Here is a 48,032-nt window from a genome sequence, read left to right as displayed (position 1 = left end):
TTGTTTTGTTCACTAGTGGAAGCTAGCTACTAAAAACTTTATTGATTACGTTTTGCTGTTCAGTTTTCAAGGTTCATTTTCTTCAATTTAAGTATCACCTCTTGGCGACTCACTAATAATATCAATATTCTATAACTATGTCAACACTTTCTCAAAAAAATTATATATTTTTTATAATTAACTATTTCATTCCTATATCAACTTAGTAATTAGAAGACACTAACACACTATATTATTTATTGATTATATAATTTTACACAGATAAATCCATCCAATGAACAGGCTTACTCCTACCAATGTTAATAAATCAAAAAGACTTTATACAGTAGTCATTTTTAGTACTCATTTTCTTAATGTTTTTAACAACTACTTACTATATGTAAAAGAATTATAATATAGGCTATATGTATGCATTCAAAAATAAGTTAAGTGTACATACTAAAAAAGATAACTAGATTGTCAAAAGGCATAATTATTTTCATCCAGTAAAAACACATTGAAATATTTACAATCACATTTTTACTTGTTCATACCCATTTTGTTTTACAACTTTGCCCACTACTGGCTCCTTATCTAAGAATGATTTAGTAAATATTGAATATAGAAGTACCTTTATCAAGAAAAGAGCGTTTTCTGCCACTAATGTACCGCACACTTTGTTCTTGCATTTACGCTTTTTTAGAGTTGTCTCAATCTTATTATCACTTTAAAAAAACAAATATATAGGTATTCAAGATACAATCTCTTTCAGGTTTAAAGTAAGCGCATTTCCGATTGATGATTATTTCTATTTATCTACATCGTCCTTATTATCTTCTTCCCTTTGTTCTCCGCTTACATGTTGTAATAAGAATCTCCCTTTTTTGCTCATAGAAAACCCCTTCCAAACAGAATTGTTTTGACTATTACTATTGCCATTTTTCAACATCTACTTAGAAGGGATAATTTATCACTGATTGTCCTTCAATTATTATTAATTCGTTATAATACGTGAAATATAAAATGTGCGATTTTTTCCTAAATCAAAAATCTCGCCTGAAAGGCATAATTTGATAAGTGGTCGTGTTGGTGCAAATTTATTTACAAACATTACTTCCCCACGTTCCAAATTAGATAGCTCTACAATTGTACCTATTGGTAAGTCAGCAACAATATCAATAAGTGCTCGAACTACTTTAATATCAAATTTTCCAAATTCAGATTCATTAATCATTTCAATTACTTTAAAGGATGATTGCTTAGCTCTATATACACGTTCACATGTCATTGCATGAAAAACATCTGCAACTGCTATAATTTGAGCAAACATAGAAATATTTGCTATTTTCTCAGCTTTTGGATAACCGCTCCCGTTTAAACGCTCATGATGTTGATAAATTGCTTCCTTCATTGTATCTTTTAAGATTGTTAAATCCTTGACCATATTATAGCTATAGGTCGGATGCTTATAAATTTCCTCAAATTCCTGCTCTGTTAAAGTTGTCTTCTTATCGCGAATCCGAGGATGAATTTTTGCCATTCCACAATCAGCTAACAGTCCCCCAATAGCAACTTGAATCGTCGTTCCTCTATCATAGCCCAATTTTTGTGCTATCACTGCTGAAATCAATGCTGTTGCAACACAATGATGATATAAATAATCTTTAGGGTTTGAATACTCATTTAAATCAAAGATAATTGCACGATCCTCTAACACCATTTCCACTAATGGCAAAATAATTGATCGTGCTTTGGCTATATCAACCTTTGCACCAGCTTCCCAATTTTTAAATTCCTTTTTAAATTGCTCAACAGAATTATCATAGACTCTCTTAAAAGTTGGAACAGCCTCAGGTGGTGCAATTAAATCCGTTTCACCGACTTCAGATTGTTGGTCCGTACCATCCTTATAAACAGAAACTCTTGAAATATTAAAAGCAAAAAAAACTTGTAAATGCTCATGAGAAATGATTGTGTTTTTAAATATTATAGGATATTGTGTATTTGCAAAAATATCCTCAGAAATTACTTTACCTACACGCAACTCCGATATTGGGACATGTATAGTTTCCATGCAATTAACACCTCTTCACTATTTCGCTTACTTTACGGTTAATTTCATTTTATCATGGAATTCAAAATAATTACTTATTTTTCATGATTTATGCTAAAAAACCGATGACGGCAATTTTCCCTGCCGTCATCGGTTCCCTTATTATTCTTCTATTTCATCATTTTCTTCATTAGGTTCTTCTTCTTTTTCAACCTTTGCTACAGTTGCAACAAGCTCGTCATCGCCTAAACGAATTAAACGAACACCCTGTGTACTACGACCAATTAATGAGATATCATTGACATCCATACGGATTAGCATGCCATTAATTGTGATCAGCATTAAATCTTCTGAACCATCAACCGTTTTTACAGCTACCATTGGACCGTTTTTATCAGTGATTTGAATTGTTTTTAATCCAACACCACCACGGCTTTGTAAACGATATTCCTCTTCAGATGTACGTTTACCGTAACCTTTTGCTGTAACAACTAAAATTTCCTGTTCCGGTTCAACGATTTCCATACCAACTACTTCGTCACCATCACGTAGTTTAATACCTCGTACACCACCTGCAGTACGACCCATTGAACGAATATCATCCTCTTGGAAACGTACAAGCATTCCATCACGAGTACCGATAATCACTTGTTTCTCGCCATCTGTTAAACGAACAGATATAAGATCATCATCTTCTCGCAAACTTATAGCTATTAAGCCGTTTGTTCGGATATTAGCAAATTGAGATACTGGTGTACGCTTTGTAATACCTGTTTTAGTAGTGAAGATAAAGTATGCATCCTCATCAAATGAAGCTACACGGATCATTGCGGTTACTTTTTCACCTTTTTCAATATTGAGTAAGTTAACAATCGGTAATCCTTTCGCTGTACGACCAAATTCCGGGATCTCATAACCTTTTGCTCTAAACACTTTCCCTTTTGAAGTGAAGAATAAAATTGTATCGTGTGTAGAAGTATTCATAAGATGCTCTACAAAATCATCTTCATTTGTGCCCATACCTTGTACACCACGACCGCCACGTTTTTGACTACGATATGTATTCGCAGCTAAACGTTTGATATAACCATTGTGCGTTAAAGTTACGACTGAATTTTCGACTGGAATTAAATCCTCGTCCTCAATCATTTCTAAACCGCCAGAAGTAATTTCAGTGCGACGTGTATCATTAAAGCGATCTTTTACCTCTAATATTTCAGTGCGAATAATATCAACGATTTTAGCCTCATCAGCTAAAATTGCTTTTAATTCAGCAATTAATATTTGAAGCTCTTGGTATTCTGCTTCAATCTTTTCACGCTCTAATCCACTTAAACGAACTAAACGCATATCTAAAATAGCTTGCGCTTGGCGTTCAGATAAATTGAATCGCTCCATTAATTGAGGTTTCGCTTCATCACCACTACGTGAACCACGAATAATAGCAATAATTTCATCAATATGATCAAGAGCAATACGTAAGCCCTCTAAAATATGTGCACGATCTTCCGCTTTCCTTAAGTCAAATTCCGTACGACGACGAATAATAACCTTTTGGTGCTCTAAATAATGATGCAACATTTCTTTTAAGCCCATTACTTTAGGCTGACCATTTACTAATGACAGCATATTAATACCGAAGCTCGATTGCATAGCTGTTTGTTTATATAAATTATTTAACACTACATTGGCATTTGCATCTTTACGAATTTCAATGACTACCCGCATACCACGTCGGTCAGATTCATCACGTAAATTTGTAATACCATCAATTTTTTTATCGCGTACAAGCTCTGCTATTTTTTCAATAAGCTTAGCTTTGTTCACTTGGTATGGTAATTCATGAATAAGAATTGTTTCTTTACCATTTGATTTTTGTTCAATCTCTACCTTTGCGCGAATAATGATGGAGCCACGACCAGTATCATAGGCACGGCGAATACCACTACGACCTAAAATTAATCCACCAGTTGGGAAATCAGGTCCTGGAATGATTTCCATCAATTCTTCTGTTGTGATAGCTGGATTTTCTGAAAGTGCTATCACTGCATCTATCGTTTCTCCAAGTTGATGTGGCGGAATATTTGTCGCCATACCAACTGCAATTCCCGCCGCTCCGTTTACTAATAAGTTTGGATAGCGACTAGGAAGGACGATAGGTTCCTTTTCTGAACCATCATAGTTATCTGTATAGTCAATTGTGTCTTTATTGATATCACGAAGCATTTCCATTGCAATACGAGACATACGTGATTCTGTATAACGCATCGCTGCCGCTCCGTCTCCATCAACAGATCCAAAGTTACCATGACCATCAACTAACATGTAACGATAGCTGAAATCTTGCGCCATACGTACCATTGCATCATAAATAGATGAGTCACCATGTGGGTGGTATTTACCCATTACGTCCCCAACAATACGTGCTGATTTTTTGTACGCTTTATCTGCTGTATTCCCTAGTTCCTGCATGCCATATAAAATACGGCGATGTACAGGCTTTAATCCATCTCGTACGTCTGGTAATGCACGAGAAACTATTACACTCATCGCATAATCGAGGAAGGATGTTTCAATTTCTTTTGTTATATTAACTCCTTTAACACCGGAGCGTTCTTGTTCTGACAAAGTGTAGACCTCCTCTCAAGAAAAATTAAATATCTAAATTAGCGTATACTGCATTCTCTTCGATAAATTGACGACGTGGTTCAACTTCATCGCCCATTAAACGCTCAAATGCTTGGTTTGCTTTAATTGCATCATCTAATTCTACTTGTAACAATGTGCGGTGCTCAGGATCCATTGTAGTTTCCCAAAGCTGCTCTGCATTCATTTCTCCAAGACCTTTGTATCGTTGTACATTTGGTTTTGGCATTTTCGGTAACCGTTCTAAAATTGCTTGAAGAGTAACATCATCATAGCAATACTCAACATGTTTACCTTGCTTAACTTGATAAAGAGGTGGCTGTGCAATATAAATATAACCTGCCTCTATGAGAGGTCGAAGGAAACGGAAGAAGAATGTTAAAAGTAATGTGCGGATGTGCGCACCATCAACATCGGCATCTGTCATAATAACTATTTTATGATAACGAGCCTTTTCTAAAGTAAACTCTTCACCAATACCTGTGCCAAATGCTGTAATCATTGCACGGATCTCTGCATTCGATAAAATTTTATCTAAACGTGCTTTTTCAACGTTAAGGATTTTACCACGTAACGGTAAGATTGCTTGGAAGTGTCGGTCACGTCCAGATTTCGCAGATCCTCCAGCAGAGTCACCCTCAACGATATAAATTTCGCATTCAGATGGGTTTGTTGATGAACAGTCAGCTAATTTACCTGGCAAACTTGATACTTCAAGTGCATTTTTACGACGTGTAAATTCACGTGCTTTTTTAGCAGCAACACGTGCACGAGCAGCCATTAAACCTTTTTCTACAACCTTACGAGCAACAGTTGGATTTTCTAACATAAATCGTTCAAAACCATCTGAGAACAAGGAGTTAGTAATTTGGCTAACTTCAGAGTTACCAAGCTTTGTTTTCGTTTGCCCTTCAAATTGTGGATCCGGATGCTTAACAGAAACAATAGCCGTTAAACCTTCTCGAACATCTTCACCAGTAAGATTTGCATCTGACTCTTTTAAAAGTCCATTTTTTCGTGCGTAATCATTAATAACACGTGTAAGGGCTGTTTTAAAACCAGATTCATGTGTACCGCCTTCATACGTATTAATGTTATTAGCAAATGAAAAAATATTTGAGGAGAATCCAGCATTATATTGCATAGCAATTTCAACTGAAATGCCATCCTTTTCTCCAAGCACATCAATTGGATCATGGATTGGCTCTTTCGATTGATTTAAATGCTCTACATAAGAACGAATACCACCTTCATAGTGATAAGTAGTAGAACGCTCCTCATTTTCACGTTCATCAGCAATTGTAATCTTTATACCACGATTTAAATAAGCTAATTCACGAATACGATGAGCTAAAATGTCATATTCATAAACAGTAGTTTCTTTAAATATTTCAGGGTCGGCTTTAAAACGTGTAGTTGTGCCATTATGATCTGTATCCCCAATAATTGATAGCTGTTGAACCGTTTGACCACGCTCAAATTTAATTTCATGAATATGACCTTCACGATGTACTTGAACAATCGTTTCAACTGATAGTGCATTCACAACAGATGCCCCAACACCATGAAGACCACCAGATACTTTGTAGCCGCCGCCACCGAACTTACCACCCGCATGTAGCACTGTCATGATAACCTCTACAGCAGGTTTACCCATTTTTTCTTGAATACTTACTGGAATACCACGACCATTATCTTCTACTCGAATCCAATTGTCTTTTTCTATAGTTACTTTTATATCTGTACAAAATCCTGCTAGTGCTTCGTCAATACTATTATCAACAATTTCCCATACTAAGTGGTGAAGCCCTTTAGAGCTTGTCGAACCGATATACATACCAGGTCTTTTACGTACCGCTTCTAAACCTTCCAATACCTGTATCTGATCGGCTTCATAAGCTTGATTTTGTAAACCTTCGTTCTCTATAGCCACGGCTTTCATCTACTCCTTCATAACATCGTTTGTGTAAATGAATGAACAGTCAACCGAGCTGACTATTACCATTCTTTTGTAATCTAAAAAACTACCCGGGCTAACTTTCTTCAATCGCTCCTTGTTTCACGTGGAACAGCTGTGCATGCTCCATTGTCTCATGATGAATTCCATCAACGCTTGTAGTCGTTACAAAGGTTTGAACCTCACCCTGAATGGTATTTAGTAAATGCGATTGGCGATAATCGTCGAGTTCTGACAATACATCATCTAAAAGTAGTATGGGTGTTTCATTCGTTTCTTGTTTAATTAATTCGATTTCAGCAAGTTTTAATGAAAGAGCGGTAGTACGTTGTTGTCCTTGCGAACCATAAGTCTGTACATCATAGCCGTTTACTAGAAACTGCAAATCATCTCGATGTGGACCCACTAATGTTACTCCCCGATCAAATTCTCGCTCCTTAGCTTCAATTAGCTTTTTATGCAAGAAGTTTTCAATTTCACTGGTAGTATGATGCTTTTCTATACCAGCTACGGTGCGATATTTTATAAGCAGTATTTCCTTCCCTTGTGAAATACCTCCGTGAATCGGTTCAGCCCACTCTTGCAATAAATCCATAAATTGAAATCTTTTTCGAATAATTTGGGTAGCAGCGTGAATATATTGTTCATTATAGACCTCATACATCACGTCATCTATCATTGTTTTCCCTTGATTCATTTTTAAATAGTGGTTACGTTGTTTTAAAATTTTTTGAAAGGTTAATAAATCATGTAAATAAACAGGCGAAATTTGCCCAATCTCCATATCAATAAAACGTCGTCGAATCTGAGGACTCCCTTTTACAACATTCAAATCTTCGGGAGCAAACATCACGACATTCATTTGACCAATATAATGACTAAGGCGACTTTGCTCTATATGATTTATCTTACCCTTCTTGCCTTTTTTTGTAATCGTAAGCTCTATCGGTAAAATACCATGCCTTTTTTGAACGGCCCCTTCTATTTTACCATAGTCTGAATCCCAACGTATCAATTCTTTATCGTTCGTCGTTCGATGGGATTTAGCCATCGCTAATACGTAAATAGATTCCATTACATTTGTTTTTCCTTGCGCATTTTCACCAATGAAAACATTAATTTTTGGAGAGAATTTTAAAGCTAAGGCATCATAGTTACGGTAATTTGTAAGTTTTAACTGCTCTATATGCATATCTTACTGTCCAGTGGATCCAACGATACGAAATCGACCACATCCAGGAATATTAACGATGTCTCCGTCACGTAATTTACGACCGCGGCGATCATCCACTTCTCCGTTTACATATACATCATTTTCTTGTAAAAACCATTTCGCCATACCACCTGAGCTAATCGCATCGGTCATTTTTAAAAGCTGCCCTAACGTGACAAACTCCACATCAATTTCAATGTCCTTCATAGCTGTGTTCCCCTCCAAATTCAGACTGTCTATCTCTCTATCATACCTAAAAATTCATCATAAGTAAAAAAAGATAGCCGCAATTAGCGACTATCCTAATGTTTTCTAAGTCCATACAGTTCGTTTTGTTTTTCTATCGAAAGTACTTTGAATTTTTAATAAGTACGTACAGGTAAAATTAACTGTAATATTGCATCATCATGAACAGAACGTAAAATAAATGGTCTCATTGCTCCTGTAAATTGGATGACGACATCTTGACCATCAATGGCTTTTAATGCCTCCATCATATATTTCGCACTAAAGGAAATTTTTAAGTTCTCGCCTTCAAGTAATTCTACTGGAATCTCCTCTTGTACTTTACCGATTTCTGGAGAATTAGAAGAAACTTCAACAGCTTGGTTGTCTAGAATTTCAAAACGTACAACATTATTACGATCACCTCGAGCAACGAGCGAAGCACGATCAATTGCTTGTAATAATGATTTCCCATTAATCGTTACATTTGTTTGATACTCTTCTGGAATTAAACGTGTTGTATCTGGGTAGTTCCCTTCTAGTAAACGAGAGAAGAACAATACTTCTCCAGTTTTAAATAACACCTGTTGGCTCGTAATAACAATTTGAACAAGGTTTGTTGAATCTTCTAATACTTTATTTAACTCATTTAAGCTTTTTCCTGGAATAACAACACTATGTTCAACTTCAGGTAAATTTTCTAACTGAACTTTTCGTCTTGCCAATCGGTGGCTATCTGTTGCAACACAGATTAATGCTTCATTTTTTATTTGCCAGTTTACACCTGTCAACACGGGTCTGCTTTCTGAAGTAGCGACAGCGAATACTGTTTCACGGATAATAGACTTTAATAAGTCAGCAGGAATAGTAAATTTTTGATCTTCTGTTAATTCGGGTAGTAATGGGTATTCTGCAGCATCTGATCCAATCAAATGAAATTCTGATTTCCCAGAACGGATATGCGTTTGGAAACCAGGTGTTACGTGAATTTCAACTTCATTTGTTGGTAATTTACGCACAATTTCATTAAACATACGAGCTTGTACAACAATCGATCCTGTATCTGTAATATGAATGATTTGTTGCCCATCCTCTTCAACTGGAATAAATGTTTGAATAGTAATATCAGCGTCACTACCAGTTAAACGAATTCCTTCCTCAGTAACATCAATTTTTATCCCCGTTAAAATAGGTATCGTAGTTTTAGAACTTACAGCTTTCATGACATCATTTAAACCTTCTAATAAACGGTCACGTAAAATATCAAATTTCATTCGTTTTCCCTCACATATTTATATTATTTATTTATATAAAATAAAAAAGATATAGTAATAGGTCCTGTGGATTTGTGGATAAGTATATTTAAGTCAATAAAATCAGTCTATCCACATGTAGATAGACTGTGCATAAGTTTGTGTTTAAATAATGGAATTGTCCACAGATTATTTTCCTAACATGCTTCTAATTTGTTTAATATCTTGTTGTAGTTGAACGTCATTTTTCAACATGGAAGATATCTTTTCATGAGCATGTATAACAGTAGTATGGTCACGTCCACCAAATTCTTCGCCAATTTTCGGCAGCGAGAAATCTGTTAATTCGCGGGATAAAAACATCGCAATTTGACGTGGGAAAGCAATTAATTTTGTACGTTTTTTGGCAGCAAAATCTTCTAAACGTATATTAAAATGCTCTCCTACTGCATTTTGAATGTCTAATATAGTGACAGTTCGCGGCTTCGAATTAGGAATGATATCTTTTAATGCTTCTGCAGCCAAAGTAGCATTAATATCCTTGTTTACTAGTGATGAATAGGCAACGACGCGAATAAGCGCACCTTCAAGCTCCCTAATATTGGAGTCGATCTGGTTCGCAATATAGAGCATTACCTCATTTGGCACTTCTAAACCGTCAGCCTTTGCCTTTTTTCGAAGGATAGCGATACGAGTTTCCAAATCCGGTGGTGCAATATCTGTGATTAATCCCCATTCAAAACGAGAACGTAAACGGTCTTCCAGAGTCGGAATTTCCTTTGGAGGACGGTCACTGGAAATAACAATTTGTTTCGATTCTTCATGCAATGTATTAAAAGTATGGAAAAATTCTTCCTGAGTAGATTCTTTTCCAGCTAAAAATTGAATATCATCAATTAGCAGTACATCTACATTGCGATATTTGTTACGAAAATCAAGTGCCTTATTATCCCGAATTGAGTTAATAAATTCATTTGTAAATTTTTCAGATGATAAATAGACTACTTTGGCATTTGGGTTATGTTCTAAAACATAATGACCAATTGCATGCATTAAGTGTGTCTTGCCAAGCCCTACGCCCCCATAAATAAAAAATGGGTTATAAGCCTTCGCGGGCGCTTCAGCAACAGCAAGTGAGGCAGCGTGTGCAAAGCGATTACCAGAGCCAATAACAAACGTATCAAAAGTATACTTCGGGTTTAACATACCTGGTGAAATATCATGGTGATCGTTATTTTTTGCTTGGATGATCGGCGCTGGTAAATCAAAATCGTCCGAATCCTGGTTTTTTTGAACAACAAATTTAATAAGCAAGTCTTCGCCTGTAAGCTCCGTTAATATACCTGTAATCAAATGAATATAATGATTCTCAAGCCAGTCTCGAGCAAACGAATTTGGCGCGGCTATTGTTACAGTAGAACCACTCCCATTATAAGTAAGTAGTTTCGTAGATTTTAGCCACGTTTCGAAGCTTGGTTTAGAAATTTTTTGTTCAACTTGAGCCAGGACATTGTTCCATAGTTCTTCTAAATGTTCCAAGCTGCTAATCTCCTTTACAGTTCAATACAATTACAACAAAAAAATAGTGCATTTATAAAAGGGAAAATACGTTCATTTTACACTTCATCCACAAACCCACAAGCTGTGGATAAAAGTTAACCAAAGGCTGTGATAAAAATTATCCACAGCATATCAACAGTTGTGGATAAAATAAAAGTCAATTTCAGTTTTCAACAAAGTGAAGCACAGTAATCGTATCAGAAAAACAAAGCTATTTCAATAGTTTACGAAACTTATCCACATACCATCTATTTATGCACTCTCGAGTTGTCCACAGCCTCTGTTTATGTGAAAAAGCTGTAGATAAATATTGTGGATAAAAAAACATGCAAAAAATACTATACACAACTCTGTGTAAAAAAAACAAGTCCCCTGTGGATAATTTATTTTTATTTAAGAGACAGGAAGACTAAGAACCAGATCCTAATAAATAGCTGAACTAACATTATGTTTGAACAAATGCAGCAATAAAACTGGAGGGAAAAGTAATAGACGTAAGAGTAATTTCATTTGACGAAAGAAATTTATGAAATTCATTGACAAAACAACTAGATGCTTTATATAATATTCAGGTCTGTATGTTGAAAAATTCAACTTTCATTCAGGAGGTGTCTATATAAATGAAACGTACTTACCAACCAAAAAAACGTAAGCACAGTAAAGTTCACGGTTTCCGCGCACGTATGAGCACGAAAAACGGTCGTAAAGTTCTTGCTGCTCGTCGTCGTAAAGGAAGAAAAGTTTTATCAGCATAAAATAAGTCCACTGAGCCACATCAGTGGTCTTTTTTTTCTTTATTTTTAGTAAAGCTAGAAATGAGGATCAAAAGATATTATCTAGTAGCAGGTGAAAGTAATGAAAAAACGCCAACGAGTAAAGAAGAATGAGGATTTTCAAAAGGTGTTTAAAAAAGGTAAATCTTTCGCTAATCGTCAGTTTGTCGTTTATTTTCTGATGAAAGAAGGACAAACTGAATTTCGTATAGGTTTATCAGTTAGCAAGAAGCTTGGGAATGCAGTAACCCGCAACCAGATTAAACGCTATATTCGACAAAGTATTCATGAGTTAAAGGATGAGCTTAAGCCGAATATGGACTATGTTATTATCGCCAGAAAACCGGCGGCCACTATGGATTTTCATGATGTGAAACAAAGTTTGCAGCATGTACTACGAATCGCAAAGGTATTGAAGAAAACGTAATACAGATGGCAGCCAAAGTGGGAAAAGCGCCTTTATTTTTTGTAGTATTTCTTTTGTAAAATAAAGCTAGAAAATACGTATAGGGGTATATAATATTGATGTTTCACAGCAATATATGAAAAATTAGTAACATTACTTAAGTAAATAAGCGTATATTGTTAGAATATTTAGTAGAGTGAAACGTTATAGGCATGATAAAATAACTGATAACTTTATTCAGAAGAAAACAAAAAATGAATAGAGTAGCACGAATATAGATTTAGAAAAAGTGAATAGTATTTGTAGGGGGAAGAAGGTTGAAGAAACAACTTTGGGTAATTTTGTCGCTAGTAACAGTAGCATTGCTGCTTTCTGGTTGTACAGAATTCAATGAACCAATTTCCAAAGATAGCACTGGCTTCTGGAATGAATTCATTGTTTGGCCGTTGGTATCAGCGATAAAATACTTTGCTGATCTGCTCGGTACGTATGCATGGGGAATCATTGCTGTAACGATTATTATTCGTTTAGCGATTCTGCCATTGATGATTAAGCAAACGAAGAGTTCTAAAAAGATGCAAGAAATTCAGCCAAAATTGAAGGAACTGCAAAAGAAGTATGCTTCTAAGGATGCACAAACACAGCAGCAATATCAGCAAGAGATGATGAAGCTAATGAGTGAGTCAGGTGTAAATCCAGTTGCTGGATGTTTGCCAGTAATCATTCAAATGCCAATTTTAATTGGTTTCTATCATGCAATCAGTCGTATGAATGCTTCAAAAGAGTTTGATTTAGGGAATTTCTTTATCTTCCCATTAGCAGATCCTGCACCAGCTTTAGCAATTACTGCAGGTTTAATGCAATTTATTGTATTACGTACGGGTCCAGCTATGGACAACCCTCAAATGAAAATGATGATGTATATTATGCCATTTATGATTATTGCTTTCGGTATGGCATTGCCAGCAGCATTACCGCTATACTGGATAATCGGTAATATTATCTCGATTATTCAAAACCTGTTTATTTATAAACCTTGGAATAAAGATAAAACACAACCTGCTCAAAATGGAGGGGCTAAAAAGTGAAACAACTTACGCAAATAGGCGCAACAACACAAGAAGCGATCTCATTGGCGTTACAGAAACTTGGCAAAACCCGTGAACAAGTAGATGTTGAAGTTTTACAAGAAGGTAAAAAAGGATTTTTAGGTTTTGGGGCACGTTCAGCAGAGATACGTGTGACAGTAAAGGAAGTACAGATTCCGATAGTTGAAACAGAGAAGGTAGAAAAGCTAAATCTGAATCAATTGGAGGAACCAGCAGTAATAGATGATGTTGATACAAAAAGTTCACAAGTTTCTGAGCAACCAAGTGAAATCGAAGCAGTTCAACAAGTCACAGAAGAACCAGAGTCCTCAGTTAATCCTATTGATGAGGCAAAAGCTTACTTAGTAAATATCGCTAAGCAATTGGATATCCATGATCTTGACATAGAAACGACACGCGAAGGGAAATATGTCTTATTTCAGCTGAAATGTGAGAAAGCTGCACTGCTTATAGGGAAACGTGGTCAAACATTAAATTCTCTACAGCAATTGACACAACTTGTATTAAATAAAAGTGCTAAGCAATTCTTAATGGTGAAATTAGATGTTGAAAACTATCGTGAACGTCGTCAGGAGGCTCTAGAGTTACTAGCAGATCGTATGGCAGATAAAGCACTTCGCTTAAATCAACGTGTAGCATTTGAGCCAATGCAGTCATACGAAAGAAAAATTATTCATAATCAATTGGCAAATCGCCTTGATCTTGAAACATACTCAGAAGGAACGGAGCCAAATCGTTATTTAGTAATTGAACCTGTAAAGAACGGTTAAACTTCGTAAAACATACAGACAAAACATGAGTCATTTTATCGTTAAGATAAAATGGCTTTTTTTTTATCCATTAAAATTCTCTATTTATTTATCCACAATTGGAAAATATCCTTACTTTAGATTTTATTGAAAATATGTTAGTCTAAGGTGTTAGTAAGTTTTGGTCGGTTTTTAATTATCCACATGTGGATAACGTTGAGGAGGTCATTAAATGGAGTTTGATACAATTGCTGCGATATCCACACCAATGGGTGAGGGAGCCATAGCTATTGTCCGATTAAGTGGAGATGAAGCAGTGGCAATTGCAGATAAAATATTCAGATCGCCTGGTGGAAAAAGCTTAACAACGAAGGCTACACATACGATTCATTATGGGCATTTAGTCGATCCTAAAACAAATGAGGTTGTAGAGGAAGTAATGCTGTCATTAATGCGTGGACCAAAAACATTCACGCGTGAGGATGTAGTAGAAATAAATTGTCATGGTGGTCTTGTTTCTGTAAACAGAGTATTGAAATTAGTTTTAACGAATGGCGCAAGATTAGCAGAGCCAGGTGAATTTACAAAACGAGCATTTTTAAATGGACGTATTGATTTATCGCAAGCTGAAGCGGTAATGGATTTAATAAGAGCTAAGACAGACCGAGCGATGAATGTGGCTTTAGGCCAAATGGATGGGAAATTGTCGCGTTTAATAGGTGATTTACGTCAAGCATTACTAGAGACATTAGCACAAGTAGAGGTTAATATAGATTATCCTGAGTATGATGATGTAGAAGAGATGACAGTACCTGTATTAGTAGAAAAATGTACGTGGGTACGTAATGAAATTATGAAACTTCTGCAAACATCCTCTCAAGGAAAAATACTACGTGAAGGTTTATCTACAGTTATCTTAGGTCGCCCAAATGTCGGTAAATCTTCTCTTTTAAATAGTTTAGTCCAAGAGAATAAGGCCATTGTGACAGATATTGCAGGGACAACTCGTGATATTATAGAGGAGTACGTCAATGTACGTGGTGTACCACTACGTTTAGTGGATACAGCTGGAATTCGTGAAACAGAGGATATCGTTGAACGAATTGGAGTAGAACGCTCTCGTGAAGCTTTACGTGGAGCGGATTTAATTTTGTTTGTATTAAATTATGCTGATGAATTGACTGCCGAAGATGAACGTTTATTCGAAACAATTAAGACAATGGATTACATCGTCATTGTCAATAAAACAGATTTACCACAGAAAATTGATATAGCCCGCGTAAAAGAGTTAGCGGGTGGTCATCGTATTGTGACAACTTCTCTTTTACAAGAAGAAGGTATCACGGAATTAGAGGAAGCAATTGCAGCGCTATTTTTTGAAGGACAAATCGAAGCGGGCGATTTAACATATGTATCAAATGTAAGACACATTGCATTATTGCATCAAGCACAAGCAACGGTTGAGGATGCATTAGCTGCTGCACAAGCAGGTGTACCAGTAGATATGGTACAAATTGATGTAACAAGAACTTGGGAAATACTTGGCGAAATTATTGGTGACACTGTACAGGAAAGCCTAATTAATCAGCTATTTTCACAGTTCTGCTTAGGAAAATAAATTTACGAAAGAAAGGAAGATACGAGCTATGCCAACAAAATATGAGGCAGGCACGTTTGATGTTATCGTCATTGGCGCAGGTCATGCGGGTTCAGAAGCTGCTCACGCTGCTGCCAAAATGGGTGCTAACACACTGATGTTGACGATCAATTTAGATATGATTGCGTTTATGCCATGTAATCCATCAATTGGTGGTCCTGCAAAAGGTATTGTAGTACGAGAAATTGACGCTTTAGGCGGAGCTATGGGGAAAGTCATAGATAAAACACATATTCAAATGCGTATGTTAAATACAGGGAAAGGTCCTGCGGTACGAGCTTTACGAGCACAGGCAGACAAAGTTTTATACCAACAAGAAATGAAACGTGTGTTGGAGGAAACTGCAAATTTAACGATCCATCAAGGAATGGTGGAAGAGTTAATTATTGAGGATGGAGAAGTGAAAGGTGTTGTTACACAAATTGGCGCTGCTTATCGTGCTAAAACAGTAGTTGTCACAACAGGAACTTTCCTTCGCGGTGAGATCATTATTGGAGATGTTAAATATTCAAGTGGTCCTAATAACCAACAGCCTTCTATTCGACTAGCCGATAATTTAAAAGAGCTTGGTTTTGATCTTGTTCGCTTTAAAACTGGAACTCCGCCACGCGTGAACAGCCGTACAATTGATTACGACAAAACGGAAATCCAACCAGGAGACGATGTTCCACGTGCCTTTAGCTTTGAAACGACTGAATTTATCATGGATCAACTCCCTTGCTGGTTAACCTATACAAGCCCTGAAACACATGAAATTATTGAGGCTAACTTACATCTATCCCCGATGTACTCAGGGATGATTAAAGGAACGGGGCCACGTTACTGTCCATCTATTGAAGACAAAGTTGTGCGATTTAATGACAAGCCACGCCATCAGATTTTCTTAGAGCCAGAAGGTCGCAATACACGCGAAGTCTATGTTCAAGGTTTATCAACAAGTTTACCAGAGCATGTACAAACACGCTTATTAAAATCGATCCCTGGTTTAGAAAAGGCAGAAATGATGCGTGCTGGCTATGCTATCGAATATGATGCGATTGTGCCTACACAGTTATGGCCAACATTAGAAACAAAGCGCATTAAAGGGCTATATACAGCAGGCCAAATTAACGGAACATCTGGTTACGAGGAGGCAGCTGCTCAAGGCTTAATGGCAGGGATGAATGCTGCGGCAAACTCCCTTGGAAAAAAAGAGCTAATTTTAAGTCGATCAGATGCTTATATTGGTGTATTAATCGATGACCTTGTAACAAAAGGTACAAATGAACCGTATCGTTTACTAACATCTCGTGCTGAATACCGTTTACTTCTTCGCCATGATAATGCTGATTTACGTTTAGTGGAGCTAGGGTATAAAATGGGAATGATTGCAGAACAAAGATATGCTCAATTCAATGAGAAAAAAGAGCTAATTGAAAGTGAAATTGCACGTCTTCGAGATATTATTATTAAACCCAATGAAGCTACACAGACTGTTATTCGCTCTGTAGGTGGTAGTGAACTGAAAGATGGCATTCGTGGAGCGGATTTATTAAAACGTCCAGAGATGCATTATGAATTAATTTCTTCACTAATTCCTGCAGATGTTGAATTTTCGGAAGAAGAGAAGGAACAAATCGAGATTCAGCTTAAATATGAAGGTTATATTGAAAAAGCATTGCAACAAGTGGAAAAGCTTCATAAAATGGAAAATAAAAAAATCCCAGAAAATATTGATTATGATGCTATTTCAGGTTTAGCAACAGAAGCGCGTCAAAAATTAAAACAAGTTACACCACTTTCTATTGCGCAGGCCTCTCGTATTTCTGGTGTTAATCCTGCAGATATTTCCATTCTGCTTGTTTATATTGAACAAGGTAAGATTGCGAAAGTAAGCAGCTAATCATTAAGAACAGTAAAGTGAATAAGGGGCGGGCATACCATTGTGCCCGCTTCCTATTTTTCAGGCTATGCTAAGCATATCTCAGATACGCTTACTGGCCATATAGCTAAAGGAGACTTTACATGAATGAACAACAATTTATTGAGGCATTAAAGGAAAAGGGGATAGAGCTTTCTGATCATCAAATCACTCAATTTAAAAAATACTTTGAACTCCTTGTTGAGTGGAATGAAAAAATGAACCTTACGGCTATTACTGATTTAGAAGGTGTTTATTTAAAGCATTTTTACGATTCCATTAGTGCTTCCTTCTATTTTGATTTTTCAACCGTGACAACAGTTTGTGATGTTGGAGCAGGGGCTGGATTCCCAAGTATTCCAATTAAAATCTGCTACCCACATTTACACATCACTATTGTAGATTCTTTAAATAAAAGAATTACATTTTTAAATCATTTAAGTGATGAGCTGCAATTAGAGAATATGCATTTTGTACATGCCCGAGCAGAGGAATTTGGTCAAAATCCAAAATATCGTGAGCAGTTTGATGTTGTAACAGCTCGTGCAGTAGCCCGTCTATCGGTCTTATCAGAGCTATGTGCACCACTAGCAAAACAGGGTGGATATTTTGTTGCCTTAAAAGCAGCAGCAGGTGCAGAAGAATTAAAAGATGCTAAAAAAGCATTGACTACATTAGGCGTTTCATTAAAAGAAGAATTTTCTTTCCATTTACCTGTTGAAGAAAGTGACCGTATTTTATATATCTTTGATAAAATAAAAGGAACACCGAAAAAATATCCGCGTAAACCAGGTGTACCAAATAAAACACCAATTCAATAATTAGTGTTTCATGTGAAACTTCTCAAAGTAGAAAATAATTTTTCTATTTTGAGCATACATACTAGTTATGGATGGTTCACGCAATTGACATCTATGAACTATATACATTTTAAGAAATATAATAAATAATAATAGAATGACACTTAGCAAGATAGTTACTTAAAGGTGGTGCCACTTGGATGAAAAGTCCTTTTTCACGTTTTTTTGGAGGCGGAAGTAAAACAGAGCCTATTGTGAAAAATGAAGTAGAACAAGCAGAGGCGGTTCATACAACAGAAGAAGTCATAAAATTGCCTATTGATCAAATTGTACCTAACCGTTTTCAGCCACGTACTATTTTTGATGATGAAAAAATTGAAGAATTATCAAGAACCATTCATACACATGGTGTGATTCAGCCAATTGTTGTACGTAAAACATCAGAAAATCAATATGAAATCATCGCTGGAGAACGTCGTTATCGAGCGATGAAAAAGCTACAATGGACAGAAGTCCCTGCTATTGTACGTAATTTAACTGATAAGGAAACAGCATCTATTGCTTTAATAGAGAACTTACAGCGTGAGGAGTTAACTGCGATTGAAGAAGCTGTAGCCTATCAAAAATTATTAGAGCTTCATGAGCTGACACAAGAAGCTTTGGCCCAGCGACTTGGAAAAGGACAATCCACTGTAGCCAATAAATTACGTTTATTAAAGCTGCCGGATGAAGTGCAGCAAGCAATTTTGAAGCGTAAAATATCTGAACGACATGCACGTGCATTAATTGCGATTAAAGATCAGCCATTACAACTAGAGATTTTGCAACAGACAATTGAAAATGATTGGAATGTTCGCCAGCTAGAGGAGCACATTCATCAATTATTACATCCAGAGACAGCAGATCAAGAGGAAGATGCGCCAAAGAAAGCTAGACCAAAACGTAAGGCAATTAGTAAAGATGTCCGTATTGCTTTGAATACGATTAAACAATCGCTATCAATGGTAACCAAAAGTGGTATAACGGTTAAGACGGAGGAAGAAGACACAGAGGAATATTATCAAATTACAGTAAAAATACCAAAAAAGAAAAAATCTTAAAGCTAATATTATTTTAGAAAAATAATAAATTGACTTTTTTCCTTCTGTTTAGAGGAGGCATTTCAGAAATATATCTGAGATGCCTCCTTTTTTGTATATATTCTTAATATTTTATACAACTCTTTTCTGTTTTTTTGATAGAATGAGAATTAGATAGCGGTATTGAGTAGTGATTTTACAAATGATTTGTCAAAGTGAGCTTTGATAGATGGAAGCAGGTGCTTTTAAATGGGTAGAATTATAGCAATCGCCAATCAAAAGGGTGGCGTAGGTAAAACAACGACATCGGTCAATTTGAGCGCTTGTCTAGCATATTTGGGAAAAAAAGTGCTATTAATTGATGCTGATCCACAGGGCAATACAACAAGTGGACTTGGTGTTAATAAAGGAGAACTTCAAGGCTGTATTTATGATGTCTTAATTGATGATGAAAACGTTGTAAATGTCATTCAAGAAACAAATGTAGAAAACTTATCCATTGTTCCGGCAACGATTTCATTGGCTGGAGCGGAAATCGAATTAGTTTCAACCATATCAAGAGAGGTACGTTTAAAGCATGCACTTCAAAATGTGAAAGAAGACTATGATTATATCATTATTGATTGCCCGCCTTCTTTAGGGCTTTTAACTATTAACGCTTTAACTGCATCCGATGCATTAATTATTCCAGTTCAATGTGAATATTATGCATTAGAAGGGCTTAGTCAGCTATTATCTACTGTTCGTTTAGTGCAGAAGCATTTAAATCAACAACTTTACATTGATGGTGTGCTATTAACGATGCTTGATGCACGAACAAACTTAGGCTTACAAGTAATTGATGAAGTAAAAAAATATTTCCAAGATAAAGTATATAAAACAATTATTCCTCGTAATGTGCGATTGAGTGAGGCCCCAAGTCATGGGCAGCCAATAATCATTTATGACGCAAAATCAAGAGGTGCAGAAGTTTATTTAGAGATGGCGAGGGAAGTGATTAAAAATGGCTAAAGGTTTAGGAAAAGGCATTGGTGCGTTATTTCCTGGAGAGTCTTTAGAACAAAGTGGGCAAGTAGAGGAAATTCAATTAGAGTTAATTGTTGCAAACCCATTTCAGCCTCGTAAAATTTTTGATGAAGAAACGTTACAAGAATTAGCAGACTCCATACAGGAACATGGCATTCTACAGCCTATTGCAGTACGTAAGAAAGGGCGTAAATATGAAATTGTTGCTGGGGAACGACGTTATCGTGCCGCTCAATTAGCAGGTTTAGAGGTTATTCCTGCCATTATAAAAGAATTCTCAGATGCACAAATGATGGAGCTAGCTATTTTAGAAAATCTACAGCGTGAAGATTTAACAGTTATTGAAGAGGCTGAAGCTTACCAAAGTTTAATGGAAAACTTACATTTAACACAGGAGGAGTTATCCAAGCGATTAGGGAAGAGTAGACCACATATCGCCAACCATGTTCGTTTACTAGCACTACCTGAGGATGTTCGTGCGTTGATGAACAATGGCACTCTATCAATGGGACAGGGACGAGCATTACTAGGGCTGAAAAATAAAAGAAGAATTCCTGAGGTCGCAAATAAGGTTATTAAACAAGGCTTAAATGTACGTCAGGTTGAAGTGCTAGTCCAAACTATAAATGAAGAAGTTTCACGTGAAACAATTCAGCCAAAGAAAAAGGATATATTTGTTGTAGCAAAGGAGTCACAACTACGAGATTATTTTGGAACAAATGTCCAAATAAAGAAGGTTAATAATAAAGGGAAAATAGAAATTGAGTTTTACTCTGAGGATGATTTAGAACGTATTTTAGAAATATTAAATTTACAAGATGAGTAATGCTAAATTTCTATAACGTAGTCAGAGCGCCGAATTATAAGGCGCTCTCTATTTTTCTAGAGAGAAGGAAGGCTGAACCGTGGTTTTATTTGGAGCTTTAATAAACGCATTATTAATTATAGCAGGCTCGGTTGTAGGGAGAATTTTTAAAAATATTCCGGAATCAATGAAGTCTTCTGTATTATCAATTATTGGCTTAGCAGTTGCACTTTTAGGTATTAAAATGGGCTTTGAAAGTGATAACTTTATTATAATGGTGGTAAGTTTAGTTGTAGGTACTGTTATTGGCGAATGGTTAGACTTAGATAAACAAATGAATCGACTGGGGCAATGGGTTGAATCTTTATTTAGCAAAAAACGTACTGATAATAATCAAATTAGTATTGCAGAGGGTTTTGTAACGGCTTCATTGATTTTTGTAGTCGGTTCTATGGCTGTCATAGGTGCACTTGATAGTGGCTTGCGTAATGATCATAATGTACTCATAACGAAAGGTTTAATCGATGGATTTACTTCGATTATCTTAGCATCTACATTAGGCATAGGTGTACTATTATCTGCAGTGCCTGTCTTCCTATATCAAGGAGTGATTGCACTTTTCGCGGGTGTCATTAGCTCCTTTATACCAGATGAAGCGTTACAAATGTTTATTACAGAGATGACTGCTGTAGGTGGTGTCATGATTTTGGCCATTGGTTTAAATATTGCAGGCTTAACCAAGATCAAGGCTGCCAACTTGTTGCCAGGTATCGTCGTTGTCGGCATTATGGTCGCTATCTTCTATACTTTTCAGTGAGAAACGATGTGCAGCGAGTAATAGTGCTCTTGAAAGTTTTTCCGCCATTGCATAAGAAATATGAAGTCTTGTATTTTGTAAAACCAGCATCTCCATAAAGCCTCCAATATTGACGATTCCTTTAACAGAAATGTCACCAATTGGAGGTAATTGTTTTTTAACAGCCTTACCAGGGAAAATGGGTCCATTTTGTACAGAAATATGCCCAACATTTTTTTCGCTACCAAGGCAAGCATCAATCGCAATAATAAAAGGTTTTGTTGTATGATTGTGTAGCTGTTGTAATGTAGAGTCTAAATTAAGAGCATGTAAAGGATCTTCTAAAGAGCCTACAACTTCATATGGAAAACTAACAGATTTATTAAGAAAACTACCTGTTAATGGCCCCAGGGTATCACCTGTACAACGGTCACTTCCAATACAGCAGAAAATAAGTCGATCATGATGAAATGGTATATGTTCTAAAAATAATGTACTTAATTGCCAAACGGCATTTTTACTTTCATGATGAAGGGAATAAGGAAGTAATAAATTTGGTATAGTATTCATAAAAAAACTCACTTTCTTTTTTATTTGGAGGAAGTGCTCAATTTTTATGCAGTATACACAAATTTTTAGTAAGTTATACAAGAGGTGGTAATATTGGGATTCAACAAGAGGTTGATAGAAAATTATTGGAATAAACTAACATCAGAAGAATTTTGGGAAATGATTGTAGATGCAACCCTTGAAATTACACTTATTCTAATTGTTTCATGGATCGCAGTACGATTAGGGAAAAAATTTATTAAAAAAGTGTTTTTAATACGTATGCGCTCTCCATTAAACCATTCAGAGCGTCGACAGCGAACAATTTCGAGATTATTACAAAGTATTATCTCCTACGCTGTTTATTTTTCCGCCATCGTTGCAATTTTATCTAGCTTAGAGATTAAAATAGCAGGGCTTTTGGCTGGTGCAGGGATTGTTGGTTTAGCAATTGGTTTTGGTGCACAAAGTTTAGTAAAGGATGTTATTACTGGATTTTTTATCATTTTTGAGGATCAATTCGGTGTTGGTGATTATATAAAAATTAATGGGGCAGAAGGAACCGTTGTAGAAATAGGCTTACGAACGACAAAGATTAACGGAGCTACTGGTGAGCAATTTATAATTCCAAATGGTTCAATTGGGGAAGTTGTGAACTATTCTGTCAATAACTCTAAAATTTTTATAGATTTACAGATGACGAGTGATGCAGATTTTGAAAAGGCAGAATCTATTATAAAGAAATATTTAGAATCGTTACCTGATGTTCATAAAGAGCTCGTAACAGTACCAGCCTTTTTAGGGGTACAAAATGTCAAGGGTACTGAAGTAACGATTCGTATAGTGGCTGAGACATTACCTCAGCAACAATATGGAGTGGCACGTACTATTCGTAGAGATGTGACAAGGCTTTTTGAAGAAAATAATATACCAATGTCTCATCCAAAAATGATGTTATATGGTGTTAAAGATGAAGGGAGAAATGAATAATGGAACCGAAGAAATTTGGTCTAAACGATATTGTTGAAATGAAGAAGCAGCACCCATGTGGCACAAACAAGTGGAAAATTATTCGTATGGGTGCAGATGTACGAATTAAATGTGAAGGCTGTCAGCATAGTGTCATGATTCCACGCCGTGAATTTGAAAAAAAAATGAAGAAGGTTTTAATTTCGGCTAGTGAGGCTTAGCTTTAGGCGTATTAGACTTTTTAAGAGTGAATCAATATAATAGATAAGGTTATATGAGAGAAAAATGAACAGATCATAGAAAGGTTGTGTCCATTCATGGCATTAACAGCTGGAATCGTTGGTTTACCTAACGTTGGGAAATCAACATTATTTAACGCAATTACAAAAGCGGGCGCATTGGCTGCAAACTATCCATTCGCAACAATCGATCCAAATGTTGGTATTGTTGAAGTACCAGATGCACGTTTAGATAAATTAACTGAATTAGTAATACCGAAAAAAACAGTACCAACAGCGTTTGAGTTTACTGATATCGCAGGAATTGTAAAAGGTGCTTCAAAAGGTGAAGGATTAGGAAATAAATTTCTAGCACATATTCGTGAAGTAGATGCCATTTGCCAAGTTGTGCGTTGCTTTGTAGACGAAAACATTACGCACGTATCAGGAGCTGTTGATCCAATTGATGATATTGAGGTCATTAATCTAGAGCTTGCGCTTGCTGATTTAGAATCTGTAGATAAGCGTTTACAGCGTGTTAGCAAAATGGCTAAGCAAAAAGACAAGGAAGCCATGATTGAAGAACCTGTACTACTAAAAATTAAAGAACAATTAGAAAACGGTCGACCTGCACGTGCAGCTGAGCTTTCTGAGGATGAACTAAAGGTAATCAAGGGGCTTCATCTATTAACAATTAAACCAATGCTTTATGTGGCAAACGTTTCAGAAGATGAAGTGGCAGATGCTGATAACAACGAGTATGTGAAAAAAGTGCGTGAGTATGCGTCTGCTGAAGGTGCTCAAGTTATTACAATTTGTGCAAAAATCGAAGAAGAAATTTCCGAGCTTGATGATGAAGAAAAGGCAATGTTCCTAGAAGAACTAGGTATTAAGGAATCAGGTTTAGATCAATTAATCCGTACTTCTTATGATTTACTTGGACTAGCAACTTACTTTACAGCAGGGGTACAAGAGGTGCGTGCATGGACTTTCCGTAAAGGGATGAAGGCTCCACAATGTGCGGGGATCATTCATACTGACTTTGAACGTGGTTTTATTCGTGCAGAAACAGTTGCGTTCGATGATTTAGTAGAGGCTGGTTCTCAAGCCGCTGCTAAAGAAGCTGGTAAAGTACGTCTTGAAGGTAAAGAGTATATTGTACAAGACGGAGATATTATGTTATTCCGTTTCAATGTATAAAACATAAACTGGGGCAATCTTTAAATGGATTGCCTTTTTTGTTTAGATGTTGATCTGTTTATTTTGAAAGGCAGGTATAGTGATGAATTTATTACACATAAAAGAACGAGGATTGGAAATTGAGCAGCTAGGGCAATTACCGATAGATATCTTAGAAGCTATTTACGAGCAAAAATTGTTTAAGCTATTTACACCTAAGGAATTAGGCGGTAAAGAATTAAACTTATTGGAAGGCATGAAAGTATTTCAACAGATGTCTGCACTTGATGGAAATCTAGGTTGGCTGGTCACAATCGGTACAGGTGGTAATGCATTTATCCCAACATTCAATCAAGAGGTCTGTAAAAAAATCTTTTCGCCAAGAAATGCTGTTATCGCAGGTAGTGGCTATCCAACAGGCATAGCAGTGCAAATGGAGGGTGGCTATCGTGTATCAGGACAATGGAAGTATTGTAGTGGCGCAGATTATGCTACTACTTTTACAATGAATTGCTTTGTGGAGCATGAAGGTATAAGAACCGATCAAATTATTAGTTGCTCAGTTGAGCGTGAGCATGTTGAGATTTTTCATGATTGGCGTGCAATGGGTTTAAAAGCAACAGCCAGTCATACAATCAGTATTCAAAATGCATGGGTGCCACAAGAAGCAACGTTTCAGTTAGGTGCCATTCATAATAACTATGGAAACTTTGTACATAGCTTTCCGTTTGGCACATTTGCAGAGGCTTCCTTCCTGAGTGTTTGCCTAGGCATAACAGAAAATTTCTTAGAGCAGACGTCTATTATGATCAAGCAAAAAAGTAATGAACCAAGTCGAGCAGAACGCATGGGTACATTACACGCTTTATTAATACAGAAGCAACAAAACTTTAATCAGCTTGAAGAACAATTTTATGCAAAACTGACTCAATACTGGGAAAAACATGAAGCTGGTCACGATTTAACAGATGCAGAACTACAACAATTTTCACAAATGAGTAAGTATAGCGCGGCATCCTGTGTCGATATTGCCAACAGCTTCATTCGTAATTTTGGAATGGAGGCAATTACTGAGACATCTTCGATTAATCGTATTTGGAGAAATTTATATACTGCAGCACAGCATGGTTTTTTAACTCCGTAAAGTTGTCAGAAGTTTTTTGATGAGCAAACTAGAAAATGCCAAAGCACAAATTAAATAGCGCTTTGGCATTTTGAATTTTTTACTAAATATGTAGAGTGTCCCAACCTTTTTTAATCCTTTTTTGGATTCGTGTAAACATATAGCTTAGGTAAATGTGGATCATCTTTAATAAGTGCATTTTTTGGATATTTACGTAACTCTTTATACATTGCGAAATCTCCCACAGCTCCAGCTATTAAAAATGCCCCCACTAATACTAGAACAGTGCTGTTAAAGTAGAAACCTACAATAGCAGGTAAAATACCTGTCGTCCAAAAAGGCAGTAATAAGGCCTTCTTCATTTCATGATTAGGCAGTGGCTGGTCTGTTGTAGCATACGCTATGCCTAGCTCTAAATTAAGGCCATATTTTAATGACTTAAAAGGTACGCCTCCAAATAACATAAATCCAAGTAAATGAGAGGCCTCGTGTAATACAATAAATAAAATATACAGGGCAACAAAGAGAACGGACCCAATAATCATATCAAAAAATGAGAAATGGAACTCTTTAAAGCAAATATATTGAATTGCCAAAAATAATATAACAAGTCCACTTGTGACAACAATATTGTCCATCATTAGTTTTTTTATATCGAGTTCGATCACAATCGGTTCTTTTTCTGGTAGCATGAAAGCTCCTCCTTCATGAATCAATTATATACATTATATAGGATGAATTATTAGTTTACGACTTGAAAGACATGTACCTGTATGTTACAATTCATTGATGTGAGTAATAATTATTACTTACTCCTTGCTCCCTTATATAGGAGAGCCTAAGTCCATAAGGAGGTGTAAACAGATGAGAAAATACGAATTAATGTACATCGTACGTCCAAACATTGAAGACGAAGCGAAGAAAGCTTTAGTTGAACGTTTCAACGAAATCTTAACTTCTAACGGTGCAGAAGTCATCGAATCAAAAGAGTGGGGCAAACGTCGCCTAGCTTATGAAATTCAAGACTTCCGTGAAGGTTACTACCAAATCGTTAAAGTAAACGCTACTTCAGGAGCAATCAACGAATATACACGTCTTGCTAACATCAGCGAAGATATCATTCGTCACATTGCAGTTCGCGAAGAAGAAAAATAATTTTTAACAAAATGCTGAAAAGGAGGTTGTATTCTGATGATAAACCGTGTCGTTTTAGTTGGAAGACTAACAAAAGATCCTGAGCTACGCTATACACCAAATGGTATTGCGTCTACACGATTTACAATTGCTGTGAATCGAACATTCTCAAACCAACAAGGTGAACGCGAAGCTGATTTCATTAGTTGCGTTGCGTGGCGAAAACAGGCCGAAAACCTAGCGAACTTCATGCGAAAAGGAAGTTTAATTGGAGTGGAAGGCCGCATCCAAACAGGTAGCTATGAAGGACAAGATGGTAAGCGAGTATACACAACAGATGTAGTGGCAGATAGCGTACAGTTTTTAGAGTCCCGTAATGCTGGTGCTAGCGGTGCTCCTGCTCCACAATATGGTGGACAGACTTACGGTAATAACCAGCCATCGTATGGTGGTGGTCAACCACAGCAATCATTTGGTGGTTCGATGCCTGGACAGGGTTCATTTGGCAACGATGCTGCTTATCAGCAAAATCAACCACCTATGAATCAGCCGAACTATACACGTGTAGATGAGGATCCATTTGCGAATAGCAAAGGACCGATTGAAGTATCTGAGGATGATCTTCCATTCTAAAATACTTCTAACATAAAAAAATAATAAGGAGGAGACATACTATGGCACCACGTCGCGGAGGCCGCAAACGCCGTAAAGTTTGCTACTTCACTGCTAATAACATTACGCATATCGACTATAAAGATGTGGATTTATTAAAAAAATTCATCTCTGAGCGCGGTAAAATCTTACCACGTCGCGTAACTGGCACTAGCGCTAAGTACCAACGTAAATTAACTTCAGCTATCAAAGTATCTCGTATCATGGGATTACTTCCATTCGTAGCAGAAGACAAATAAGATTGATGTCGCCAAGGCATTGACCTTGCATCAATTTTTAAGACCAGCATATTTCGGTATTCGTATCGATGTATGCTGGTTTTTTGTTGCAAAATGTTTTTTAATGAAAAAATTTGTTTAGGCGATTCGGTAATATATCCTCTATATAGACATGTATTAAAGTCAAGAGTTCTACAAAATTTATGATTCTTAGCGTTTTTTGTTCAATAACGTGAAAAAATGGTACAATAAAGTTTAGTAAGTTTTGACTGAAAAAAGGAAGGTTTTCAATGCCGAATAATCAAACAAAGGCGCTTGTACAGGGTGCTGCAATGGTGGCAATTTTTACGTTGATGATGATAATATCTGCGTATATTCCTCTTGCTTTCATGCTAGTATTTTTATTTGCACCATTACCCTTTGCATGGTATAGCGCAAAATATAAGCGCTCCACATCAATATTAGTAGCAATTGTCGGATGTATTCTAACATTTATAACGAGCGGATTAGCCATACTGCCATTCGCATTTATTTTTGCGTTAGTAGGAATAATGATAGGTGCTGCCATTCGCCAACAAAAAAGTAAATTATATTTATTTATGTCATCAGGTATTGCTGTTCTTTTATCAACTGCAATTGTATTTCTAGCGTATGTACGCCTCGCAGGCATTAATATGGTTGAGATTGGTGTAGAAATGGCGAAAAAAAATTATGAGCAAACAGCAGCAATGTCACAAAATTTAACTGGACAATCAACTATTACTCCTGACCAGGTAGAAGCTGTATCAAAGATGATGGAATTAACGGTTCCTTCAACAGTAACCCTCGGGGCGTTTTTTGTAGCATTTGTACTGATGTCAATTAATTTACCTATATTGAAGCGTCTAGGTTTAAATGTACCAAAATTTGCACCTTTTCAACATATGCGTTTACCACGATCAATATTATGGTATTACATGATAATTTTATGTATCAACTTATTTATACGTCCAGAACCTGGTTCTACATTAGATGTAATTGTGTTAAATGTTTCATATATTTTATGGGTTTTATTAATATTGCAGGGAATTTCCTTTATCCATTATTTTATTTCCAAAAAAGGTATGCCAATAGGTGTAAAATGGATTGCGACATTGCTCGCTATACCATTATCATCCTTTATGATATTACTTGGTATCATAGACCTAGGTTTTGATGTTCGTTCACTTGTGAAAGGGAAAACTAAAGAATAAGGGGCTGATGTAATGGGGACTTTTAGAAAACGACCAATTCGCTATCCGCTTTTTGTTCTTTCCATTTTTGGCATTGTGACGTTCGTGCTTCTATGTATTTGGAATATCGGGATAGGTATTGGTTATGGAGTAGGCTTTGCACTGTTAATGGCTTATACGTGGAAGGTAGAACAGGTAGCCTTTGATGAAACAGAAAAGCATATTGAATCGATTTCTTTTCGTATGAAAAAGGTTGGAGAAGAGGCATTGCTCGAAATGCCGATTGGAATTTTACTCGTCAATGATCAATATGAAATAGAATGGTCCAATCCATATATGCAAGGAGTTTTAAATAGAGAAACATTAGTAGGTGAAGGAATTGTCAATATTTCTGATGATATTTATGTACTAATGAAGACTGAAGAATCAAATGAAGCCACGATTACACTACGTGAACGAAAATATCGTGTTTTTTATAAAAAAGAAGAACATCTGCTCTATTTCTTTGATATCACAGAGCAGATTGCAATTGAAAAGCAATACTTTGCAGATCGTACTGTCATTGCCATTTTATTTGTTGATAATTATGATGAAATTACGCAGGCGATGGATGACCAGCCACGTAGTTTAACCAATACGATGGTTACATCCATTGTCAATGAATGGGCTGCAGAGCATGGAATATTTGTAAAAAGAATTTCATCTGACCGTTTTTTAGCGGTATTAAATGAATCTATTTTAACAGAGCTCGAAAAGAAAAAATTTGCTATTTTAGATACCATTCGAGAAAAAACAGCGCAAAAAAATCTCTCATTAACATTAAGTATTGGTGTTGGTGCAGGATCATCTTCATTAGTGGAGCTTGGTGAGCTAGCACAATCAAGTCTGGATCTTGTTTTAGGACGTGGCGGTGATCAGGTAGCTATTAAGCAGCCAACAGGAAAGCTAAAGTTCTATGGCGGAAAAACCAATCCAGTAGAAAAACGTACACGTGTAAGAGCAAGGGTTATTTCCCATGCTTTACGTGATTTAATTCAGGATAGTGATCAAGTATTTGTGATGGGGCATAAAAACCCTGATATGGATTCGATTGGTGCTTCTGTCGGCGTACGAAAAATGGCACAAATGAATGATGTAAAGGGCTATGTCATTATAAACTTTGATGAATTAAACGGAAGTGTCACACGTTTAATGAATGAAATTGAGAGTAAATCGGATTTCTATGAAAATTTCCTAACACCAGAGGAAGCTGCGTCAAAAATGACCGAAAAGTCGTTGCTCGTTATTGTTGATACACATAAACCGGATTTAGTCATCGATTCACATTTATTAAAATTGGCTGAAAAGGTTGTTGTAATTGATCATCATCGTCGAAGTGAGGACTTTATAGAGAATCCAACACTTGTTTACATGGAACCGTATGCCTCGTCGACTGCTGAGCTTGTTACAGAGTTATTAGAATATCAGCCGAAGCGGGCGAAGATAAATATGCTAGAGGCAACAGCCTTACTAGCAGGAATTATTGTTGATACAAAGAGTTTTACCTTGCGTACGGGCGCTCGCACGTTTGAAGCAGCTTCTTATTTACGGACAAATGGTGCTGATACAATACTTGTACAGCGTCTTTTAAAAGAAGATGTGGATACGTATATAGAACGTTCTAAAATTGTGCAAACGGTAAAATTTGTAAAACCTGGTATTGCCATAGCTGTTGGCGAGGATTCGAAAGTTTATGACTCTGTGTTAATTGCGCAAACAGCAGATATTTTATTAACAATGAAGGATGTTGGTGCTTCCTTTGTTATAGCGCATCGAGCAGATGGCAAAATAGGTATAAGTGCAAGATCACTCGGCGAAGTAAATGTCCAGCTAATTATGGAAAAGCTCGGTGGCGGCGGACATTTAACGAATGCAGCCTGCCAGATGGAAGGGAATTCTATAGAGGGCGTGAAAAAATATTTAGAAGAGGCCATAAATGAGGTACTTGAAGGGAGTTTTGAATCATGAAAGTAGTTTTTTTAAAGGATGTTAAAGGAAAAGGTAAAAAAGGTGAAATTAAAAACGTAGCTGATGGCTATGCACAAAATTTCTTAATTAAAAATGGCTATGCAGCTGAAGCTAATACACAAGCATTAAGCCAATTAGAAGGACAAAAGAAATTAGAGGCAAAAAATGCAGCGGCAGAATTAGCCGAAGCAAAAGCATTAAAAGAAAAATTAGAAGCTTTAACAGTAGAACTAAAAGCAAAATCAGGTGAAGGTGGTCGCTTATTCGGTTCTATTTCTACAAAACAAATTGCTGATGCACTGCAAAAAGTACATGGCATTAAAATTGATAAACGTAAAATGACTTTAAATGAAGGCATTCGTGCACTGGGCTTTACTAATGTACCTGTAAAACTACACCATGAAGTATCTGCAACATTAAAAGTACATGTAACGGAAGAATAAGGGGCGACAATCCATGAGCGAACCGATGATGGACCGCGTTCCACCGCATAACCGGGAAGCGGAGCAATCGGTTATCGGTGCCATTTTCCTCGATCCACAAGCATTAATTACGGCGTCGGAAATTTTATTAGCTGATGATTTTTATCATAATGCACATAAGAAAATTTTTGAAACGATGCTGCGCTTAAGTGACCAAGGAAAAGCGATAGATGTTGTTACAGTTACAGAAGAATTATCAGCAAAAAAAGAGATTGAAGATGTTGGCGGGCTATCGTATTTACTAGAGCTCGCCAATGCTGTCCCTACGGCTGCTAATGTCGCACACTATGCAAAGATTGTAGAAGAAAAGGCACTCTTAAGACGTTTGATTCGCGTCGCTACTAAAATTGTAGAAGATGGCTATACGCGCGAAGATGAAGTAGAAGCATTACTAGGTGAAGCAGAGAAGAAAATGATGGAGGTAGCCAATCGTAAAAATGCTGGTGATTTTAAGCATGTTAAAGACGTTTTGGTGGAAACCTTTGATAACATTGAACAACTTCAATCACGTAAGGGAGATGTTACAGGTATTCCGACAGGCTTCCGTGATTTAGATAATATTACTGCTGGCTTCCAGCGCAACGATTTAATTATTGTCGCGGCTCGTCCTTCTGTGGGGAAAACAGCCTTTGCTTTAAATGTTGCGCAAAGTGTTGCTGTTCAAGCGCGTGAGAATGTTGCAATCTTCTCACTGGAAATGGGTGCAGAGCAACTAGTCATGCGTATGCTTTGTGCAGAGGGAAATATAGATGCACAAGTTTTACGTACAGGTGCTTTAAATACGGAAGATTGGGGTAAACTAACTATGGCAATGGGGAGTTTATCGAATTCTGGTATCTTTATTGATGATACGCCAGGTGTACGTATTAATGAAATTCGAGCAAAGTGTCGACGCTTAGCACAGGAGCATGGGCTTGGAATGATTTTAATTGATTATTTACAGCTTATTCAAGGTAGTGGTAAACCGGGAGAGAACCGTCAGCAAGAGGTATCTGAAATTTCACGTTCATTAAAAGGATTAGCACGTGAATTAAAGGTCCCGGTAATTGCGTTATCGCAGCTATCACGTGGTGTTGAGCAGCGTCAAGATAAACGGCCAATGATGAGTGACCTGCGTGAATCTGGAAGTATTGAGCAAGATGCTGATATTGTTGCCTTCTTATATCGTGATGATTACTACGATAAAGAATCGGAAAGTAAAAATATGATTGAAATTATTATTGCTAAACAACGTAATGGTCCAACAGGAACGGTTACACTTGCATTTAAGAAAGAATTCAATAAATTTATTAACGTGGATTGGTCACAAATGCCACCACCGCCTCCACGTGATTAATGATATCTAACAATATATATCTATAGAAGGGCCTTGAAGTATTTAATCTAAATTTTAGATAATATTCATACCATTCTGTCATTAAACACGAACGTTGAATCAGATTTTTTGATTTTATGTTCGTGTTTTTAACTATTTTTTGTTGACGAGTTGTTTCTATCATTGTTACAATAATTAACGGCTTAAAAATTGAGATACAAAGCGTATCTAACGGAGGTGCTGATTATGACATCAGTTGTAGTTGTAGGAACACAGTGGGGAGACGAAGGGAAAGGTAAAATTACAGATTTCCTGTCGCAAAAGGCCGATGCAATTGCTCGTTTTGCAGGTGGTGATAATGCAGGACATACCATTAAATTTGATGGTGAAACATATAAGCTACATTTAATTCCATCAGGTATTTTCTATAAAGAAAAGACTTCAGTAATTGGTAATGGATTGGTTGTTAATCCAAAGTCATTAGTAACTGAGCTTAGAGGTTTGCAGGAGCGTGGCATTAATACAGACAACCTACGTATTTCTAATCGTGCCCATGTTATTTTGCCATACCATATCAAACAAGATATTGCTGATGAGGAAAGCCGTGGCGACAATAAAATTGGCACGACTTGCAAAGGTATTGGACCTTGCTATCAAGATAAAGTAGCCCGCATTGGTATCCGTATGGCTGATTTACTGGACAAAGAAATATTTGAAGAAAAACTACGTCATAATTTAGCAATTAAGAATAAATTATTCGAGAAGTTTTACGAAGTTGAAGGTGTAACGTTTGAAGAAATTTTTGAAGAGTACTATGCATATGGACAAGAAATTGCAAAATATGTAGCAGATACATCAAAAATTTTAAATGATATCTTGGATGAAGGCGGCAAAGTGTTATTTGAAGGCGCTCAAGGTATCTTACTTGATGTCGATCAAGGTACGTATCCGTTTGTAACGTCTTCAAATCCTGTTGCTGGCGGAGTAGCAATTGGTGCTGGTATTGGTCCATCACGGGTTTCTAATGTTATTGGTGTATGTAAAGCCTATACATCACGTGTTGGTGATGGTCCATTCCCAACTGAATTATTCGACGAAGTGGGTCAACAAATCCGTGAAGTCGGTCGTGAATATGGTACAACAACAGGCCGTCCACGTCGTGTAGGCTGGTTTGATACAGTAGTTGTCCGTCATTCACGTAGAGTAAGTGGAATTACACATCTTGCACTTAATTCAATCGATGTTCTATCAGGCTTAGACACTGTAAAAATCTGTACAGCGTATAATTATCAAGGTGAAACCATTACAGAATATCCAGCAAATCTTCATATTATTGAACAATGTGAACCAATTTATGAAGAGCTACCAGGCTGGTCAGAGGATGTTACAGACTGCAGAACTTTAGAAGAGTTACCTGAAAATGCACGACGCTATGTAGAGCGTGTGAGCGAGTTAACAGGTATTCAAATTGCAACTTTCTCGGTTGGTCCTGCACGTGAACAAACAAATGTTTTAGTGGATATTTGGGAAGCATAATAAGATGACTGACTATACTAAAAGGGCGTGCCATATGCGGTACGCCCTTTTATATTTAGTGAATATCCTTTTTCTTGAAGCGCCCACCTTTAACCTCTGCTATATTACCAATCGCCAGGAACGCATTATCATCAATTTCAGCGACAATTGATTTTAGCTTCGATTCCTCTAATCGTGTGATAACAGTAAAAATAACTTTTTTATCGTTACCTGTATAAGCCCCCTCACCATGAAGGAAGGTTACACCTCGACCTAGTCGATCCATTATGGTTTGGCCGATTTCATCTATTTCATCACTAATAATGTAGACGGATTTTGATTCCTCCATCCCTTGAATAACAATATCAATCATTTTATAGGCAATATAATAAGCTAGGATGGAGTACATAGCTTGTTCCCAGGTGAAGATAAAGCCTGCTACTGTAAAGATCAGGATATTGAAGAACATAATAATTTCTCCCACAGAAAAGGGAGTTTTTCGATTAAATAAAATAGCTAAAATTTCGGTTCCATCTAACGATCCACCGTACCTTATAACAATGCCGACACCGATTCCTAAAATCATGCCACCAAAAACGGTCGCTAATAAAGTATCCTGGGTAAATGGTTTTAGATTATGTAGTAAGATCGTTGTTAATGATAGTACGGTAATGCCTAAGCCTGTAGAAAGTGCAAAGGTTTTACCAATTTGCTTATAGCCTAAAAAGATAAAGGGTAAGTTTAAGATGAAGATAAATATACCAAGAGGTAACTTTAATAAATGTGAAGTGATGATAGAAACACCTACGATTCCACCATCCATAATGTGGTTTGGTACTAAAAATAACTCTAGCCCTACTGCCATTATTATTGCACCTAGTGCCACCATAATGCTCCTTATGACAATTCTACGAGCTCTATTTTTCTGTGGCTTGACCAATCTATGCGTTATTTCAGAGGTCTGTGAATCACTCAATGTAATCGCTCCAATCAAATAGTGTATCCTTCTTCTCTATTTTATCGGAATATTAAAAAAGTAAAAAGTAATTAGTTTTAATTCTCATAAAGAATATATGAATAGTATTGTAAGAATATCAACCAATAAAACATAAATTTACAATTTTACTATAATATAACAGATAAGAGTTATGTAACAATTAGTCGAAAAATAATACAATTACATTACAAAAGTATGAAAATATTCAATCCCTTTTTTCTTTATGGTACAGTATAGTGGTGCAAAATTATTTGTGGGTAATTAATCCTATGGTAGCATAAAGTTGGAAGGGGCTTTATTGATGAGTTCGTCTTGGTATAAAAAAGAAGAAAACAATAGATTGACTTACAATCTATCTTCATTCAAAAAAATGTCTATTATTGCAATTTTAATGACAAGCTTAACCGTTAATACTGGCTTTGCAAAAGAAAATCATAAAGAAGATTTAAATAAGATTTTTCATATTTATGTAGGTAATCAATATATTGGAGCAGTATCTAACGAGAAGGCTGTCCAAGAAATTATTGCATCAAAGGAAAGAGAAGTTGGTCAACAGTATAAAGAATTTTCTATAAATGCTAGTACATCTGTTAAAATTATCCCAGAGCAGGTATTTAGTAATGGAACTAAAGATGCGTATATCTTAGCGAAATTAGAGCAATCTTTAGTTGCTAAGTCTCAAGCTTTTACCTTATTTGTAGATAATAAGCCTCTTGTGTCCTTAAAAGATGCAAAGGCTTATGAAGATACTATACGTTTACTAAAATTACAATATGTTTCACAGCAAGAGATGAATAGTTTACATACTGATCAGCAATCAACGAATCAAGTATCGCCACTACAATCTGGTGAAACCCGTTTGTTAAATGTTTCCTTTAAACAAGGAGTTTCAGGTGTTACACAAAATGTTTCTCCAAGTACTATTGTTACTCCTGAAAAGGCTGTGCAATATTTGATGACAGGCTCTTTAGAGCAGGAAACCTATAAAATTCAATCAGGCGATGTTCTAGGCTCAGTTGCTCAAAAGCATAACTTAACTACAGCTGAATTACTAGCATTAAATCCTGGTATTACTGTAGATACTGTTCTACAAATTGGACAAGCATTGAACGTAACAGTAGCAAAACCATTTGTTACTCTTGAAGTCAAACAAGAGAAGAAAGTTATAGATACAATACCTTTTAAGAAAATAATTGAAGAAGATCCAAACATGTATAAAGGTGAAAAAGTAGTGAAGCAACAGGGCGTTGATGGAAAGAAAGAAACATCTTATCTATTAACCTCTGAAAATGGAACACGTATATCCAAAGTGGCGTTAGAAGAGCAAATTATACAGCAACCAGTAGATGAGATTAAGGTTGTTGGTACGAAGGTCATTTCTTCTCGTGGTACAGGTGAATTTACTTGGCCTACTGTAGGAGGCTATATTTCAAGTCAGATGGGTCAACGATGGGGAACTGTCCATCGTGGTATTGATATTGCCCGACCAAGTAATTATAATATCTTAGCTTCTGATAATGGAGTTGTAGTAGCAGCTAGCAGCTCAGGCAGTTATGGTAATCGAATCGTAATTAATCATAATAATGGATATACAACACTTTATGGACATTTATCTTCAATCAATGTTGAAGTTGGACAAGTAGTGGAAAAAGGTTCTGTCATTGGTATTATGGGATCTACTGGAAATTCCACAGGTACACATCTTCATTTTGAAGTTGAAAAGGATGGTTCATTAGTCAATCCTTTATCATATGTAGGACGTTAAATTTGAATAGCAGGCAGTCCAATATATGGACTGTCTTTTTGTATACTTCTTGTTCTATTATTTCCCGAGAAATATTTGTCGAAATATCATTTATTTTAATAGCCAATAATTGTCTTTGAATTTAGAATAATGCATTGAAGCTAAAAGCATGATAGAGTTAAGAGTAGTGATTTTAACTTCTTTCAGATATTTTTGTTGGTGAATGTCAAGTGTCAGCCATAAAAGTCTCTTTCATTATAAAGATGCTAGCAGATGTTTAAACATCTACTGAAAAGAACGACTCAAAATAAAAAGTGATAATGCTAGAAGTGACTAACTACAGCTTCCAATGGATTGTTACAAATTCGGAGACAATAATTATAAATACACACTTGTTTTAAGAATAGATAAATAGCGAAAGGGAGAAAACGTATGGATAAAACAATTTTAGTTGTTGATGATGAAAAACCAATCGCAGATATTTTACAGTTTAATTTAATAAAAGAAGGCTATAAGGTAATTTGTGCTTATGATGGAGATGAAGCACTAGCAAAGGTTGAGGAAGAGCAGCCAGATTTGATGCTTTTAGATATAATGCTGCCAAAGCGTGATGGTATGGAGGTTTGTAGGGAAATTCGAAAAAAATATGATTTTCCGATCATTATGCTAACAGCAAAGGGCTCTGAGATTGATAAAGTATTGGGCTTAGAAATGGGTGCAGACGATTATGTAACAAAACCTTTTAGTACGCGTGAACTGATTGCACGTGTCAAAGCAAACATGCGTCGTTTACAGGTGGTTGCACCTGCTGCTGAGGAGGCAGCAGAAGAGTCAAATGAGATTGTTGTTGGCTCACTTGTCATTCAACCAGATGCTTATTTAGTATTAAAACGAGATGAGGCCATTGAGCTTACACATCGTGAATTTGAGCTATTACATTATTTAGGAAAACATATTGGTCAAGTCATGACACGTGAGCATTTATTGCAAACTGTATGGGGCTATGATTATTTTGGTGATGTACGAACAGTAGATGTAACGATTCGTCGTTTACGTGAAAAAATAGAGGACAATCCTAGTCACCCAGCTTGGATAGTAACACGTCGTGGTGTTGGTTATTATTTACGAAATCCTGAGCAGGAGTAAATGGAATGCAAAAAGTTAGCTTCTTTAAATCGATTCATGTCAAGCTAGTTCTTATTTACATTTTGTTAATATTGCTTGCTTTGCAAATAATAGGTATATATTTTGCACGTGAATTGGAGGAAAATTTAAAAACCAATTTCCGAGATTCCATTTTCCAACGTGTTGATTTAATGCAATACAGCATTCGTGAGGAAATTTTAAAGGAACGCGATGAAAGTATGCCAACACTTGAAGAAAGCCTTAAAACGATTGTGATGGAGTTTTCTACAGGGCTGAAGGATGTTTCTTATGGAGATATATTAGAGATTCGTGTTATTGACAATCGGCAGCGGATACGTGCAACATCTGAGTTAGAAAATCAAAATCTGATCGGACAGCGCTCAAATACGGATCTTGTCCGACGTGCATTGTCAGCAGAGACATTATTTGAAAATATCAAACTTGATAATAAAACGAGAAACCGAATTTGGGTGTTAGCGACACCCATTCGAAATGGTGCAGGTACGGATGATGAAGTTATAGGGGTTCTTTATATTGAAGCTAATATTGAATCTGTTTTTGGACAAGTAAATGACATTAACCGTATTTTCCTTGGTGGAACTGCTGTGTCCTTGGTGATTACTATCTTTTTAGGAATATTAGTCGCACGAACAATTACACAGCCGATTGCAGATATGCGTAAACAGGCACAGGCGATGGCAAAAGGAAATTATTCACGAAAAGTACGTGTTTATGGAACAGATGAAATAGGGCAGCTTGCTATAACCTTTAATCATTTGACGAATCGCTTGCAGGAAGCCCAATCTACTACAGATGCAGAGAGACGAAAACTTGATTCGGTCCTTAGTAATATGACAGATGGTGTTATTGCGACAGATCGTAAGGGACGCATCATCCTTATTAATGATCCCGCCCTAGAGCTATTACATATTTCTAGGGATATTACATTAGGCCGCCCAATTGCGTCTGTTTTAGGGATTGATCAAGAGTATAGCTTTGAGGATTTAATACACATGAATGATGCGGTGAATTTAAATTTTAGTACAACAGACGCACCCTATATTTTACGTGCGAATTTCTCGGTCATTCAAAAAGAAACAGGCTTTATCAATGGTTTAATTACTGTGCTGCACGATATTACGGAGCAGGAAAAAATTGAAATGGATCGTCGAGAATTTGTATCTAATGTATCACATGAATTACGCACGCCATTAACAACAATGCGTAGCTATTTAGAGGCACTTGCGGATGGCGCCTGGAAAGATGAAAATATTGCTCCAACATTTTTGAATGTTACACAAACAGAAACAGAGCGAATGATTCGCTTAGTTAATGACTTATTGCAGTTATCGCGCATGGATAGTGCGGATTATGAATTGAATAAGGATATTGTTCTTTTCAATTCATTCTTTAATCGTATTATTGATCGCTTTGAAATGTCAAAGTCTGACAAAGTAACGTTCCAACGTTTATTCCCAGAAGCGTCTTATTATGTGGAAATTGATACAGATAAGGTGACACAGGTAATCGATAATATCATTTCTAATGCAATAAAGTATTCTCCAGATGGTGGAAATGTTCGATTTGGTTTTACTGTGCAAGGTGAGATGTTGAAGGTTATGATTTCTGATGATGGTATGGGCATTCCTAAGGAAAATGTAGGACGTATTTTCGATCGTTTTTATCGTGTGGATCGTGCACGTGCTCGTTCTATGGGCGGGACAGGTCTAGGACTAGCTATTGCCAGGGAAATGATTGAAGCACATGGTGGTAAAATTTGGGCTGAAAGTGAGGAAGGTCACGGTACAACCATATTCTTTACATTACCATATGATTTAGATGATTTTGACGAGGCAGGTGAGTGGGCATGAAATATATAGAGCCAGTTAAATCAGTTGTATTATTTCTACTCGTCATGTTGAGTGTCGTTTTAACCTTTATTATTTGGACATATACACCAGATTATAAAATTATTGAACAAACTGAGGGAAAAGAAATTCTAATTGGGTCTCAGAAAAGGATGGAGGATATCATCCGTCCCTATAAGGCGATTTATCGCTTTGATGAGGAGTTCACAGGAACAGCATCCAATGGTGCAATGAAGGATATTATGAAAGCTTTTCAGGGCTGGAATGTTCTTGATATAGTGCCAATCAATAATAATCTTACAGCGAATTATGTAAATGAGATGATTCGTACAAATAACCGTATGACTGTCTTTTTTACTGGTGAAATACCTTACTCTGCCTTTAGCTCTATTTTCCAGTTTACTGATAAAGAAATACCTGAAACAACCTTTAATCGTATGATTATAGATTGGACGAATTATGGTAGCAAAGAATTACAGGTCTTTTTCATTAGTAGTAATAATAAAACGTTAATGCGCTCACGTGTAAGCCTGCAAAATACCAATCCATTTATAAGGGATGTTATTGAGCCAGCGAAAACATATAGCACTTTTAAAGAAATTGAGCGTGATGGCTTTACCTCTCTTTATATGCCTAATGATAAAATTGAGTCTACCAAATATATGTATACGTTTATAGAGGAGCCACTTGAATCTTTTAAAAACGTCTTATTTCCAAATCCAAATATTGTTCAGCGTAGTATTGAAAGTGCAATGACTGAAAAATATCAGGATGGCAATTCACGAATGACTGTTGACTCAAACTTAAAATCTTTAACCTACGTATATCCAGCTGCAGAAAGTAGTGCCATCATAGAGCCATCTAAGCTCTTGAAGGATAGCTTTGAATTTATCAACGAGCACGGAGGGTTTACAGCTGATTATCGCTATGTATCAAAAAATACTAGCAAAAATCAGTTAGAGTATCAGCAATATTTACAGGGGTTACCGGTTTATAGTGATCAAGTTATAAGCAAGATTACAACTGTGTGGGGGGATAATCTTATATTCCGCTATAAGCGCCCTTATTATTCCTTAGTTTTCGACATTCCAACCGAGAAGGAGATAAAAGAGTTGCCTTCAGGCTTGGAGATCGTGGAAAAGATTCAGCAACATAATACTATTGTGTTATCAGATATAGATGATATCGTGGTGGGGTATTATTTAAAGCAAGATTCAAGTAGCATAATGACATTAGAGCCATGCTGGTTTGTAGTTCATAACGGTGTAGCGACAAAACTGACGCCTGAATTATTAGGAGGTGTCATAAATGGATTGGAATAGAACAAAATCTATTTTCATCATCGTTTTTTTAATACTGAATATCTTCTTGTACTCGTCATATTTAAAACGTTATAATGAAGCGCAGAGCGTAGAAATACCCGGTGAAAGAACAATAGAAACCCGTTTAAAGGATGATAATATTACGTATGGTGCATTGCCTAGTAATGAATCAGCAACTTATATTACGGGCAAAGTGCATAAGTTTACGAGTAGTGATTTCCCCGATAAAAATCAGCAAGCAAATATTAATGAGACATTTGCTCATGTTGTCTTTATCAATCCTGTGAAGTTACGTAATATTAATGATAATACAAGCTTTACGGAGTTTCTCCATACAAATGTTAAAGAGGGAGATTCCTATGCATTATGGAAGGTAGATCGTGAGGAGCGAGTCGCAATCTTCTTTCAGAAAAAAAATAATCAAATGTTCTATTACAATGATAGTGCTTCATTAAAAGTAAAATGGAACATGGACAACGAAGTTATCATGTATGAGCAGACAATGATTGATAATATTGAAGAAATAGAACAACAAGAAACAGTTATCCCACCACTTCAAATTATCCAAACTTTGTATGTAAAAGGACTGTTAAAGGCAGAATCACGTATTACTCATATAAAGCTAGGCTATTCGACATTTAGTAATTTAACACAATCAAAAACACAAGTGTTGATACCAACATGGGAAGTACAAGTAAAATTAGCGGACAGTGAGACAGAGGAGTACTTTGTTGACGCGATGGAAGGAAAAGTTATTGATATTCAAGAGGACAAGCAAGAGGGAGAAGAGGAAGACTGGGGAGTTGAATAATGCGATTTAGTGTTTTAGCAAGTGGTAGTACAGGCAATTCAATATATGTAGAGAATGATGAACAGGCATTTATTGTCGATGCAGGCCTAAGTGGAAAAAGGATGGAGCAGCTATTTACGAAAATCGACCGTAATATGAAGCAGCTGAGTGGCATCTTCGTGACGCATGAACATAGTGATCATATTAAAGGAATTGGTGTATTGGCACGAAAATATAATGTACCTGTTTACGCAAACGCCAAGACATGGCAGGCAATGGATGGGCTTGTTGGTGATATTCCCCTAGAGCAACGTTTTGAATTTGAAATGGATACAGTAAAGCATTTTGGCTCAATAGCTATTGAATCCTTTGCTGTATCACATGATGCAGCGGATCCAATGTTCTATACTTTTCATGAAAATGGGCGCAAGCTTGTTGTTATTACGGATACAGGCTATGTTAGCGACCGTATGAAGGGTATTATTCGAGGTGCAGATTCCTTTGTCTTTGAAAGTAACCATGATGTGAACATGCTACAAATGGGGCGTTACCCATGGTCAATAAAACGCCGTATTTTAAGTGATGTTGGGCATGTTTCAAATGAAGATGCGGCAGTAGCTATGAGTGAGGTTGTATTTGAAAAGCCAACAAATATTTACTTATCGCATTTAAGCAAGGACAATAATATGAAAGAGCTTGCACGCATGAGCGTCACGCAAACATTGCAATCCTGCGGTATTATTGTAGGAGAGTATGTAAAGTTATTTGATACGGATGCAGAGGAACCGACACAATTAGTAACGGTTTAATAATATTGAAGCTGTTTGAGAGGCTGTTTCATCGTAATTTTAAAAAAATACGATGAAACAGCCATTTTTATGTCCATTTTATTTATTTTTCATCTGATTTTAATGTTTGAATCGTACTATTAGGGTAACAACTAACAAATAGTAATAAATGAAAGGATGAGGAAGATGAGTTATTTCCAAGATGATGATAAAAATCGTGATTTCCTAAATAATGATGAAATACAGAAATCACCTCTTCAAGAGCGACTTGAAAAAGAGGAGCAAGAAAGACAAGAGAAGCGTCTTAAAAAGAAAGGTGGTGGCGGAGGTAAAGGCGGTTACTTCTTCAGTGGTCTTATCGGGGTCATCATAGGTGCTTTACTCGTTTGGCTCATGCTGCCTGGGCTTGTTAATCAAATGCCTGGCTCAACGTCAAGCAGTACAGGTAAAAATGAAACGACCATCAATCAGGTGGCAACAGAAGTGACAACGGATGTTACAAAAGCAGTGGATACGGCCTCCGGTGCTGTTGTAGGTATAACTAATATACAAGAAGTAACAAACGGTGGATTCTGGAATCCGCCAACTACATCAACCCAGCCTGCTGGAAGCGGTTCAGGTGTTATTTATAAGGTTCAGGGTGACAAAGCCTTTATCGTGACAAATAACCACGTAATTCAAGGTGCTAAGCAACTAGAGGTAACAATGCCAGATGGAACAAAGGAAGAAGCGCAGTTGGTTGGTAAGGACGAATGGACAGACTTAGCTGTTATTTCAATTAGCTCTAAGGATGTTAAAACAGTTGCGAAATTTGGGAACTCAGATGTCCTAAAACAAGGTGAAACAGTAATCGCAATCGGTAACCCACTTGGCTTAGAATTTTATGGCTCTGTTACGACAGGTGTTGTATCTGGTAAGGACCGTTCTGTACCGGTAGATTTAAATGGTGATGGAACAAGTGATTGGCAGCAAGAGGTTTTACAAACAGATGCAGCTATCAACCCTGGTAATAGTGGTGGTGCACTTGTAAACCTTGCAGGTGAACTAGTCGGCATTAACTCCATGAAAATTTCTGAATCGTCAGTAGAAGGATTAGGTTTCTCAATTCCAATTAACTCAGCTATTCCAATTATTGAGGAATTAGAGAAAAACGGTGAAATGAAACGTCCAACAATGGGTATTCAATTAGTTGACTTAACTGATGTACCATCATTCTATCAACAACAAACATTAAAATTACCGAAAGATATTACAACAGGTGTTGTAATTACAGACGTTGTGAATAATTCACCAGCTTCAAAGGCTGGCGTTCAACAATATGATGTCATTGTAGAAATGGATGGTCAAAAAATCGAGACAGCAATTGATTTACGCAAACATTTATATAATGATAAAAAGATTGGTGATAAATTAACGATGAAAGTATACCGCCAAGGTAAATTAGTGGAGCTATCACTAACATTAACAAATAGCAATTCATTGTAAATATAAATCAGTGAGGGATTAATAATCCTCACTGATTTTTTTGTGGATAGAAGAAAAATTGACGAGTTTATACAGAAAGATAGAGCAAATATTGTGGATAACTAGAAAATTGTGAATAATATCTCTACACATCAAAATAGCAAGAGAAAGCCTTTTCTTTCATACTTACCAGTCCTTTGTTACAATAGATTGTGGATAACATAGACTGAAATGTGAATAAGTTTGTGGAAATTTCGGAAAACAAGGAGACTTAAAAAAATGGAAAAATACAGCTGCGAAAACCATATAGATCACGCTTTAGACATGTTTGTAGCGGAGCAAAAAGCATTCCCAATTATGGATAAAGTCGAAGACGAAAAAAAGTTATCCACAAAATGTAGCTACTGTGAACAACCAGCAGAATATATTGTATCAAGTAAATAACTTTACACAATATATAGGAACACTATGTGGATATGTTGATAACTTCTGTGGATAATTTGTTTGTAAATGAATTGTAAAGGTGGATAACGTGTGAATATAACGATTGTATCAGTCGGTAAACTAAAAGAAAAGTACTTAAAAATGGGCATAGATGAATACACGAAACGTCTCGGCGGTTATGCAAAGATGGATATCATTGAAGTACCAGATGAAAAAGCCCCCGAGCAGCTAAGCGATGCCGAAATGGAAATCGTCAAGAAAAAGGAAGGTGAACGTATCCTCTCCAAAATTGGGCCAGATACATACGTTATCGCCCTAGCGATTAACGGTAAAATGAAAACTTCTGAACAAATGGCAGCAGATCTCGAATCCCTCATGACCTACGGCAAAAGCAAAATCGCCTTCGTCATCGGTGGCTCCCTCGGCCTACACGATGAAGTTTTAAAGAGAGCTGACGAGCAACAATCCTTTGGCAAAATGACATTACCCCATCAGCTAATGAAGCTAGTCCTAGTAGAGCAAATTTATCGGAGTTTTAGGATTATGAAGGGGGAACCGTATCATAAGTAAGTGCGGTTTTTTATTATTATTGTAAAATAGATGAATAATGTCCTTTCTAGTAAACAGCATGGTATATAAATTTATACTATGCTGTTTTATAATATACTCATGAATTTTTGATTGAAAATGCGTAAGATTTTTTAAAGAGAGGTAGGTTGATTTGATGGTTACTTTTAATAATTATGGACATTTTAAGAATTATTGTTTCAAAATAGCTTCTAATAAAGAAATAGGGCTATCAAAGGTAAACCATAATGCTTTTGATACTTTTGAAAAAGCATACTCTTTTTTAATTCACTTGAGGTTAAGTAATAAAATACATTTTAAAAGTGAACCATTAGGTAAGATAGTAGACTTATTCAAAAGAGGGAATGTAGAAGAAGCTACAAATATCATGGATTACTTGGGTAGGAAAGTTTCAGCTTTTGAAAAGGGTGAGGTTGAGATATATTATGTATTTACTTCTTTCAACAGTATGTTAAATATCCAAGTTTCATTTACTGAAGACTTCATTAATGCAAGAAATGTTTCAGACCCTTATTTTCCTTCAAAAATACGAGTGTTAGAAATTGTAAATGATACTGAGAAAATCTATTCAATTAATGCTGAAGGTATAAATAGACGAGGTATATTTGGGGTTTATTTTATTTATGATAATGATGGTAAGATAGCGTATATTGGAAAAAGCTCAAGTTGTGCAATTACTAGAAGCTTTGCATCAGCAAGCGAAAGACAATTATTGGATTTTTCAATGATTGAAATTCGTGGCACTAAAACTAAGTCTGATGTGGCAGTATATGAAGCATATTACATCTCAAAATATAAACCTTATTGTAATAATGATATGGTTTTTGATGATGAAATTTCATTAACACTCCCAGATTTAAAAGTAGATAAAGAATTTATTAGAGCAACTAGTAATGATTATTATGAGTATAAATATAGTTTTATTAGAAGTAGGTCTTGTGACATAAATGAGGTATTAATAAGACTAGGAGATACCATTTTCTTAGAAAATGAACAAAACCAAAAATTCTTAGAGAGTAAAGGATTATTCGATAAGTATACAATGAAATCAAAAGCATATGAAAAATGCCTGAATGAAATAAAACAAAATGGAGATACTTCAGTATCTGAACTAAAATGGCTGACTAAATGACTTCTTTTTGGTATTAATCAATTTAATCTAAAGTAAACTTATCCATATTCTGAAGCCTATGGTGGTACATATATCGGTAAAGATTTATCCAACCAAGACCATTATACTTTTACAAGTTTTGAGTAACTATTCCATGTTGAATTTTCAAGTTTCCTGTATGATAAGAATCAAAAGAAATTTAACAGTAAAACGCTAAATCCTAAAGGTTTTAAATATAGTGGCGATGGTAGTGAGTACCTCGAATCAATAAATTCTAAACATGATTCTTCTAAAGACAAGCTTTATTTTGAGCAAGGTTTTCTAACAAGTATGCAACAACTAGCTTAATGCGATTGTAAGAGCAATGTTCTCTGGAGATAAAATTTTTTGGGATAATATTGATAATAACCCATCTTTAAATGGAAAATTAGATTTAGCTATAAAGTTCTATCATTCATTAGACCCTATGTTTACGAAAGAGTACTTCAAGAATCTATAGGATATTTTGGATATAGTTAAGTCTGGTCTTTGGTGAATAATTTTTAGTGAATAGATGTAAAGTTTAAATCTAATCAGATATTTTTGACTATTCCAATAGTAGGATGGTAAAATTATCATAGTTAATGCCCCATAAAAGTAGTTATGGGGGAAAATGGTGAATTTCTGTCAAGCTTTATCTCAATTGCTATCGAAAGGCTGACCCAGCTAATAACAATAGATACTGCTTCTGAATAACTTGGCACTTGGACACCTCCAGTCGTCATAGTCAACCAATTCAATATACTAGTTATAGTATACGCAATCAGTGCATTTAAGTAGCCTCTTTATAGGTTAGCAATAGTCTATAATTTGAAAGGAGAGTATGCTTACAAGGGATTCTTTGATAGAGTAATAGGCTACGATTATATACCCTTGTTAGCTCTGCCAAAAATGAATAAAAAAAAGTATCGTGTAAAGGGGTATAAGCACCTCGATAGTAAAAAATCAATTGAAAAAGTGAAGGATAAAATTCAGAATCCTCAATGGGTTGCTAAACATGGATTCTACCCGTTTATGCATTTTGAAATTAAATTTCAAAAATATAGTAGAAAAGAAAAACGACCAAAAGAGAAGGTGAGGCTGGGACATAACTAGCTTCAATTCGTGAGAAATCCGACTTTGAATTCATTCAAAGTCGGATTTCTCGATCTTT

43 protein-coding genes are annotated in these 48,032 nt (G+C 36.2%); 33 read left to right on the top strand and 10 right to left on the bottom strand.

Annotated features, from left to right (window positions below):
- Nucleotides 1–973 precede the first annotated feature (973 nt).
- The 7 genes from AC1RNS_RS23400 to dnaA form a co-directional block, all read right to left on the bottom strand.
- Nucleotides 974–2,053, bottom strand: a complete 1,080-nt coding sequence (locus AC1RNS_RS23400) for an HD-GYP domain-containing protein (protein ID WP_492996162.1) — start codon at nt 2,051–2,053, stop codon at nt 974–976.
- Between the two features lie 141 nt (nt 2,054–2,194).
- Nucleotides 2,195–4,660: a DNA gyrase subunit A gene (gyrA, locus tag AC1RNS_RS23395; protein WP_492996160.1), complete on the bottom strand. Its 2,466-nt coding sequence runs from the start codon at nt 4,658–4,660 to the stop codon at nt 2,195–2,197.
- 25 nt (nt 4,661–4,685) lie between these two features.
- On the bottom strand, nt 4,686–6,620 hold the full coding sequence (gyrB, locus tag AC1RNS_RS23390; RefSeq protein ID WP_492996159.1) for a DNA topoisomerase (ATP-hydrolyzing) subunit B: 1,935 nt from the start codon (nt 6,618–6,620) through the stop codon (nt 4,686–4,688).
- A 91-nt stretch (nt 6,621–6,711) separates the two neighbouring features.
- Complete coding sequence (gene recF / locus AC1RNS_RS23385; protein WP_492996158.1) at nt 6,712–7,827, bottom strand: DNA replication/repair protein RecF; 1,116 nt, start codon at nt 7,825–7,827, stop codon at nt 6,712–6,714.
- A gap of 3 nt (nt 7,828–7,830) precedes the next feature.
- Nucleotides 7,831–8,055: a S4 domain-containing protein YaaA gene (yaaA, locus tag AC1RNS_RS23380; protein WP_054771591.1), complete on the bottom strand. Its 225-nt coding sequence runs from the start codon at nt 8,053–8,055 to the stop codon at nt 7,831–7,833.
- Between the two features lie 155 nt (nt 8,056–8,210).
- Entirely contained in the window at nt 8,211–9,347 is a 1,137-nt protein-coding gene (dnaN, locus tag AC1RNS_RS23375) for a DNA polymerase III subunit beta (protein ID WP_492996157.1), read from the bottom strand.
- Nucleotides 9,348–9,515: 168 nt separating this feature from the next.
- Complete coding sequence (dnaA, locus tag AC1RNS_RS23370) at nt 9,516–10,865, bottom strand: chromosomal replication initiator protein DnaA (protein ID WP_283870210.1); 1,350 nt, start codon at nt 10,863–10,865, stop codon at nt 9,516–9,518.
- 641 nt (nt 10,866–11,506) lie between these two features.
- Here dnaA and rpmH point away from each other — a divergent pair.
- From rpmH to AC1RNS_RS23315, 11 genes are all read left to right on the top strand, one after another.
- Nucleotides 11,507–11,641 carry a 50S ribosomal protein L34 gene (gene rpmH, locus AC1RNS_RS23365; RefSeq protein WP_004233310.1) on the top strand — a complete coding sequence of 45 codons (135 nt, stop codon included), beginning with the start codon at nt 11,507–11,509 and terminating at the stop codon, nt 11,639–11,641.
- Between the two features lie 100 nt (nt 11,642–11,741).
- Entirely contained in the window at nt 11,742–12,086 is a 345-nt protein-coding gene (gene rnpA / locus AC1RNS_RS23360) for a ribonuclease P protein component (protein WP_492996154.1), read from the top strand.
- A gap of 296 nt (nt 12,087–12,382) precedes the next feature.
- Complete coding sequence (gene yidC, locus AC1RNS_RS23355; RefSeq protein ID WP_492996153.1) at nt 12,383–13,153, top strand: membrane protein insertase YidC; 771 nt, start codon at nt 12,383–12,385, stop codon at nt 13,151–13,153.
- Nucleotides 13,150–13,944, top strand: a complete 795-nt coding sequence (gene jag, locus AC1RNS_RS23350; protein WP_492996151.1) for an RNA-binding cell elongation regulator Jag/EloR — start codon at nt 13,150–13,152, stop codon at nt 13,942–13,944. The genes yidC and jag overlap by 4 nt, the downstream gene beginning before the upstream one ends.
- Before the next feature lie 211 nt (nt 13,945–14,155).
- Complete coding sequence (gene mnmE, locus AC1RNS_RS23345; protein WP_492996150.1) at nt 14,156–15,541, top strand: tRNA uridine-5-carboxymethylaminomethyl(34) synthesis GTPase MnmE; 1,386 nt, start codon at nt 14,156–14,158, stop codon at nt 15,539–15,541.
- 28 nt (nt 15,542–15,569) lie between these two features.
- Nucleotides 15,570–17,462: a tRNA uridine-5-carboxymethylaminomethyl(34) synthesis enzyme MnmG gene (gene mnmG, locus AC1RNS_RS23340; protein ID WP_492996149.1), complete on the top strand. Its 1,893-nt coding sequence runs from the start codon at nt 15,570–15,572 to the stop codon at nt 17,460–17,462.
- A gap of 122 nt (nt 17,463–17,584) precedes the next feature.
- Nucleotides 17,585–18,301, top strand: a complete 717-nt coding sequence (rsmG, locus tag AC1RNS_RS23335) for a 16S rRNA (guanine(527)-N(7))-methyltransferase RsmG (RefSeq protein ID WP_492996147.1) — start codon at nt 17,585–17,587, stop codon at nt 18,299–18,301.
- Between the two features lie 179 nt (nt 18,302–18,480).
- On the top strand, nt 18,481–19,380 hold the full coding sequence (gene noc, locus AC1RNS_RS23330) for a nucleoid occlusion protein (protein WP_492996146.1): 900 nt from the start codon (nt 18,481–18,483) through the stop codon (nt 19,378–19,380).
- A 228-nt stretch (nt 19,381–19,608) separates the two neighbouring features.
- On the top strand, nt 19,609–20,370 hold the full coding sequence (locus tag AC1RNS_RS23325) for a ParA family protein (RefSeq protein ID WP_427543825.1): 762 nt from the start codon (nt 19,609–19,611) through the stop codon (nt 20,368–20,370).
- Nucleotides 20,363–21,211: a ParB/RepB/Spo0J family partition protein gene (locus tag AC1RNS_RS23320; RefSeq protein ID WP_492996145.1), complete on the top strand. Its 849-nt coding sequence runs from the start codon at nt 20,363–20,365 to the stop codon at nt 21,209–21,211. Before AC1RNS_RS23325 ends, AC1RNS_RS23320 begins: the two co-directional genes overlap by 8 nt.
- A gap of 79 nt (nt 21,212–21,290) precedes the next feature.
- Nucleotides 21,291–22,007, top strand: coding sequence for a DUF554 domain-containing protein (locus AC1RNS_RS23315; protein ID WP_492996144.1), 717 nt, complete (start codon nt 21,291–21,293; stop codon nt 22,005–22,007).
- Here AC1RNS_RS23315 and yyaC read toward each other — a convergent pair.
- Nucleotides 21,924–22,556, bottom strand: coding sequence for a spore protease YyaC (gene yyaC, locus AC1RNS_RS23310; protein WP_492996143.1), 633 nt, complete (start codon nt 22,554–22,556; stop codon nt 21,924–21,926). The two genes, AC1RNS_RS23315 and yyaC, sit on opposite strands and share 84 nt — an antisense overlap.
- Nucleotides 22,557–22,715: 159 nt before the next feature.
- Between yyaC and AC1RNS_RS23305 the strand changes: the two genes are divergently transcribed.
- The 4 genes from AC1RNS_RS23305 to AC1RNS_RS23290 all read left to right on the top strand — a co-directional run bounded on the left by AC1RNS_RS23305 (nt 22,716) and on the right by AC1RNS_RS23290 (nt 26,045).
- Nucleotides 22,716–23,525 carry a mechanosensitive ion channel family protein gene (locus AC1RNS_RS23305; protein WP_492996165.1) on the top strand — a complete coding sequence of 270 codons (810 nt, stop codon included), beginning with the start codon at nt 22,716–22,718 and terminating at the stop codon, nt 23,523–23,525.
- Nucleotides 23,525–23,725 carry a DUF951 domain-containing protein gene (locus AC1RNS_RS23300; RefSeq protein WP_054771598.1) on the top strand — a complete coding sequence of 67 codons (201 nt, stop codon included), beginning with the start codon at nt 23,525–23,527 and terminating at the stop codon, nt 23,723–23,725. The genes AC1RNS_RS23305 and AC1RNS_RS23300 overlap by 1 nt, the downstream gene beginning before the upstream one ends.
- Nucleotides 23,726–23,821: 96 nt before the next feature.
- The gene (gene ychF / locus AC1RNS_RS23295) at nt 23,822–24,922 is read left to right on the top strand and encodes a redox-regulated ATPase YchF (protein ID WP_286923221.1); all 1,101 of its coding nucleotides are present in this window, start codon (nt 23,822–23,824) and stop codon (nt 24,920–24,922) included.
- Nucleotides 24,923–25,004: 82 nt separating this feature from the next.
- Nucleotides 25,005–26,045, top strand: coding sequence for an acyl-CoA dehydrogenase family protein (locus AC1RNS_RS23290; RefSeq protein WP_492996141.1), 1,041 nt, complete (start codon nt 25,005–25,007; stop codon nt 26,043–26,045).
- A gap of 110 nt (nt 26,046–26,155) precedes the next feature.
- Here the strand turns inward: AC1RNS_RS23290 and AC1RNS_RS23285 are convergent, their stop codons facing one another.
- Entirely contained in the window at nt 26,156–26,716 is a 561-nt protein-coding gene (locus AC1RNS_RS23285; protein WP_492996140.1) for a DUF3267 domain-containing protein, read from the bottom strand.
- 172 nt (nt 26,717–26,888) lie between these two features.
- Between AC1RNS_RS23285 and rpsF the strand changes: the two genes are divergently transcribed.
- The 8 genes from rpsF to AC1RNS_RS23245 all read left to right on the top strand — a co-directional run bounded on the left by rpsF (nt 26,889) and on the right by AC1RNS_RS23245 (nt 34,599).
- Nucleotides 26,889–27,179 (top strand): 30S ribosomal protein S6, encoded by a 291-nt coding sequence (rpsF, locus tag AC1RNS_RS23280; protein WP_492996139.1) that lies wholly within the window; start codon nt 26,889–26,891, stop codon nt 27,177–27,179.
- A 36-nt stretch (nt 27,180–27,215) separates the two neighbouring features.
- Nucleotides 27,216–27,791: a single-stranded DNA-binding protein gene (gene ssb / locus AC1RNS_RS23275; protein ID WP_492996138.1), complete on the top strand. Its 576-nt coding sequence runs from the start codon at nt 27,216–27,218 to the stop codon at nt 27,789–27,791.
- Nucleotides 27,792–27,832: 41 nt separating this feature from the next.
- Nucleotides 27,833–28,069, top strand: a complete 237-nt coding sequence (gene rpsR / locus AC1RNS_RS23270) for a 30S ribosomal protein S18 (RefSeq protein ID WP_012296211.1) — start codon at nt 27,833–27,835, stop codon at nt 28,067–28,069.
- Nucleotides 28,070–28,338: 269 nt separating this feature from the next.
- Entirely contained in the window at nt 28,339–29,280 is a 942-nt protein-coding gene (locus tag AC1RNS_RS23265) for a YybS family protein (protein ID WP_492996137.1), read from the top strand.
- A gap of 12 nt (nt 29,281–29,292) precedes the next feature.
- The gene (locus AC1RNS_RS23260; protein WP_492996135.1) at nt 29,293–31,266 is read left to right on the top strand and encodes a DHH family phosphoesterase; all 1,974 of its coding nucleotides are present in this window, start codon (nt 29,293–29,295) and stop codon (nt 31,264–31,266) included.
- Nucleotides 31,263–31,709 (top strand): 50S ribosomal protein L9, encoded by a 447-nt coding sequence (rplI, locus tag AC1RNS_RS23255; RefSeq protein WP_427543864.1) that lies wholly within the window; start codon nt 31,263–31,265, stop codon nt 31,707–31,709. Before AC1RNS_RS23260 ends, rplI begins: the two co-directional genes overlap by 4 nt.
- A gap of 13 nt (nt 31,710–31,722) precedes the next feature.
- Nucleotides 31,723–33,084: a replicative DNA helicase gene (gene dnaB, locus AC1RNS_RS23250; RefSeq protein ID WP_492445538.1), complete on the top strand. Its 1,362-nt coding sequence runs from the start codon at nt 31,723–31,725 to the stop codon at nt 33,082–33,084.
- A 225-nt stretch (nt 33,085–33,309) separates the two neighbouring features.
- The gene (locus tag AC1RNS_RS23245; RefSeq protein ID WP_492996134.1) at nt 33,310–34,599 is read left to right on the top strand and encodes an adenylosuccinate synthase; all 1,290 of its coding nucleotides are present in this window, start codon (nt 33,310–33,312) and stop codon (nt 34,597–34,599) included.
- A gap of 55 nt (nt 34,600–34,654) precedes the next feature.
- Here AC1RNS_RS23245 and AC1RNS_RS23240 read toward each other — a convergent pair whose 3' ends face one another.
- Entirely contained in the window at nt 34,655–35,560 is a 906-nt protein-coding gene (locus tag AC1RNS_RS23240) for a YitT family protein (protein WP_492996163.1), read from the bottom strand.
- A 316-nt stretch (nt 35,561–35,876) separates the two neighbouring features.
- On the opposite strand from AC1RNS_RS23240, the gene AC1RNS_RS23235 reads away from it, so the two are divergent.
- The 10 genes from AC1RNS_RS23235 to AC1RNS_RS23190 all read left to right on the top strand — a co-directional run bounded on the left by AC1RNS_RS23235 (nt 35,877) and on the right by AC1RNS_RS23190 (nt 46,861).
- Nucleotides 35,877–37,340: a LysM peptidoglycan-binding domain-containing M23 family metallopeptidase gene (locus tag AC1RNS_RS23235; RefSeq protein ID WP_492996133.1), complete on the top strand. Its 1,464-nt coding sequence runs from the start codon at nt 35,877–35,879 to the stop codon at nt 37,338–37,340.
- 411 nt (nt 37,341–37,751) lie between these two features.
- A complete protein-coding gene (gene yycF, locus AC1RNS_RS23230) occupies nt 37,752–38,465 on the top strand; it encodes a response regulator YycF (protein WP_492996131.1) in 714 nt (237 codons plus the stop codon).
- A gap of 5 nt (nt 38,466–38,470) precedes the next feature.
- Complete coding sequence (gene walK, locus AC1RNS_RS23225) at nt 38,471–40,336, top strand: cell wall metabolism sensor histidine kinase WalK (protein WP_492996130.1); 1,866 nt, start codon at nt 38,471–38,473, stop codon at nt 40,334–40,336.
- Nucleotides 40,333–41,655, top strand: a complete 1,323-nt coding sequence (locus tag AC1RNS_RS23220) for a YycH family regulatory protein (RefSeq protein WP_492996128.1) — start codon at nt 40,333–40,335, stop codon at nt 41,653–41,655. The genes walK and AC1RNS_RS23220 overlap by 4 nt, the downstream gene beginning before the upstream one ends.
- A complete protein-coding gene (locus tag AC1RNS_RS23215; RefSeq protein WP_492996126.1) occupies nt 41,642–42,466 on the top strand; it encodes a two-component system regulatory protein YycI in 825 nt (274 codons plus the stop codon). Before AC1RNS_RS23220 ends, AC1RNS_RS23215 begins: the two co-directional genes overlap by 14 nt.
- A complete protein-coding gene (locus tag AC1RNS_RS23210) occupies nt 42,466–43,254 on the top strand; it encodes an MBL fold metallo-hydrolase (protein ID WP_492996124.1) in 789 nt (262 codons plus the stop codon). Before AC1RNS_RS23215 ends, AC1RNS_RS23210 begins: the two co-directional genes overlap by 1 nt.
- 165 nt (nt 43,255–43,419) lie before the next feature.
- Complete coding sequence (locus AC1RNS_RS23205) at nt 43,420–44,718, top strand: S1C family serine protease (protein WP_492996122.1); 1,299 nt, start codon at nt 43,420–43,422, stop codon at nt 44,716–44,718.
- A gap of 258 nt (nt 44,719–44,976) precedes the next feature.
- Nucleotides 44,977–45,141: a CxxH/CxxC protein gene (locus AC1RNS_RS23200; protein WP_492996120.1), complete on the top strand. Its 165-nt coding sequence runs from the start codon at nt 44,977–44,979 to the stop codon at nt 45,139–45,141.
- Between the two features lie 90 nt (nt 45,142–45,231).
- Nucleotides 45,232–45,711, top strand: a complete 480-nt coding sequence (gene rlmH / locus AC1RNS_RS23195) for a 23S rRNA (pseudouridine(1915)-N(3))-methyltransferase RlmH (protein WP_492996118.1) — start codon at nt 45,232–45,234, stop codon at nt 45,709–45,711.
- A 151-nt stretch (nt 45,712–45,862) separates the two neighbouring features.
- Complete coding sequence (locus AC1RNS_RS23190) at nt 45,863–46,861, top strand: GIY-YIG nuclease family protein (protein ID WP_492996116.1); 999 nt, start codon at nt 45,863–45,865, stop codon at nt 46,859–46,861.
- Nucleotides 46,862–48,032 lie beyond the last annotated feature (1,171 nt).

Source organism: Lysinibacillus sp. GW821-FHT14F06, assembly GCF_058803665.1.
The sequence above is the reverse complement of the archived record's forward strand: the minus strand, read 5'-3'. Positions and strand labels throughout refer to the sequence as shown.

What these genes read in the sequence shown, in the direction of transcription:
- AC1RNS_RS23400 (WP_492996162.1), bottom strand. Translation starts at nt 2,053, where the DNA reads ATGGAAACTATACATGTCCCAATATCGGAGTTGCGTGTAGGTAAAGTA.
- gyrB (WP_492996159.1), bottom strand. Translation starts at nt 6,620, where the DNA reads ATGAAAGCCGTGGCTATAGAGAACGAAGGTTTACAAAATCAAGCTTAT.
- recF (WP_492996158.1), bottom strand. Translation starts at nt 7,827, where the DNA reads ATGCATATAGAGCAGTTAAAACTTACAAATTACCGTAACTATGATGCC.
- yaaA (WP_054771591.1), bottom strand. Translation starts at nt 8,055, where the DNA reads ATGAAGGACATTGAAATTGATGTGGAGTTTGTCACGTTAGGGCAGCTT.
- dnaN (WP_492996157.1), bottom strand. Translation starts at nt 9,347, where the DNA reads ATGAAATTTGATATTTTACGTGACCGTTTATTAGAAGGTTTAAATGAT.
- rpmH (WP_004233310.1), top strand. Translation starts at nt 11,507, where the DNA reads ATGAAACGTACTTACCAACCAAAAAAACGTAAGCACAGTAAAGTTCAC.
- rnpA (WP_492996154.1), top strand. Translation starts at nt 11,742, where the DNA reads ATGAAAAAACGCCAACGAGTAAAGAAGAATGAGGATTTTCAAAAGGTG.
- mnmE (WP_492996150.1), top strand. Translation starts at nt 14,156, where the DNA reads ATGGAGTTTGATACAATTGCTGCGATATCCACACCAATGGGTGAGGGA.
- mnmG (WP_492996149.1), top strand. Translation starts at nt 15,570, where the DNA reads ATGCCAACAAAATATGAGGCAGGCACGTTTGATGTTATCGTCATTGGC.
- rsmG (WP_492996147.1), top strand. Translation starts at nt 17,585, where the DNA reads ATGAATGAACAACAATTTATTGAGGCATTAAAGGAAAAGGGGATAGAG.
- noc (WP_492996146.1), top strand. Translation starts at nt 18,481, where the DNA reads ATGAAAAGTCCTTTTTCACGTTTTTTTGGAGGCGGAAGTAAAACAGAG.
- AC1RNS_RS23325 (WP_427543825.1), top strand. Translation starts at nt 19,609, where the DNA reads ATGGGTAGAATTATAGCAATCGCCAATCAAAAGGGTGGCGTAGGTAAA.
- AC1RNS_RS23320 (WP_492996145.1), top strand. Translation starts at nt 20,363, where the DNA reads ATGGCTAAAGGTTTAGGAAAAGGCATTGGTGCGTTATTTCCTGGAGAG.
- yyaC (WP_492996143.1), bottom strand. Translation starts at nt 22,556, where the DNA reads ATGAATACTATACCAAATTTATTACTTCCTTATTCCCTTCATCATGAA.
- AC1RNS_RS23305 (WP_492996165.1), top strand. Translation starts at nt 22,716, where the DNA reads ATGATTGTAGATGCAACCCTTGAAATTACACTTATTCTAATTGTTTCA.
- AC1RNS_RS23300 (WP_054771598.1), top strand. Translation starts at nt 23,525, where the DNA reads ATGGAACCGAAGAAATTTGGTCTAAACGATATTGTTGAAATGAAGAAG.
- ychF (WP_286923221.1), top strand. Translation starts at nt 23,822, where the DNA reads ATGGCATTAACAGCTGGAATCGTTGGTTTACCTAACGTTGGGAAATCA.
- AC1RNS_RS23290 (WP_492996141.1), top strand. Translation starts at nt 25,005, where the DNA reads ATGAATTTATTACACATAAAAGAACGAGGATTGGAAATTGAGCAGCTA.
- AC1RNS_RS23285 (WP_492996140.1), bottom strand. Translation starts at nt 26,716, where the DNA reads ATGCTACCAGAAAAAGAACCGATTGTGATCGAACTCGATATAAAAAAA.
- rpsF (WP_492996139.1), top strand. Translation starts at nt 26,889, where the DNA reads ATGAGAAAATACGAATTAATGTACATCGTACGTCCAAACATTGAAGAC.
- ssb (WP_492996138.1), top strand. Translation starts at nt 27,216, where the DNA reads ATGATAAACCGTGTCGTTTTAGTTGGAAGACTAACAAAAGATCCTGAG.
- rpsR (WP_012296211.1), top strand. Translation starts at nt 27,833, where the DNA reads ATGGCACCACGTCGCGGAGGCCGCAAACGCCGTAAAGTTTGCTACTTC.
- AC1RNS_RS23265 (WP_492996137.1), top strand. Translation starts at nt 28,339, where the DNA reads ATGCCGAATAATCAAACAAAGGCGCTTGTACAGGGTGCTGCAATGGTG.
- AC1RNS_RS23260 (WP_492996135.1), top strand. Translation starts at nt 29,293, where the DNA reads ATGGGGACTTTTAGAAAACGACCAATTCGCTATCCGCTTTTTGTTCTT.
- rplI (WP_427543864.1), top strand. Translation starts at nt 31,263, where the DNA reads ATGAAAGTAGTTTTTTTAAAGGATGTTAAAGGAAAAGGTAAAAAAGGT.
- dnaB (WP_492445538.1), top strand. Translation starts at nt 31,723, where the DNA reads ATGAGCGAACCGATGATGGACCGCGTTCCACCGCATAACCGGGAAGCG.
- AC1RNS_RS23245 (WP_492996134.1), top strand. Translation starts at nt 33,310, where the DNA reads ATGACATCAGTTGTAGTTGTAGGAACACAGTGGGGAGACGAAGGGAAA.
- AC1RNS_RS23235 (WP_492996133.1), top strand. Translation starts at nt 35,877, where the DNA reads ATGAGTTCGTCTTGGTATAAAAAAGAAGAAAACAATAGATTGACTTAC.
- yycF (WP_492996131.1), top strand. Translation starts at nt 37,752, where the DNA reads ATGGATAAAACAATTTTAGTTGTTGATGATGAAAAACCAATCGCAGAT.
- walK (WP_492996130.1), top strand. Translation starts at nt 38,471, where the DNA reads ATGCAAAAAGTTAGCTTCTTTAAATCGATTCATGTCAAGCTAGTTCTT.
- AC1RNS_RS23220 (WP_492996128.1), top strand. Translation starts at nt 40,333, where the DNA reads ATGAAATATATAGAGCCAGTTAAATCAGTTGTATTATTTCTACTCGTC.
- AC1RNS_RS23215 (WP_492996126.1), top strand. Translation starts at nt 41,642, where the DNA reads ATGGATTGGAATAGAACAAAATCTATTTTCATCATCGTTTTTTTAATA.
- AC1RNS_RS23210 (WP_492996124.1), top strand. Translation starts at nt 42,466, where the DNA reads ATGCGATTTAGTGTTTTAGCAAGTGGTAGTACAGGCAATTCAATATAT.
- AC1RNS_RS23205 (WP_492996122.1), top strand. Translation starts at nt 43,420, where the DNA reads ATGAGTTATTTCCAAGATGATGATAAAAATCGTGATTTCCTAAATAAT.
- AC1RNS_RS23200 (WP_492996120.1), top strand. Translation starts at nt 44,977, where the DNA reads ATGGAAAAATACAGCTGCGAAAACCATATAGATCACGCTTTAGACATG.